Origin of the sequence: Sphaerisporangium rufum, assembly GCF_016863395.1 — a bacterium.
Taxonomy (GTDB): Bacteria; Actinomycetota; Actinomycetes; order Streptosporangiales; family Streptosporangiaceae; genus Sphaerisporangium; species Sphaerisporangium rufum.
This window is the reverse complement of sequence record NZ_BOOU01000081.1, coordinates 1-57,124: the sequence shown is the minus strand read 5'-3', so window position 1 is coordinate 57,124 and position 57,124 is coordinate 1. Positions and strand designations below refer to the sequence as shown.

53 protein-coding genes and 1 pseudogene (1 of these 54 cut by a window edge) are annotated in these 57,124 nt (G+C 73.0%); 13 read left to right on the top strand and 41 right to left on the bottom strand.

Features of this window, described 5'->3' with window-relative positions; all coding sequences use genetic code 11:
- From ruvX to Sru01_RS29070, 7 genes are all read right to left on the bottom strand, one after another.
- On the bottom strand, positions 1-469 hold the 5' portion of the coding sequence (gene ruvX / locus Sru01_RS29100; protein ID WP_203992196.1) for a Holliday junction resolvase RuvX. The gene continues 26 nt to the left of window position 1, outside the view; 469 of the gene's 495 nt are visible here — the first part of the coding sequence; the start codon lies at positions 467-469; its stop codon lies beyond the left edge, outside the window.
- A 217-nt stretch (positions 470-686) separates the two neighbouring features.
- Positions 687-3,359, bottom strand: a complete 2,673-nt coding sequence (gene alaS, locus Sru01_RS29095; protein ID WP_203992193.1) for an alanine--tRNA ligase — start codon at positions 3,357-3,359, stop codon at positions 687-689.
- A 1-nt stretch (position 3,360) separates the two neighbouring features.
- Positions 3,361-3,651, bottom strand: a complete 291-nt coding sequence (locus Sru01_RS29090; RefSeq protein WP_203992190.1) for a hypothetical protein — start codon at positions 3,649-3,651, stop codon at positions 3,361-3,363.
- Positions 3,648-4,040, bottom strand: coding sequence for a DUF948 domain-containing protein (locus Sru01_RS29085; RefSeq protein ID WP_203992187.1), 393 nt, complete (start codon positions 4,038-4,040; stop codon positions 3,648-3,650). Before Sru01_RS29085 ends, Sru01_RS29090 begins: the two co-directional genes overlap by 4 nt.
- Positions 4,041-4,169: 129 nt before the next feature.
- Positions 4,170-5,486 carry a replication-associated recombination protein A gene (locus Sru01_RS29080; RefSeq protein WP_239137827.1) on the bottom strand — a complete coding sequence of 439 codons (1,317 nt, stop codon included), beginning with the start codon at positions 5,484-5,486 and terminating at the stop codon, positions 4,170-4,172.
- 10 nt (positions 5,487-5,496) lie between these two features.
- Positions 5,497-6,042: a hypothetical protein gene (locus Sru01_RS29075; RefSeq protein ID WP_203992184.1), complete on the bottom strand. Its 546-nt coding sequence runs from the start codon at positions 6,040-6,042 to the stop codon at positions 5,497-5,499.
- A 148-nt stretch (positions 6,043-6,190) separates the two neighbouring features.
- Positions 6,191-6,652 carry a DUF2231 domain-containing protein gene (locus Sru01_RS29070; RefSeq protein WP_203992181.1) on the bottom strand — a complete coding sequence of 154 codons (462 nt, stop codon included), beginning with the start codon at positions 6,650-6,652 and terminating at the stop codon, positions 6,191-6,193.
- A 302-nt stretch (positions 6,653-6,954) separates the two neighbouring features.
- Between Sru01_RS29070 and Sru01_RS29065 the strand changes: the two genes are divergently transcribed.
- On the top strand, positions 6,955-7,872 hold the full coding sequence (locus tag Sru01_RS29065) for a peptidylprolyl isomerase (protein WP_203992178.1): 918 nt from the start codon (positions 6,955-6,957) through the stop codon (positions 7,870-7,872).
- Positions 7,873-7,933: 61 nt separating this feature from the next.
- Here the strand turns inward: Sru01_RS29065 and hisS are convergent, their stop codons facing one another.
- Both hisS and Sru01_RS29055 read right to left on the bottom strand, forming a co-directional pair.
- On the bottom strand, positions 7,934-9,217 hold the full coding sequence (gene hisS / locus Sru01_RS29060; RefSeq protein WP_203992176.1) for a histidine--tRNA ligase: 1,284 nt from the start codon (positions 9,215-9,217) through the stop codon (positions 7,934-7,936).
- Entirely contained in the window at positions 9,218-9,901 is a 684-nt protein-coding gene (locus tag Sru01_RS29055; protein WP_203992174.1) for an MBL fold metallo-hydrolase, read from the bottom strand. It abuts the gene before it with no gap.
- 192 nt (positions 9,902-10,093) lie between these two features.
- Here Sru01_RS29055 and Sru01_RS29050 point away from each other — a divergent pair, with 192 nt between their 5' ends.
- Positions 10,094-10,957, top strand: coding sequence for a peptidylprolyl isomerase (locus Sru01_RS29050; protein ID WP_239137826.1), 864 nt, complete (start codon positions 10,094-10,096; stop codon positions 10,955-10,957).
- 59 nt (positions 10,958-11,016) lie between these two features.
- A complete protein-coding gene (locus tag Sru01_RS29045) occupies positions 11,017-12,246 on the top strand; it encodes a DUF349 domain-containing protein (protein WP_203992172.1) in 1,230 nt (409 codons plus the stop codon).
- A 50-nt stretch (positions 12,247-12,296) separates the two neighbouring features.
- Here the strand turns inward: Sru01_RS29045 and Sru01_RS29040 are convergent, their stop codons facing one another.
- The 22 genes and pseudogenes from Sru01_RS29040 to Sru01_RS28940 all read right to left on the bottom strand — a co-directional run bounded on the left by Sru01_RS29040 (position 12,297) and on the right by Sru01_RS28940 (position 35,177).
- Entirely contained in the window at positions 12,297-13,853 is a 1,557-nt protein-coding gene (locus Sru01_RS29040) for an FAD-dependent monooxygenase (protein WP_203992170.1), read from the bottom strand.
- Between the two features lie 230 nt (positions 13,854-14,083).
- The gene (locus Sru01_RS29035) at positions 14,084-14,776 is read right to left on the bottom strand and encodes an acyl-CoA-like ligand-binding transcription factor (RefSeq protein ID WP_203992168.1); all 693 of its coding nucleotides are present in this window, start codon (positions 14,774-14,776) and stop codon (positions 14,084-14,086) included.
- 84 nt (positions 14,777-14,860) lie between these two features.
- Positions 14,861-17,047 (bottom strand): RelA/SpoT family protein, encoded by a 2,187-nt coding sequence (locus Sru01_RS29030; RefSeq protein WP_203992164.1) that lies wholly within the window; start codon positions 17,045-17,047, stop codon positions 14,861-14,863.
- Between the two features lie 237 nt (positions 17,048-17,284).
- The gene (locus tag Sru01_RS29025) at positions 17,285-17,812 is read right to left on the bottom strand and encodes an adenine phosphoribosyltransferase (RefSeq protein ID WP_275412224.1); all 528 of its coding nucleotides are present in this window, start codon (positions 17,810-17,812) and stop codon (positions 17,285-17,287) included.
- Between the two features lie 88 nt (positions 17,813-17,900).
- Complete coding sequence (gene secF, locus Sru01_RS29020; protein ID WP_203992162.1) at positions 17,901-18,980, bottom strand: protein translocase subunit SecF; 1,080 nt, start codon at positions 18,978-18,980, stop codon at positions 17,901-17,903.
- The gene (secD, locus tag Sru01_RS29015; RefSeq protein WP_307812092.1) at positions 18,980-20,704 is read right to left on the bottom strand and encodes a protein translocase subunit SecD; all 1,725 of its coding nucleotides are present in this window, start codon (positions 20,702-20,704) and stop codon (positions 18,980-18,982) included. Before secD ends, secF begins: the two co-directional genes overlap by 1 nt.
- Before the next feature lie 84 nt (positions 20,705-20,788).
- Entirely contained in the window at positions 20,789-21,172 is a 384-nt protein-coding gene (gene yajC, locus Sru01_RS29010; protein ID WP_203992159.1) for a preprotein translocase subunit YajC, read from the bottom strand.
- 350 nt (positions 21,173-21,522) lie between these two features.
- Positions 21,523-22,581: a Holliday junction branch migration DNA helicase RuvB gene (gene ruvB, locus Sru01_RS29005; protein WP_203992156.1), complete on the bottom strand. Its 1,059-nt coding sequence runs from the start codon at positions 22,579-22,581 to the stop codon at positions 21,523-21,525.
- On the bottom strand, positions 22,578-23,207 hold the full coding sequence (gene ruvA / locus Sru01_RS29000) for a Holliday junction branch migration protein RuvA (protein WP_203992153.1): 630 nt from the start codon (positions 23,205-23,207) through the stop codon (positions 22,578-22,580). The genes ruvB and ruvA overlap by 4 nt, the downstream gene beginning before the upstream one ends.
- Positions 23,204-23,833, bottom strand: a complete 630-nt coding sequence (ruvC, locus tag Sru01_RS28995) for a crossover junction endodeoxyribonuclease RuvC (RefSeq protein WP_203992260.1) — start codon at positions 23,831-23,833, stop codon at positions 23,204-23,206. Before ruvC ends, ruvA begins: the two co-directional genes overlap by 4 nt.
- A 157-nt stretch (positions 23,834-23,990) precedes the next feature.
- On the bottom strand, positions 23,991-25,319 hold the full coding sequence (locus Sru01_RS28990; protein ID WP_239137825.1) for a GNAT family N-acetyltransferase: 1,329 nt from the start codon (positions 25,317-25,319) through the stop codon (positions 23,991-23,993).
- Positions 25,320-25,460: 141 nt separating this feature from the next.
- Positions 25,461-26,210 carry a YebC/PmpR family DNA-binding transcriptional regulator gene (locus Sru01_RS28985; protein ID WP_203992150.1) on the bottom strand — a complete coding sequence of 250 codons (750 nt, stop codon included), beginning with the start codon at positions 26,208-26,210 and terminating at the stop codon, positions 25,461-25,463.
- Positions 26,211-26,213: 3 nt separating this feature from the next.
- Positions 26,214-26,804 carry a pyridoxal 5'-phosphate synthase glutaminase subunit PdxT gene (pdxT, locus tag Sru01_RS28980; protein ID WP_203992146.1) on the bottom strand — a complete coding sequence of 197 codons (591 nt, stop codon included), beginning with the start codon at positions 26,802-26,804 and terminating at the stop codon, positions 26,214-26,216.
- A 156-nt stretch (positions 26,805-26,960) separates the two neighbouring features.
- Positions 26,961-28,460: an alkaline phosphatase D family protein gene (locus Sru01_RS28975; RefSeq protein WP_239137824.1), complete on the bottom strand. Its 1,500-nt coding sequence runs from the start codon at positions 28,458-28,460 to the stop codon at positions 26,961-26,963.
- Positions 28,461-28,578: 118 nt separating this feature from the next.
- Complete coding sequence (pdxS, locus tag Sru01_RS28970) at positions 28,579-29,499, bottom strand: pyridoxal 5'-phosphate synthase lyase subunit PdxS (protein ID WP_203992143.1); 921 nt, start codon at positions 29,497-29,499, stop codon at positions 28,579-28,581.
- 130 nt (positions 29,500-29,629) lie between these two features.
- Positions 29,630-30,637 (bottom strand): DUF3048 domain-containing protein, encoded by a 1,008-nt coding sequence (locus Sru01_RS28965; protein WP_239137823.1) that lies wholly within the window; start codon positions 30,635-30,637, stop codon positions 29,630-29,632.
- A 148-nt stretch (positions 30,638-30,785) separates the two neighbouring features.
- The gene (locus tag Sru01_RS28960; RefSeq protein WP_203992136.1) at positions 30,786-31,379 is read right to left on the bottom strand and encodes a pyridoxamine 5'-phosphate oxidase family protein; all 594 of its coding nucleotides are present in this window, start codon (positions 31,377-31,379) and stop codon (positions 30,786-30,788) included.
- A 240-nt stretch (positions 31,380-31,619) separates the two neighbouring features.
- Positions 31,620-31,895 (bottom strand): DUF6225 family protein, encoded by a 276-nt coding sequence (locus Sru01_RS28955; RefSeq protein ID WP_203992133.1) that lies wholly within the window; start codon positions 31,893-31,895, stop codon positions 31,620-31,622.
- Positions 31,896-31,986: 91 nt separating this feature from the next.
- On the bottom strand, positions 31,987-32,955 hold the full coding sequence (locus Sru01_RS28950) for a TolB-like translocation protein (protein ID WP_203992129.1): 969 nt from the start codon (positions 32,953-32,955) through the stop codon (positions 31,987-31,989).
- Between the two features lie 228 nt (positions 32,956-33,183).
- Positions 33,184-34,518, bottom strand: a complete 1,335-nt coding sequence (locus tag Sru01_RS28945) for a helix-turn-helix transcriptional regulator (RefSeq protein WP_507763324.1) — start codon at positions 34,516-34,518, stop codon at positions 33,184-33,186.
- 10 nt (positions 34,519-34,528) lie between these two features.
- Positions 34,529-34,804 (bottom strand): annotated as a pseudogene (locus Sru01_RS36700) (AF_0692 family protein); the annotation flags it as partial.
- A gap of 88 nt (positions 34,805-34,892) precedes the next feature.
- Entirely contained in the window at positions 34,893-35,177 is a 285-nt protein-coding gene (locus Sru01_RS28940; protein ID WP_239137820.1) for a type II toxin-antitoxin system Phd/YefM family antitoxin, read from the bottom strand.
- Positions 35,178-35,458: 281 nt separating this feature from the next.
- Here Sru01_RS28940 and Sru01_RS28935 point away from each other — a divergent pair, with 281 nt between their 5' ends.
- The gene (locus Sru01_RS28935; protein WP_203992124.1) at positions 35,459-35,905 is read left to right on the top strand and encodes an SRPBCC domain-containing protein; all 447 of its coding nucleotides are present in this window, start codon (positions 35,459-35,461) and stop codon (positions 35,903-35,905) included.
- The gene (locus tag Sru01_RS28930) at positions 35,902-36,303 is read left to right on the top strand and encodes an ArsR/SmtB family transcription factor (RefSeq protein WP_239137819.1); all 402 of its coding nucleotides are present in this window, start codon (positions 35,902-35,904) and stop codon (positions 36,301-36,303) included. The genes Sru01_RS28935 and Sru01_RS28930 overlap by 4 nt, the downstream gene beginning before the upstream one ends.
- A 96-nt stretch (positions 36,304-36,399) precedes the next feature.
- On the opposite strand, the gene Sru01_RS28925 is transcribed toward Sru01_RS28930, so the two are convergent.
- From Sru01_RS28925 to pgsA, 5 genes are all read right to left on the bottom strand, one after another.
- Positions 36,400-36,906 (bottom strand): GNAT family N-acetyltransferase, encoded by a 507-nt coding sequence (locus Sru01_RS28925; protein ID WP_203992122.1) that lies wholly within the window; start codon positions 36,904-36,906, stop codon positions 36,400-36,402.
- A 72-nt stretch (positions 36,907-36,978) separates the two neighbouring features.
- Entirely contained in the window at positions 36,979-37,524 is a 546-nt protein-coding gene (locus tag Sru01_RS28920; RefSeq protein WP_239137818.1) for a hypothetical protein, read from the bottom strand.
- Positions 37,521-38,702, bottom strand: a complete 1,182-nt coding sequence (locus Sru01_RS28915; protein WP_203992120.1) for a glycosyltransferase family 4 protein — start codon at positions 38,700-38,702, stop codon at positions 37,521-37,523. Before Sru01_RS28915 ends, Sru01_RS28920 begins: the two co-directional genes overlap by 4 nt.
- Before the next feature lie 7 nt (positions 38,703-38,709).
- Positions 38,710-39,624: a phosphatidylinositol mannoside acyltransferase gene (locus Sru01_RS28910; protein WP_203992116.1), complete on the bottom strand. Its 915-nt coding sequence runs from the start codon at positions 39,622-39,624 to the stop codon at positions 38,710-38,712.
- 40 nt (positions 39,625-39,664) lie between these two features.
- Positions 39,665-40,264, bottom strand: a complete 600-nt coding sequence (gene pgsA / locus Sru01_RS28905) for a phosphatidylinositol phosphate synthase (protein WP_203992113.1) — start codon at positions 40,262-40,264, stop codon at positions 39,665-39,667.
- Between the two features lie 311 nt (positions 40,265-40,575).
- Between pgsA and Sru01_RS28900 the strand changes: the two genes are divergently transcribed.
- Positions 40,576-42,735 carry an elongation factor G-like protein EF-G2 gene (locus tag Sru01_RS28900; RefSeq protein ID WP_203992110.1) on the top strand — a complete coding sequence of 720 codons (2,160 nt, stop codon included), beginning with the start codon at positions 40,576-40,578 and terminating at the stop codon, positions 42,733-42,735.
- A gap of 206 nt (positions 42,736-42,941) precedes the next feature.
- Here the strand turns inward: Sru01_RS28900 and Sru01_RS28895 are convergent, their stop codons facing one another.
- The gene (locus Sru01_RS28895; protein WP_203992107.1) at positions 42,942-43,676 is read right to left on the bottom strand and encodes a GbsR/MarR family transcriptional regulator; all 735 of its coding nucleotides are present in this window, start codon (positions 43,674-43,676) and stop codon (positions 42,942-42,944) included.
- Positions 43,677-43,816: 140 nt separating this feature from the next.
- Positions 43,817-44,065, bottom strand: coding sequence for a hypothetical protein (locus Sru01_RS35985; RefSeq protein ID WP_239137817.1), 249 nt, complete (start codon positions 44,063-44,065; stop codon positions 43,817-43,819).
- Between Sru01_RS35985 and Sru01_RS28890 the strand changes: the two genes are divergently transcribed.
- The 4 genes from Sru01_RS28890 (at position 43,958) to Sru01_RS28875 (ending at position 50,510) form a co-directional block, all read left to right on the top strand.
- On the top strand, positions 43,958-44,569 hold the full coding sequence (locus Sru01_RS28890; RefSeq protein WP_239137828.1) for a DUF4097 family beta strand repeat-containing protein: 612 nt from the start codon (positions 43,958-43,960) through the stop codon (positions 44,567-44,569). The genes Sru01_RS35985 and Sru01_RS28890 overlap by 108 nt on opposite strands.
- Positions 44,570-44,580: 11 nt before the next feature.
- On the top strand, positions 44,581-45,696 hold the full coding sequence (locus tag Sru01_RS28885; RefSeq protein ID WP_203992104.1) for a serine hydrolase domain-containing protein: 1,116 nt from the start codon (positions 44,581-44,583) through the stop codon (positions 45,694-45,696).
- A gap of 260 nt (positions 45,697-45,956) precedes the next feature.
- Positions 45,957-47,564 (top strand): glycoside hydrolase family 10-like protein, encoded by a 1,608-nt coding sequence (locus Sru01_RS28880; RefSeq protein WP_203992101.1) that lies wholly within the window; start codon positions 45,957-45,959, stop codon positions 47,562-47,564.
- 606 nt (positions 47,565-48,170) lie between these two features.
- Positions 48,171-50,510 carry a hypothetical protein gene (locus Sru01_RS28875; protein ID WP_239137816.1) on the top strand — a complete coding sequence of 780 codons (2,340 nt, stop codon included), beginning with the start codon at positions 48,171-48,173 and terminating at the stop codon, positions 50,508-50,510.
- Between the two features lie 175 nt (positions 50,511-50,685).
- Here the strand turns inward: Sru01_RS28875 and Sru01_RS28870 are convergent, their stop codons facing one another.
- The 3 genes from Sru01_RS28870 to Sru01_RS28860 form a co-directional block, all read right to left on the bottom strand.
- Entirely contained in the window at positions 50,686-51,231 is a 546-nt protein-coding gene (locus Sru01_RS28870) for an HIT family protein (protein ID WP_307812091.1), read from the bottom strand.
- 297 nt (positions 51,232-51,528) lie between these two features.
- The gene (gene thrS / locus Sru01_RS28865; RefSeq protein WP_203992095.1) at positions 51,529-53,496 is read right to left on the bottom strand and encodes a threonine--tRNA ligase; all 1,968 of its coding nucleotides are present in this window, start codon (positions 53,494-53,496) and stop codon (positions 51,529-51,531) included.
- 211 nt (positions 53,497-53,707) lie between these two features.
- Positions 53,708-54,331: a glycoside hydrolase family 25 protein gene (locus tag Sru01_RS28860; protein WP_203992093.1), complete on the bottom strand. Its 624-nt coding sequence runs from the start codon at positions 54,329-54,331 to the stop codon at positions 53,708-53,710.
- Positions 54,332-54,525: 194 nt separating this feature from the next.
- On the opposite strand from Sru01_RS28860, the gene Sru01_RS28855 reads away from it, so the two are divergent.
- From Sru01_RS28855 to Sru01_RS28845, 3 genes are all read left to right on the top strand, one after another.
- Entirely contained in the window at positions 54,526-56,184 is a 1,659-nt protein-coding gene (locus tag Sru01_RS28855) for a bis-aminopropyl spermidine synthase family protein (protein ID WP_203992091.1), read from the top strand.
- 36 nt (positions 56,185-56,220) lie between these two features.
- Complete coding sequence (locus Sru01_RS28850) at positions 56,221-56,487, top strand: DUF1876 domain-containing protein (protein WP_203992089.1); 267 nt, start codon at positions 56,221-56,223, stop codon at positions 56,485-56,487.
- 170 nt (positions 56,488-56,657) lie between these two features.
- Positions 56,658-57,080, top strand: a complete 423-nt coding sequence (locus tag Sru01_RS28845; protein WP_203992087.1) for an Hsp20/alpha crystallin family protein — start codon at positions 56,658-56,660, stop codon at positions 57,078-57,080.
- The last annotated feature ends 44 nt before the right edge of the window (positions 57,081-57,124 follow it).

Here is a 57,124-nt window from a genome sequence, read left to right as displayed (position 1 = left end):
CCCCGCCGGGGCGCCCCGGCGGCTCGATCGATCTGCCCGGCGGCGCTCCGCTCGCACGCTCGGCGTCCAGCGCGGCCTGCAGCAGCACCACGGCGGCCGCCTGGTCGACCACGCCGCGCTGGTCTTTGGCCTTCACCCCGCTGGCGCGCAGGCCGGCCTGCGCGGTCACCGTGGTCAACCGCTCGTCGTACAGCCGGACCGGTATCGGCGCGAGCCGCCCGGCCAGCCGGCCGGCGAACTCCCTGGCCGTGGCGGCGGCCGACCCTTCCCGGCCGGACAGCGAGGTGGGCAGGCCGACGACGACCTCGACCGCCCCGGCCTCCTCGGCGATGGCGGCGATACGGTCCAGGTCGCCCCGGCCGCGCCGAACCGTCTCGACCGGGGTGGCCAGCAGGCCGGAGGGATCGCTGCGCGCCACGCCGACGCGCACCGAGCCCACGTCGACCCCGAGACGCGTCCCCGGCCTCACCGCGACTCCCTGACCGGCACGACCGGGGTGACCCGGGCGACGGCGGCCGGACCGGCGGGCGTCACCGGCGGCGCCGGCGCAGCGGCCACCGCCGGCCCGACGGGCCAGGCCGCAGGGTCCGAACCGGTATCCGATCTGGTGTCCGATCCGGCCGTGCCGGCCGCGCCCACCGGTCTCCCCGGTCTCGCAGCCGTGGCCGGCGGCCGGGTCCGGGCGGTCAGGACGCGGCCTCCCGGACCGCGTGCTCGACCGCGCCGAGCGCGTCGCCGATCGACTCGGGACGGGAACCGCCCCCTTGCGCGACGTCGTCCTTGCCACCGCCGCCACCCCCAAGCGCTCTGGCGGCGACGCCGACCAGTCGCCCGGCCGCAAGCCCCCGGGTGCGTCCCGCATCGTTGACCGCGGCGACCACGACCGGCCGGTCTGCGGGCACACCGGCGACCAGGACCACCGCAGCGTGGTCGGCCGGGAACCGGCCACGCACATCCAGAGCGAGTTTACGCAGGTCATCGGGCGAAGTGCCGTCAGGCGCGCGGTGGGTGACCAGGGAGATCCCGCCGATGTCGCGGGCCGCGGCGGCCAACTCGCCGGCCACCGCGAGCACCTGCGCCGAGCGCAGCCGCTCCAGCTCGCGCTCGGCGGCGCGTAGCCGGGTGACGATGCCGTCGACGCGCTCGGGCAGCTCCTCGCGGCGGGTCTTGAGCGCCTCGCTGAGCTGGGCGACCAGCACGCTCTCGCGGGCCAGGAACCGGAAGGCGTCGATGCCGACCAGCGCCTCGACCCGGCGCACGCCGGCGCCGATCGACGACTCGCCGAGCACCTTGACCAGGCCGAGCTGGCCGGAGCTCGCGACGTGCGTGCCGCCGCACAGCTCGCGGGAGTAGTCGCCCACCTCGACGATGCGCACCTCGTCGCCGTACTTCTCTCCGAACAGGGCGAGCGCGCCCATCGAGCGCGCCTCCTCCAGGGAGGTGTGGAAGGCGTGCACCTTGAGGTCGTTGATCAGGATCGCGTTGACCTCGTCCTCAACGTCGCGCAGCACCGAGGGCGACACCGCGCCCGCCGCGGTGAAGTCGAAGCGGAACCGGCCGGGGGAGTTCTCCGAGCCGGCCTGCGCCGCGCTCTCGCCGAGGGCGTTGCGGAAGCCGCGGTGCACCAGGTGGGTCGCGGTGTGGCTGCGCGAGATCGCGCGGCGGCGCTCGATGTCGATCTCGGCCTGCGCCTGGTCGCCGACCCGGATCTCGCCGTCGCGGACCTTGCCACGGTGCACGACGAGACCGGCGAACGGCGACTGGACGTCCACCACCTCCACGTGCGCGCCGCCGGTGCGGACGGTGCCCTGGTCGGACAGCTGGCCGCCGCCTTCGGCGTAGAAGGGGGTGCGGTCCAGCACGACCTCGACGGTGGTGCCCGCGCCCGCCGCCGGCACCGAGGCGCCGTCGACCAGCAGGCCGACGACGGTGGCCTCGGCGGTGGTGTGGTCGTAGCCGAGGAAGTCGACCCGGCCGCTGCGGTCGAGCAGGTCGCCGAGGACCGACAGGTCGGCGTTGCCGGTCTTCTTGGCCGCCGAGTCGGCCTTGGCCCGGTCGCGCTGCTCGCCCATCAGCCGGCGGAAGCCGTCCTCGTCGACGCGCAGCCCCTGCTCGGCGGCCATCTCCAAGGTGAGGTCGATCGGGAATCCGTAGGTGTCGTGCAGCTGGAACGCCTGGGCGCCGCGCAGCGTGCCCTCGCCCTTGCGCTTGGTCTCCTCCACCGCGGCGTCGAAGATCGCGGTTCCGGTGCGCAGCGTGCCGAGGAACGACGACTCCTCGGCGTCGATCACGGTGTGCAGGTGCGCCGCGTCGGCGATCAGGTCGGGGTACTGCCGGCCCATCGCCTCGATCGTGGTGGCGGTGAGCTCGTGCAGGTAGCGCTCCTCGCCCGCGCCGAGCAGGCGCAGGTTGCGGATGGCGCGGCGCAGCATGCGGCGCAGGACGTAGCCGCGGCCCTCGTTGGAGGGCAGCACGCCGTCGCCCACCAGCATGACGCCCGCCCGCATGTGGTCGGCGATCACCCGCAGCGAGACGTCGGCCCGGCCGTCGCGGCCGTAACGCGAGCGGGTGAGCTCGGCCGCCCGGTCGAGGATCTTGTAGGTGGTGTCGATCTCGTAGATGTTGTCGACGCCCTGCAGGATCGCCGCCATCCGCTCCAGGCCCATGCCGGTGTCCACGCTCTTGGCGGGCAGCTCGCCGGCGACGTCGAAGTCGACCTTGGTGCGCACCTCGCGGAGCTGGAACTGCATGAAGACGTTGTTCCACACCTCGAGGTAGCGGTTCTCATCGGCGACCGGCCCGCCCTCGCGGCCGTACTCCGGGCCGCGGTCGTAGTAGATCTCCGAGCACGGCCCGCCGGGGCCGGGGACGCCCATGTGCCAGTAGTTGTCGGCCAGGCCGCGGCGCTGGATGCGCTCGGCGGGCACGCCGATCTTGTTGTGCCAGATGTCGTGGGACTCGTCGTCCTCGTGCAGGACGGTCACCCACAGGCGGTCCTCGGGGAAGCCGAACCCGCCCTCGGCCTCCGGCCGGGTGAGCAGCTCCCAGGCGAACGGGAGCGCCTGCTCCTTGAAGTAGTCGCCGAAGGAGAAGTTCCCCAGCATCTGAAAGAAGCTGGCGTGCCGGGTGGTCTTGCCCACCTCGTCGATGTCGAGGGTGCGCATGACCTTCTGCACGCTGGCCGCCCGCGGGTAGGGCGGCTTCTTCTGCCCGAGGAAGTAGGGCTTGAAGGGCACCATGCCCGCGTTCACCAGCAGCAGCGTCGGGTCCTCGGCGACAAGGCTGGCCGAGGGCACGATCGTGTGACCGCGCTCCTCGAAGAAGCGCAGGAAGCGGCGGGCGATCTCTGCCGACTCCATCTCAGCGGCCGTCCTTTTCGTCGTCGTGGTGGATGCTCTCGACGCCGCGAGCACCCCGAGTACCGTCAACACCGTCAACACTGCCGAGCGCGAACCTGGCCCGCAACTCGGTTTCCCGGCCCGCCGACAGCCGCCTGACCTCGTCGGCGAACAGCCGGGCGCCGGACGCCAGCTCCAGCGCCCGGTCGGCGGTGCGGCGGGCCACGTGGTCGGGGCGCAGCGCCTGCAGCCGGCGCATGGTCCAGACGCCCAGGTAGGCGCCGAGTCCGAGGTAGAACAACCGGCGGATCACGGGCGCCGCCTGCCGGACGTCACGGCGGCCCGGGTCGGCGGGCGCCGCCGGGCGGCCGCGGCGCGCACGCCGTGCGCCAGCGCGGCCACCTTGATCAGCGGGCGGGCGAACAGGGTGGAGGCCACCCCGCTGACCTTCACCATATGCCCGCTGACCTCCCGCATGTTGCCGGCGATGGCCTCGACGGTGACGAGCTGCCGGTTGGTCTCGGCGACGGTGAGGCTGACGTCGTCCAGCAACGGCACGACGCGCTCGCTCAGCTCGGCCACCGCCTTGGTGGTCTGGGTCAGCAGCCGGGACAGCCGCACGAGCACGACGATCAGAAAGCAGACGAGTATCGCCCAGAACATGGCGACGATGAGGCCGGCGACCTCTCCGGCGGTGAGCATGTCGTGCGTCCCCTCGTAGGTGACCTTGCGAACGGGCGGCCCCGGCCGGGGCTTCGGGATGGGGGAACCCTATCGCGCCCGGGCGCCCCGGCCGCGCGCAGCGCGCCAACCCGGCGGCCGGGCCGGCTCTCAGCCGCCCCCGCGCAGGAAGTCCCTGATCTTGGCCCACCGGTCGGCCACCGGCGCCTCGGCGCCGTGCCGGGTGGGCTCGTAGTAGCGGCGGCCGCGCACCTCGGCGGGCGCGTAGTCCTGGCGGACCAGGCCGTGCTCGAAGTCGTGCGGGTATTTGTACCCCTGCCCGTGGCCGAGCTTGGCCGCGCCCGGGTAGTGGGCGTCGCGCAGGTGACCGGGCACCTGGCCGATCAGGCCGCGGCGCACGTCGTCGGCGGCCGCGCCGATGGCCTTGATCACCGCGTTGGACTTCGGGGCGAGCGCGCAGTGGATGACGGCCTGGGCCAGGTTGAGCCGCCCCTCGGGCAGGCCGATCATCTGCACCGCCTGGGCGGCGGCCACCGCCACCTGCAGGCAGGACGGGTCGGCCATGCCGACGTCCTCGGACGCGAAGATCACGACGCGGCGGGCGATGAACCGCGGGTCCTCGCCCGCCTCGATCATGCGGGCCAGGTAGTGCAGCGCGGCGTCGGCGTCCGAGCCGCGCATGCTCTTGATGAACGCGCTGACCACGTCGTAGTGCTGGTCGCCCTGCCGGTCGTAGCGCACCGCGGCCTTGTCGACGGCCTTCTCCACCGCCTCGACGGTGATCTCGCCACCGGCGGCGGTGAGCGCCGCCGCCTCCAGGTAGGTCAGCGAGCGGCGGGCGTCGCCGCCGGCCAGCCGGACCAGGTGGCCGAGCGCGTCAGGGGCCAGCCCGGCGCGGCCGCCGAGCCCGCGGGGATCGCGCACGGCGCGCTCCAGCACGGCCCGGACGTCGTCGTCGGTGAGCGGCTCCAGGGTGAGCAGCAGGGATCGCGACAGCAACGGCGAGTTCACCGAGAAGAACGGGTTCTCGGTGGTGGCGCCGATGAAGGTCACCCAGCGGTTCTCCACCGCGGGCAGCAGGGCGTCCTGCTGGGCCTTGTTGAAGCGGTGCACCTCGTCCACGAACAACACGGTCTGCCGGCCGCTCATGCCGAGCTCGCGGCGGGCCTGGTCGATGGCCGCGCGCACCTCCTTGACCCCGGCCGCGACCGCGGACACCTCGACGAACCGGCGCTCGGTGACCCCGGCGACGACGTAGGCCAGCGTGGTCTTGCCGGTGCCCGGCGGCCCCCACAGGAACAGCGACATGGGGGCCTCGCTCTCGACCAGCCGGCGCAGCGGGGTGCCGGGGCCCAGCAGGTGGCGCTGGCCGATCACCTCGTCCAGGGTGCGCGGGCGCATGCGGACCGCGAGCGGCTCCTGACCCCGGTGCGCCTCGCGCGCGGCCGAATCGAACAAACTCTCCACACCGCCGACACTACCGCCGGTACCGCAGGTCCACGGAGTCGCGGCGGGAGCCCCAGGCGAACTCGACGGTCCAGCAGCCGGGGCCGGGCACGTCCACCGTGCTCGGATAGATCTCGCCCGGGCCGATGGCGGCCGGGAAGGTGGCGCGGACGACCGGCCGGTCGGCGCCGCGCGGGTGGATGGTGAGGCGCATCTCCTCGCCGGCCTGCCGCACGTACCAGAGGATCTTGTTGGACGGCGAGGTGGGCTTTCCGGCGCGCAGCGGCCGGACGAACAGGTAGCCGAGCACCTCGCCGGCGGTACCGACGACGTACGGCGTATCGGGCGGCGCGCCCTCGGTGGCCCAGGAGGGCGCCGCACCGGTGCGGATGGTCCCGGTGCCGCAGCCGCCCTTGATCGCCCGTCCGGAGGTGGCGGGCGTCGCGGCGGTGGCCGCCGGGGTGGCGGCGGCCGGGACCGGCGAGGCCGGGGCGGTGCGACCGGCTGTGGTGGTGGCGGCCGGGGCGGTGCAGGCGGCCGCCGCCAGGCACGCCAGGAGGGCCGTGGTTCGTCTCATGCCCGTGGTACCGCCGGCGGCCGGAAAAGGTTCCCGCGGCCCGCGCGGCCGGTGCGGGCCGGGCGCCGCTCAGCGCCTCAGCGCCTCCGTGCCGCCGGTCGGTGCCGGTCGGTGCCGGTCGGTGCCGGTCGGTGCCGGTCGGTGCCGGTCAGTGGGACCAGACGGCCTCGGCGCCGGTGTGGCCGGCGCGGAAGATGTAGTAACCGGCGACGGCGGCGAGCACGACGACCAGGACGGTGAGCGTCACCGTGGTGATCCGGCCGAGCCGCCGGGCGGAGTAGACCAGCAGCAGGGACGCCACCCCGAGCCCGATGGCGCTGAACATCGTCGGGGTCGCGTAGCTCTCGTGCAGGGTGACGGCGCGGCCCAGGGCGTTGTCGGGCAGGCCACCGGAGTACAGCCGCTCCTCGAGCGCCTCGCCGCTCTCCCTGGCGGCGAAGGCGGCGGCCGGCGCGGCGATCGCCAGCACCACCACCAGCCACTCCACGAAGGGCCGCAGCCTGGGCACCGCGCCGAACGCCACCGAGGCCAGCACCAGCATCGGCACCAGCATCACCGCGGTGTGGATGATCAGGGGGTGGGCGGGCAGGCCGAGAATCTCTTCGAACATCTGGGCGCTCCTGGTGCAGTGGTCCGTGGTCCGTCGTCCCTCGTACCGCGCGGGGGGCGGCGAGGTTCCCGGGGGATGGTACGGCGGGCGGCCCCAAGGTGTTCGAGCATCATGCCGGGTCCGGTGTCAGAACGTCATAAGAATTTCCGCATCGCAACATTCCGCTCCGCAACAGGGTTGGTTCGCTACGGCCGGAAGATCTGGCTAGCCTTCCGAACTGTGCGTTTTATCCGGCCGGCACGGCAGGGCCGGTACGATTCCCGAGCACCTGAAGTCATCTAACGGCAAATGGAAGGCAAACCGTGACCGACGTGGATCGCCAGACCCAACTGGCACGGGAGCACCGCGAGCGGCAGGAAGCGCGCGACAAGCGGTCCGGCGCGCCGAAGCGGAACATCATCATCGGGGGCACGGTGGGCGCCGTGGTGGTGGTCGGCGGCATCGTCGCGGCCTCGACCCTCATGGGCGGCGGCGACGGCGCCAAGAACCCGGCCGCCTCGGCATCGGCCTCCGCCTCGCCCGGCGGCTCCGCGCCGCCCTCCGCCGCGGTCGCGGTGCCGACCGCCCCGGGCCAGTCCAGCGCGGTGACGTGCACCTACCGCAAGGACGACAGCGGGTCCCCGGCCAAGAAGGTGGGCACGCCGCCCGCCAAGCCGGATATGAAGGCGAAGACCATGACGATCACCACCAACCAGGGGGCGATCGTCATCGAGCTGGCCACCGCCCAGGCGCCGTGCACGGTGAACTCGTTCGAGTTCCTGGCGAAGAAGAACTTCTTCGACAATACCCGCTGCCACCGCCTGGCGACCGTGGAGCTCACCGGCCTGGCCATGCTGCAGTGCGGCGACCCGTTCGCCAAGGGGGACGGCAAGACGGCGAACGACGGGGCCGGCGGCCCCGGCTACCTGTTCAACGACGAGAATCTCAACGGCACCGGGCTGGGCCGCGGCACGGTGGCCATGGCCGCCAACTCCGAGGACGCCAACTCCAACGGCAGCCAGTTCTGGATCTCCTACGCCGACGACAACACCCAGCTCGCCAGCTCGGGCGCGGCCTTCACCACGGTCGGCGTGGTGAAGAAGGGCATGGACGTCGTCGACAAGATCGTCAAGGGCGGCGTGATCGTCTACAAGAACGACCAGTTCGCCGACGTGCGCGGCGAAGGCTCCAACGCCCCCAAGCTGCCGGTCATCATCAAGGACGTGAAGGTCGAGCGGTAGTGCCCGACCCGGGCGGGTCCGGCGCCGTCGTGGCGCCGGACCCGCCCGGTGGAACGTGCCGTCAGGCTCCGGGCGCCGGCATCGCCGCCCCGGCCAGCCGCTCCTGCAGAGTGGGGATGATCTCGGCGAGCGGCACGGCGGTCTGCTCTCCGCTCGCCAGGTTCTTGACCTGGACGGCCCCGGCGGCCAGGTCGCGCTCGCCGAGGATCAGCGCGTAGGCGGCGCCCGAGCGGGCGGCGCCCTTCATGGCGCCCTTCAGGCCCTTGCCGTCGAACGCCATGTCGGCGGCCACGCCGGCCCGGCGCAGCTCGTTGACGACGGCGAACAACCGCCGCGCGGCCTCCTCGCCCATGGGCACGCCGTACACCGCCACCCGGGCGGGCGTCTCGGCGAGCAGGCCCTCGGCCTCCAGGGCGAGCATGATGCGGTCGACGCCGACGGCGAAGCCGATGCCGGGCAGCGGCGGGCCGCCGATGTCCTCCGACAGCCCGTCGTAGCGCCCGCCGCCGCCGATCGCCGACTGGGCGCCGAGCAGCGGGTGGTCGAACTCGTATGTGGTGCGGCTGTAGTAGTCCAGGCCGCGCACCAGCCGCGGGGTGTCCTCCCACGGCACGCCGAGATCCTCCAGCAGCGACCGGACGCGGTCGTGGTGGGCCTTGCAGGACGCGCACAGGTGGTCGGTGATCAGCGGGGCGTTCTCGACCTGCGCCCGCACCTCGGGGCGCTTGTCGTCCAGCACGCGCAGCGGGTTGACCTCGGCGCGCTCGCGGGTCGGCGCGTCGAGGTCCAGGCCGCGCAGGAAGTCCTGCAGCGCGGCGCGGTAGGCGGGGCGGCACTGCCGGCAGCCCAGGGTGTTCAGCAGCAGCCGCACCCGGGTCAGCCCGAGCGCCTGGTATCCGGCCCAGGCGATGGCGACGGTCTCGGCGTCGACCGCCGGGTCCTCGGTGCCGATGGCCTCGAGGTCGAACTGCTGGAGCTGGCGGTAGCGGCCGGCCTGCGGCCGCTCGTAGCGGAAGGCCGGGCCCGCGGTCCACAGCTTCACCGGAAGCTGGCCGGTGTGCAGGCCGTGCTCGAGCGTGGCGCGCAGCACACTGGCGGTGAACTCCGGCCGCAGGGTGACCGAGCGGCCGCCGCGGTCGGCGAAGGTGTACATCTCCTTGGTGACCACGTCGGTCGACTCGCCGACGCCGCGCGCGAACAGCTCGGTGTCCTCGAAGACGGGCACCTCGATGTAGGAGTAGCCCGCCGCGGTGGCCGCGCCGGCGAACGCGGCGCGTACGGCGAGGAAGGCCGCCGAGCGCGGCGGCAGGTATTCGGGTACGCCCTTGGGCGCCTGGAAGGTCATCTACAGTCCCTTGGTGGGGCCGGCGAACGGCGCCGCCTCCGCGAGATACGGATTGGCGGCGCGCTCGCGGCCGATCGTCGTCTGTGGTCCGTGACCGGGCAGCACCACCGTGTCGTCCGGCAGCGTCAGGCAGGTGGTGCCGAGGCTGCGCAGAATGGTCGGGTAGTCGCCGCCCGGGAGGTCGGTGCGGCCGATGGAGCCGGCGAACAGCAGGTCCCCGGAGAACATGACGTGCTCCCCCGGCGACCGGAAGGTCACCGACCCCCTGGTATGGCCGGGCGCGTGGTCGACCGTGAGTGCCATGCCCGCGATGTCCAGCACGGCGCCGTCGGACAGCTCGCGCACGTCGTCGGGCTCGGTGAAGGTCAGCCCGCCGAACAACTGCTGCCCCGCCATCAGCGACAGCCCCTTGGCCGGGTCGGAGAGCAGCTCGCGGTCCTCGGGGTGGATGAAGGCGGGAATGTCGCGGGCTCCGCACACCGGCGCCACCGACCAGACGTGATCGAGGTGCCCGTGGGTGAGCAGCACCGCGACCGGCTTGAGCCGGTGCTCGCGCAGCAGCTCGCCGAGCCCGGGCTCGGCGTCCTGGCCAGGGTCGATGACCACGCACTCCTCGCCGGCGGCGGGAGCGACGACGTAGCAGTTGGCCTGGAAGGAGCCTGCGGGAAACCCGTCGATGAGCACGGAACCGGTCCTCGGTGTGATCGATCTCGTCAAGGAAAGCGGATGGGAATGTAACCGAAGGGTACCGGTGCGGGTCGCCGGGCTGCGAACCATCGCCCGCGGGCCGATACGATTCGCCCACTCCATAAACGTGGCGGTCGTCCAGCAGGACGACCAAAGTGGACCAACTCGGACAGTCGGGAGGGCACAGCGGTGGCGACCGGCAAGGACCGTCAAAAGCAGCTGGCACGAGAGCATTACGAACGGCAGATGGCGCGCCGCGCCGAGCGCCAGGCTCAGCAGAAGCGCATCGCGGTGATCGGCACGACGGTGGGCGTGGTGGTCGTGGTGGGCGCCGTCTTCGGCGCGGTCGCGCTGGCCGGCGGCGGCTCGGACGACCCGCAGGCGGCCGCCTCGGCCAGCCCGTCGGCGCCGCCCTCGGCCCCGCCCTCGGAGGGCCCCTCTCCCAAGCCGTACGACGCGGCCAGCGGCACCTGTGACTACGTCGCCGATGGCAAGGGCGCGGTCAAGGAGGTCGGCCTGCCGCCGGCCAAGGCCGACACCAAGGCGAAGACGATGACGATCGCCACCAACCACGGCGACCTGGTGGTCGACCTGGCGACCGCCAAGGCGCCCTGCACGGTGAACTCCTTCGCGTTCCTGGCGAAGAAGAAGTACTTCGCGGGCACCAAGTGCCACCGGATGGGCCCGGCGTCGTTCCCCATGCTGCAGTGCGGCGACCCGCTGGCCAAGGCCGACGGCAAGAACCCGACCGACGGGCAGGGCGGGCCCGGCTACCGCTTCGCCGACGAGAACCTCAGCGGCGCCAAGTACAGCCGCGGCGTCGTCGCCATGGCCAACAGCGGTCCCGGCACCAACGGCAGCCAGTTCTTCATCATCCTGGGCGACCTGCAGCTCCCCCCGAACTACACACCGTTCGGTACCGTCACAAAGGGGCTCAAAATCCTGGACGATGTGGCCAAGAAGGGCGTGCTGGAGGGCGGTATGGGCGACGGCACCGGCGCTCCCAAGGACCCGGTCGAATTCAAAAGCGTGACAATCTCTGGCAAGAGCTGACGTAATACAACCAAGGGCGCGCGGCGTCCTGGAGGCTGATTCGAGTGCGGGAGGACACGGTGAGCACCGACCCGTGGGGCCGGGTAGACGACGACGGCACCGTCTACGTTCGTACGGCTGAGGGAGAGCGGGCCGTCGGGTCCTGGCAGGCCGGGGAACCCGAGGAGGCCCTCGCCTACTTCCGTCGGAAGTACGACGAGCTGGCGACCCAGGTGGAACTGCTGGAACAGCGGGTCCGGGGCACCGACCTGCCGCCCGCCCAGGCCGAGGCGACGATCCTCAAGCTCCGCGAGTCGATCACCGAGGCGCACGCGGTCGGCGACCTCGGCGCGCTGGAGGACCGCCTGGCGGCGCTGACGGACTTGGTGGGCAAGCGCCGCGAGGAGGTCAAGGCCGCCCGCGACCAGGCGCGCGCCCAGTCGAGGGAGATCAAGGAGCGCATCGTCGCCGAGGCCGAGCGCATCGCCGAGGACACCACGCACTGGAAGTCCGGCGGCGAGCGGCTGCGCCAGCTCGTCGAGGAGTGGAAGGGCGCCGAGCGTATCGACCGCGTCACCGAGGCGGCGCTGTGGAAGCGGCTGTCGGCCGCCCGCACCGCGTTCGCCAAGCGGCGCAAGTCCTACTTCGCCGGGCTGGACGAGCAGCGCGAGTCGGTACGCACGATCAAGGAGCGCATCGTCACCGAGGCCGAGGCGCTGGCCGGATCGACCGACTGGGGCGACACCGCGTCGGCCTACCGCGAGCTCATGCGGCAGTGGAAGAGCGCCGGCCGGGCCTCCCGGGAGGCCGAGGAGGAGCTGTGGGGCCGGTTCAAGACGGCCCAGGACCAGTTCTTCCAGGCCCGCTCGGCGGTCTTCGCCGAGCGCGACGCCTCGCTGCGCGAGAACGCGGAGGCCAAGGAGCGCATCCTGGCCGACGCCGAGCGCATCCTGCCGGTCACCGACGCCCGGGCCGCCCGGGCGGCGCTGCGGACGGTGCTGGAGCGCTGGGAGGCGGTGGGGCCGGTGCCGCGCGACTCCCGGGACCGGCTCGAAGGCGGTCTGCGCCGGATCGACGACGCGGTGCGCAAGGCCGAGGAGGCCGAGTGGAAGCGCTCCAACCCCGAGGCCCGCGCCCGCGCGCAGAACACCGTCGACCAGCTGCGCCGCTCCATCGAGCAGCTGGAGGGGCGGCTGGCCAAGGCCCGCACCGCCGGGCGGGACAAGGACGCCAAGGAGGCCGAGGAGTCCATCGCCGCCCGCCGGTCCTGGCTGGAGGAGGCCGAGCGCACGCTCGCCGAGTTCTCCTGAGGCTCTCCCGGGCCGGGCGGGCCCCCGCCCGGCCCGGCCCGGGACGCCGATCAGCCGGCCGGCCCGAACCAGCGGCCGATCGCCGCGCGCAGGTCGTCGGCGGCCCCGGCGTCCGGGGCGGGCGCGGCGGAGGCCCAGGCGACGTAGCAGTCCGGCCGCAGCAGTAGCGCGGTGGCCGGCGCCGCGCCCCCGGCCGGGCGGGCGGCCACCACACGCACCCGGCCGGGCGGCGCCGGCACCGCCGAGGCGAACGCCCCCTGCCCGGTCAGGTCCAGCAGCAGCGGCCGGGCGTCCCGGGTCAGCGCCGACAGCGGGACCAGGCCGCCGTCGGTCTCCAGCGACAGCTCCGGCGCCCACCGGCCGGTCAGCGGGTGCGCGGCCTCCTCCCCCATGTCGTAGTGGACGTCCGCGCCGGCCATCATGCCGGCGATGTGGCCGGTGATGCCCGGCAGCTCCAGCAGCTCGGCGAACAGCTCGCGCAGCGCGGTGACATCGCCGCCCGGGGCGATCAGCGCGGACTGGGCCCTGGTCGACATGGCCACCCGCCGGGCCGCCGGGCGCCGCTCGGCCTCGTAGCTGTCCAGCAGCCCGGCCGGCGCGGTGCCGCGCACCTCGGCGGCCAGCTTCCAGCCCAGGTTGATCGCGTCCTGCAGCCCGAGGTTGAGCCCGGGCCCGCCGATGGCCGAGTGCACGTGCGCCGCGTCCCCCACCAGCAGCACCCTGCCCTGGCGGTACCGGGCGGCCAGCCGGGTGTTCCCGCCGCCCAGCCGGCGCCGCAGGTGCGGGCCGTCCCCGGCCGGCGGGCCGAACGGCACGTCCGGCACGCCCAGCACCCGGGCCGCGCTGGCGCGGATCTCCGCCACGTCCAGCGGCGGCAGCCCTTCCCCCTCGGTGGGGTCCCACTCGGTGGTGGAGATCAGCGCGCCGCCGGGGAACGGCGCGTAGACCACCAGGCCACGCTCGGTGCGGTGGTGCATGAACGGCGGGACCGGCCCGTACCCGGGCACCACCAGCGCACCGGTGGCGGGGTCGAGCAGGGAGTCCGGCACGCTCAGGTGCATGGTGCGCGAGACGACACCGGAGCGGGTGTCGCCGGGGAACTCGATGCCGCAGAACTTGCGCGTCGGGCTGTGCCCGCCGTCCGCGCCCACCAGGTAGGCCGAGCGCAGCCGGTACCGGCCGCCAGGTCCGGCGACCTCGGCGGTGACCCCGTCGCCGTCCTGGACGAGCCCGGTCAGCTCGTGCCCGCGGCGGATCTCCACGCCGAGTTCGGTGGCCCGCTCCTCCAGCATCTCCTCGATCCGCCGCTGGGGCACCATCAGGCCGTAGAGCGGGTTGTCCGGCAGCGACGCCAGATCCAGCCGCAGCGCGCCGAACGGGAAGGCGGGCGTGGGCGCCGGCGGCTCGGGGCTGCCGGTGAGCCGCTCGTGCAGGCCGCGGCGGTGCAGCATCCGCACCACCTGGCCGACCAGGCCGTTGGCCCGGTTCTCCCCGGTGCGCGCGGGCAGCCGCTCCAGCACCACCGGCCGGGCGCCGGCCAGGCTCAGCTCGCAGGCCAGCATCAGGCCGTTCGGACCGGCTCCGGCGATGACGACGTCAGGGGTCATGGCTCTCCTTCAGGGGTTTCGGGCATGCCCGATCGACCGGCGGCACCGGCCGGCGGGCGACAACGGGTGGGATCGCGGTGAGGATGGACGGCCGGGGACGGCCGGACGCCGGGAACGGGCACGACGGGGCCCGCACGCGGCGCGGTACCGGCGCGCGGCGTGCCGGCGGCCGGACCGGCCGGTACGGCGGGCCGAGGATCGGCGCGGCGGGCGCCGCGCCGGCAGGTCTCCTACACTTCTGGCACTTCCGGCTCCCCGGCCGGCGGCGGCGATGCCGCCGGGCCGGGACCGGGCTCGGGCAGCCCGGCGGCGACCTGCCGCAGGGCGTCACGCAGCAGCGGGCCGATCGGCAACCGCCGCCCGGCGAGCAGCCAGTGGCCCATCACGGCCGCGGTGGCCGCCGACGCGGTGGCCGCCACCAGCCGCGGGTACAGATCACGTCCGGAGTCGGTGCCGGTGCGCTCGGCGACCGCGGCGACCATCGCCTCCTCGGCCGCCAGGTGCACTTGGTGGTATTCGCGCTGCAGCGCGGGCTCCGACAGCATCAGCCGGATACCGGCCTGCCACTGCTCGTCCTGGCCACTGCCCTCGGTGTCGCCCTCGGTGGCGCCGAGGGCGAACCGGGCCTCGACCGCGGCGGTGATCGCCTCCCACAGCGGCTCGGACCGCGGCCGGGCCCGCAGCTCCTCGGCGATGGCCGTCGCCCGGTCCAGGTGGCGGGCGACGATGGCCTCCGCCTTGCTCGCGAAATAGTTGTTGAAGGTGCGCGGGGACACCCCGGCCGCGGCGGCGATGTCCTCCACCCGGACGTTGTCGAACCCTCGCTCGACGGTCAGCCGGATGGCCGCCCAGCTCAGCGCGACGCGGGTCTCGCGTTTCTTGCGCTCGCGCAGGCCGCCCCGGCCGTCCTCGCCTGTCCCCATGCCACTACCGTACCGAATATTGCGCGATCCGCAAAGATGCGGGACGCGAAAACTTGCCGACTCTGCAATTTCCGGCCGGCAGGATCAGTTGGTGATCCGGTAGACGTCGTAGACGCCTTGGATGTTGCGCACCGCCTTCAGCACGTGGCCCAGGTGCTTGGGATCGCCCATCTCGAAGGTGAACTTGCTGATCGCCGTCCGGTCGCGGGCGGTGGCCACCGACGCCGACAGGATGTTCACGTGCTGGTCCGACAGCGTGCGGGTCACGTCCGAAAGCAGGCGGGGCCGGTCCAGCGCCTCGACCTGGATCGCCACCAGGAACACCGAGTCGTCGGCGGGCGACCAGCTCACCTCGACCAGCCGGTCCGGCTCGGCGCGCAGCTGCTCGACGTTGGGGCAGGTGCTGCGGTGCACCGAGACGCCATGGCCTCGGGTGACGAAGCCGATGATCTCGTCGCCGGGCACCGGCGTGCAGCAGCGCGACAGCCGCACCCACACGTCGGTGTCGCCGGCCACGATGACGCCGGCGTTGGTGCCGGTGCGCGGCCGGCCGCGCAGCCTGGTCGGCACCGCCACCTCGGCGATGTCCTCCTCGGCGGCGTCCACCCCGCCGAGCGACTGCACGAGCTTCTCCACCACCGACTGCGCGCCCGTGTGGCCCTCTCCGACCGCCGCGTACAGCGCCGAGACATCGGGGTACCGAAGGTCCCTGGCGAGCGCCAGGAGGGTCTCTCCGGACATCAGGCGCTGCAACGGCAGGCCCTGCTTGCGCATGGCGCGCCCGATGGCCTCCTTGCCCGCCTCGATCGCCGTCTCCCGGCGCTCCTTGGAGAACCACTGGCGGATCTTGTTGCGGGCCCGGCCGCTCTTGACGAACTTCAGCCAGTCGCGCGACGGCCCGGCGTCCGGCGACTTGGAAGTGAAGATCTCCACGGTGTCGCCGTTGGTCAGCCGGGACTCCAGCGGCACCAGCCGGCCGTTGACCCGGGCGCCGATGCACCGGTGACCGACCTCGGTGTGCACCGCGTAGGCGAAGTCGACCGGCGTGGCGCCTTCGGGCAGCGCGATCACCTGGCCGCGCGGGGTGAAGACGAACACCTCCGACACCGACAGGTCGAAGCGCAGCGACTCCAGGAACTCCCCCGGGTCGGAGGTCTCCTTCTGCCAGTCGAGCAGCTGCCGCAGCCAGGCCATGTCGCCGGCGGACTTCATCCGCGCCGCGGCCGGGCCGGAGACGACGACCTCCTCCTTGTACTTCCAGTGCGCGGCCACGCCGTACTCGGCGCGGTGGTGCATCGCCCGGGTGCGGATCTGCAGCTCGACCGGCTTGCCCTCCGGCCCGATGACCGTCGTGTGCAGCGACTGGTACATGTTGAACTTGGGCATCGCGATGTAGTCCTTGAACCGCCCAGGCACCGGATTCCACCGTGCGTGGATCGTTCCTAGCGCGGCGTAACAATCGCGTACCGTGTCGACCAGTACCCGGATGCCCACCAGGTCGTAGATGTCGTCGAACGCCACCTCGCGCGCGATCATCTTCTGGTAGATCGAGTAGTAGTGCTTGGGCCGGCCCTTGACCGTGGCCCGGATCTTCGACTCGCGCAGGTCGGCGGAGACCTTCTCGATCACCTCCTGCAGGAACAGGTCGCGGCGCGGGGCCCGCTCCGACACCATGCGCGCGATCTCGTCGTAGCGCTTGGGGTAGAGCATGCCGAAGGCCAGGTCCTCCAGCTCCCACTTGATGGTGTTCATCCCGAGCCGGTGGGCCAGCGGCGCGAAGATCTCCAGCGTCTCGCGGGCCTTCTGCTCCTGCTTGTGCCGCGGCAGGTAGCGCAGGGTGCGCATGTTGTGCAGCCGGTCGGCCAGCTTGATGACCAGCACCCGGATGTCGCGGGACATCGCCACGACCATCTTGCGCACCGTCTCGGCCTGCGCCGCGTCGCCGAACTTGACCTTGTCGAGCTTGGTGACGCCGTCGACCAGCAGGGCGATGTGCTCCCCGAAGTCGGCGCTCAGCTCGTCCAGGCCGTAGGCGGTGTCCTCCACGGTGTCGTGCAGCAGCGCCGCGCACAGCGTCTCGTCATCGGTGCCGAGCTCGGCGAGGATGGTCGCGACGGCCAGGGGGTGGGTGATGTAGGGGTCGCCGCTCTTGCGCTTCTGATCGCGGTGGTGGTAGGCCGCCACGTCGTAGGCGCGCTCGATGAGCCGCAGGTCGGCCTTGGGATGGGTCGCCCGGACCGTCTTGAACAACGGCTCGAGAACCGGGTTCATCGCACCACCCCATTGCCCCCCGAACCGGGAAAGCCTGCGGCGTACAACGGCAGGCGCCGGTCTTTCGTCTGTGCCTGCGGACGTGGCGGAACCCGTATCGTCCGCTCGAGCGGAAACCGGCTCAGGGGTCTCGGTCATCTCGGGCGGGGCCACATCACGGGGCACTCAGACTCCTCGTCTCGAGTCCAGATTCTCCAGTGTATCCACGCTGGAGACACCGTCCTCGCGGGGAGCCGGTCAGACCACGACCAGAGCGCGCAGGTCGACGCCGCCCAGCCGGTCCCGGCCGTTGAGGAAGGCGAGCTCCATCAGCACGGACACGCCCACCACCTCGGCGCCGGCCCGGCCGACCAGCTCCACCGCCGCCCGCGCCGTGCCGCCGGTGGCGAGCACGTCGTCCACGATGAGCACCCGGTCGCCCGGAGCGAACGCGTCGCGGTGCACCTCGATGACGGCGGAGCCGTACTCCAGATCGTAGGACGCTTCCAGCGCCTCGGCAGGGAGTTTGCCCTTTTTACGAACCGGGACGAACCCGGCGCCCGCGTGGTAGGCGACCGGGGCGGCCAGGATGAAGCCGCGCGCCTCGATGCCGACCACCTTGTCCACCCGGGTGCCGGGCACCAGGGCGTCGATGACCGCCGAGAAGGCGGCGTGGTCGCCGAGCAGCGGCGTGATGTCCTTGAACATCACCCCGGGGCTGGGATAGTCGGGCACGTCACGGATCCGGCCCAGGATGGTGCCGGTGAGATCGTCGGGCGGGGTCACGGGGGTCGCTTTCCTTCCGGCGGCAGCACGCGGCGCCCCCGTGGTCTCGAGCGGAGATCACGGAGGCGCCGCGGCCGGCTCTGGTGGACTATCGCTTCTTGCGCTTGGCCGTGGCGGACTGGCCGGCCGGCGTGCCGCCGGCCGGCGAGGACGCGGCGGCCGGCTGCCGGGCCTTGCCGGACGAGGCCGGCGCGTCCTGCACCGAACCGCCGCGGGAGGACGCCACCCGGCGGGCGAGCGCCAGGTACTTCGGCTCCCGCTCCTTCAGGCGCACCAGCAGCGGGGTCGCCACGCACAGCGAGGAGTAGGTGCCCACCAGCATGCCGACGAACAGCGCCAGCGCGAGGTCCTTCAGCGTGCCGGCGCCGAACAGCGTGGTGCCGATGAACAGGATGGCGGCGACCGGCAGGATCGCCACCAGGGTGGTGTTCAGCGAGCGGATCAGCGTGTGGTTCAGCGCGTTGTTGGCGGCCTCGGTGTAGGTCATCTTGGCGGTCGTGCCGAGCTTGGCGGTGACCTCCTTGATCATGTCGAACACCACGACCGCGTCGTACAGCGAGTATCCGAGGATCGTCAGGAAGCCCAGCATCGTCGCCGGGGTGACCTCGAAGCCCGACCAGGCGTAGATGCCCGCGGTGATGACCAGGTCGTGAATGAGCGCGACCACCGCGGCCAGCGCCATCTTCCACTCGAAGGCCATCGTCAGGTACAGGATGATCGCGATCATGAACACGATCAGGCCGATGACGGCCTTGCGCAGCACCTCACCGCCCCAGGACGGGCCGATGATCTGCTTGCTGACCTTGTCGCCCGGCACGCCGAACCGGCCGGACAGGGCGTTCTGCACCTTGGTGGCGCCGGGCACGTCCAGGCTCTGCGTGGTGACCCGCCAGTTGGAGCCGGCCTCCTGGACGATCACCTGGTGCGCGCCGGCCTCCTCGACGGTGCTGCGGACCTGCTCGATGGTGGAGGAGGCGGGTTTGGCAAAGGTGAAGACCGAGCCGCCCTTGAACTCGATGCCGAGGTTGAGCCCCTGCACGACCAGGCCGACGATCGAGATCAGCAGCAGCGCCGCCGACAGGGAGTACCACAGCCGGTAGCGGCCGACGAAGTCGACGTTGACCTCGCCGCGGTAGAGGCGGCGCCCAAGCGCCCCGATGGCCGACATCAGCCCTCCTGCGGAACGGTCGTGGTACGGACGACGGGCGCCTCGCGGCCCATCCGCTCGGCGTCCAGGCCGGACAGCGGGTGCCCCTTGGCGAAGAACGGCAGCTTGGCGAGCAGCGCGACGAACGGCTTGGTGAACAGGAACACCACCACGATGTCGATCAGCGTGGTGAGGCCCATCGCGAACGCGAAGCCGGCGACACCGCCGACGGCCAGGAAGTACAGCACGACGGCCGCGATGAACATGACCGCGTCGGCGATCAGGATGGTGCGCCGGGCCCGGACCCAGGCCACCTCGACCGCCACCCGCAGTGACCGCCGGCCCTCCTTCATCTCGTCGCGCATGCGCTCGAAGTAGACGATGAAGGAGTCGGCGGTGATGCCGATCGACACCACCAGGCCGATGATGTGCGCCAGCGACAGCCGGAAGTTGGCGTTGTGGCCGAGCAGCGCCACCGCCTGGTAGGTCAGGATCGTCGCCACCAGCAGGCTGGCCACCGCCACCAGGCCGAGGCCCCGGTAGTACAGCAGCGAGTAGATGACCACCAGGATCAGCCCGATGCCGCCGGCGAGCAGGCCGCCGCGCAGCTGGTCGGCGCCCAGGATCGAGGACACCTCCTCGGCCGAGCTCTGAATGAACTTCAGCGGCAGCGCGCCGTACTTGAGCTGGTCGGCCAGCGCGGTGGCGGTCGGCTGGGTGAAGCTGCCGGAGATGCGGGCCTGGCCGCCAGGAATCGGCTCCTCGATGACCGGCGCGGAGATGACCACGCCGTCCAGCACCATGGCGAGCTGGTTACGCGGCTGCGGCGCGCTGGTGATCTGACCGGTGATCTTGGCGAACTGGCTGGCGCCCTGGCTCTTGAAGTTGACCTGGACGATCCACTCGCCGGTGGTGGAGTCGACGCCGGCGCTCGCGCCGCCCACCTCGGTGCCCTTCACCGCCGCCTTGTCCAGCACGTACTTGGCGGTGTTGTCGTCGCTGCACGCCGCCAGCTGCTTGTTCGGGTCGTCCTGCACGCCGCGGCCGGCGTCCTTCTTGGTGCAGGCGAGCTTCTTGAACTGCTCGGCGACCGCCGGGTCCACCCCGGTCAGGTCGACGCCGGCCATCGGGTCGTCCGGCGCGGCCGACGGCGGCGCCGACCCGGTCGGCGCCGGGGTGGCCTTGCCGTCGCTCTTGCCGGACTTCTCCGGCGAGGCGGACGCGGACGGCGCCGGGGTCGGCGCGGTCAGCGCCGAGGACAGCGCGCGGCCGGCCGGGGTGCCGCTCGGCGCCGGCTCGGCGGTGGAGCCGGGCTTGGGCGTCGCCTTGCCGGACGGCGGCGCGCTGCCGGACGGCGCCGGGGTGGCCGGCGACGTCGGCAGCGCGCTCGGCGCCGCCGGGACGACCGGGGCCACCGCGAGCACCTGCCGGAACCGCAGCTCGGCGGTGGTGCCGACGAGGTCGCTGACCTGCTGCGCACCGGCCCCGGGAATCGCGATGACGATGTTGTCACCCGACTTGGCGACCTCCGCGTCGGAGATGCCGGTGCCGTTCACCCGCTGGCGGATGATGTTCACCGCCTGGTCGAGACTCTCCTGCGAGGGCACCTTGCCGCCGGCGGTCTGCGGGGACAGCGTCAAGGTGGTGCCGCCGGCGAGGTCGAGCCCGAACTTGGGCAGGAACGCCTTCTGCAGGAGCATCGTCCCGCCCATGGCGAGGATGAGCACCAGCAGGGCCAGGAGCACGCGTCCCGGCCTGCTTTGGGTACTGGTCGATGGGGCCACTGGTGGTCAGTTCTTTCGTCAAGGGGTGGTTTGCGGGATCCTGCTTCAGATCTGCTTGCCGGCCGGACCCTCGTCGCCCCGGCGCTCCGGGGTGTCGATCACCGTCTCGTCGGCGACGGTGTCCCGTACGCCGTCCTCCTCATTGTCCACCGGTACGGCGGCCGGCTCGACCGGCGTGACGACCCGGCCGATGGCGCCCTTGGTCCACCGGGTCTGCACGCCCGGCGCGATCTCCAGGACCACGTCGTCGTCCTCGAGGGCGGAGACGGTGCCGAACAGGCCGGTGGTGGTCATCACCCGGCTGCCCGGCGTCAGGCTGTTCTGCATCTGCAACTGCTCCTGCTGCCGCTTGCGCTGCGGGCGGATGAGCAGGAAATAGAACACCACGATCAGCAAGATCAGCGGCACGAACGATCCAAGGCCCTGCACGGGGCTTCCTTCCGGTAAACGAACTGACCGGCCTGGCGCCGGCGGTCTGGCGGCGGTGGGCGGCCACACCGGATCACCGAATCACCTCAACGTGTTCAGCGTATTCAGCGTATACGGCCGGCCAAGCCACGGAGTTTAGGCGAGCTTGTCAATGCCCGGCAACGAACCCACGCTCGGGCGAGCGGGAAAGTTCCCGTCGTCATCGATCTGTGACCGCCCGATGCGCCGGACATGAAACTTTCAGCACCCACCAGGCCCGCCGGGTGGTCCGGGCAGGTCGGAGCGGGTGCGCCGCCCACCCGGGCGCGCCGCCCGCCGGCCGGTCGCGGCGATCTTTGTCAGGACGCCGGTCAGGACGCCGCCGGATCGTCGAACAGCACCGGCTGGGCGGCGGCGCCGACCGCGTCCGGCGGCGGGACCAGGCCCAGGTGCGTCCAGGCCGAGGCGGTGGCCACCCGGCCGCGCGGAGTGCGGGCCAGCAGGCCCTGGCGGACCAGGAACGGCTCGGCCACCACCTCGACGGTCTCCGGCTCCTCCCCCACCGCCACCGCCAGCGTGGACAGCCCCACCGGGCCGCCGCCGAACTTGCGCAGCAGCGCGCCGAGCACCGCGCGGTCCAGCCGGTCCAGCCCTTCGGCGTCCACCTCGTAAAGGTTGAGCGCGGCGGCGGCGACCTCCCTGGTGATGACGCCCTCGGTGCGCACCTCGGCGAAGTCGCGGACCCGGCGCAGCAGGCGGTTGGCGATGCGGGGCGTGCCGCGCGAGCGCCGGGCGATCTCGTGCCCTCCGTCGTCGGGCAGCTCCAGCGACAGCAGCCGCGCCGAGCGGCGCAGCACCTGCTCCAGCTCGGCGACGTCGTAGAAGTCCATGTGGGCGACGAAGCCGAAGCGGTCGCGCAGCGGCGCGGGCAGCAGGCCGGCCCGGGTGGTGGCGCCGACCAGGGTGAACGGGGCGATCTCCAGCGGGATCGCGGTGGCCCCGGGGCCCTTGCCGACCACGATGTCGACCCGGAAGTCCTCCATCGCCAGGTAGAGCATCTCCTCCGCCGAGCGGGACATCCGGTGGATCTCGTCGATGAACAGCACCTCGCCCTCGGCGAGGGTGGACAGGATGGCCGCCAGGTCGCCGGCCCGCTCCAGGGCCGGCCCGGAGGTGAGCCGCAGCGGCATGCCCAGCTCGGCGGCGATGATCATGGCGAGGGTGGTCTTGCCGAGGCCGGGCGAGCCGCTCATCAGCACGTGGTCCGGCGGCCGGCCGCGGCGCACGGCGCTCTCCAGCACCAGCGACAGCTGCTCGCGCACCCGGGACTGGCCGATGAACTCGCCGAGCCGCTTGGGGCGCAGCGCCGACTCGATCGCCTGCTCGTCGCCTTCGGGGTCCGGCGAGACCAGCTCCCGGTCCAGGCTCATCGGCCCCCCTGCCGCACGCTCAGGGCCCGCAGCGCCGACTTCAGCAGCGCGGCCACCGCCGGGACGCGCCCGGCGGCCAGCTCGGCGTCGGCCTCGGGGCTCACCGCGGCGACGGCCTCGTCGGCGTCCCGGGCCGAGTAGCCCAGGCCGACCAGGCCGGAGTGCACCTGGTCGCGCCACGCGGGCACCGCCGGGCCGCCCGCCACGGCCGGCATCGGGGCGCCGGGCGCGCCGAGCTTGTCCTTCAGCTCCAGGATGATGCGCTGGGCGCCCTTCTGCCCGATGCCGGGCACCATGGTGAGCGCCTTGACGTCGGCGGCGGCCACCGCGACCCGCAGCGCGTCCGGCGCGTGCACGGCGAGCATGGCCAGGGCCAGGCGCGGGCCCACGCCGGAGGCGGTCTGCACCATCTCGAAGATCGTGCGCTCGTCGTCGGAGCCGAAGCCGAAGAGCGTCAGCGACTCCTCCCGGACGACCAGCGAGGTGGCGAGCCGGGCCTCCTCGCCGGCGCGGAGCGTGGCCAGCGTGCCGGGCGTGCAGTGCACCAGGACGCCGACGCCGCCCACCTCGAGCACCGCGGAGTCGGGCGCCAGCGCGGCGACCCGCCCGCGGACCGATGCGATCACCTGGCCGCTCCCTTCGGGGTCTCGCCGGGGCCGGCCGCCGGCCCGCCGCCCAGTATCGCCGAGCGGCCCGGCATCTTCGAACCGCCGCCCGGTCCGCGGCCGGCGGCCCGGGCCAGGCGGCTGTCGGCGGCGGCCTGGACCAGGCGGTTGGTCGCGGCACCCCGCCAGATGTGGCAGATGGCCAGGGCCAGGGCGTCGGCGGCATCGGCGGGCTTCGGCATCGCGTCCAGCCGGAGCAGCCGGGTCACCATGGCGCCCACCTGCGCCTTGTCTGCGTTGCCGTACCCGGTGATCGCGGCCTTGACCTCCGAGGGGGTGTGCAGGGCGACCGGCAGGCCGCGCCGGGCGGCGCAGACGATGGCGACGGCGGAGGCCTGGGCGGTGCCCATGACGGTGCGCAGGTTGCTCTGGCTGAACACGCGCTCGACGGCGACGGCGTCCGGGCGCACCTCGTCCAGCCACCGCTCGATCTCGCGCTCGATGGCGACCAGCCGGTCACCGATGTCGTCCCCCGCCGGGGTGCGGGCGACCCCCACCTTGACCAGCGTGAGCGGGGCACCGGCCCGGCCCTCGACCGCGCCCAGGCCGCACCGGGTCAGCCCCGGGTCGACCCCCATCACCCGCAGCCGCGGTAGCCGCACCGGCCCGCCTCCCGAGATCGCCGAACACCAGTTCGGTGCCGAACTCTACTCCCGGGGCGGGCGGCGCGGGATGCCGACACGCCCGGTGCCGCCGGCGAAATCGACCGAGATGACAGGAATGTCAGGACTACTGGGGCGGCGGCTAGAAGTAGTCCAGCATGTAAGGCTTGGCGGCGAAGGCGGCGCCGAGGAGCTCGTCGGAGTCCGGGGTGCCGCCGGCCAGCAGCCCGGCGCGGCGCAGCGTCTGCGGCCGCACCCCGGCGAACAGCGCGGAGAAGCCGCCGATGGTCAGCCGCGGCACCTCGCCCGGCGCGGCCGCCCGTCCGTCCCGGCCGGCGTCCGGTCCGCCTCCCGGTCCGCCTCCCGGGGCGGCGTCCGGGGCGGCGTCCGGCGCGGCGGACGCCGCGATGGAGACGGCCGAGGAGGCCGAGACGGCCGCGGTGGAGGCGATCGCCGCCGCGGTCGAGGCCAGCGACGCGGCGCCGGCCGGAGTGGCGCCGCCCTGGCCGCCGGACACGGTCAGCCGCCAGGCGCCGGAGTTGGCGGGCCGCTGCGGGTCGTCCACCTCGACGACAGTGTCCACCCGGACCCCGGCGGGATAGCCGCGCGCGGCGACGGCGGCGGGCAGATCGACCAGGCGGAACATCCAGCGGGTCTGCGCCACCGTGTCCTTGTCGCGCTCGCGTACCAGCCACAGCATCGGGTCGTCCGGCTCGACGGACGCGGTGACCTTCGGCGCGGCCGATGAGGCGCCGCCGACCAGGGCCCACAGCGCGCGGGCGGTCGCCGCCGACCCGGCCACCAGGTTGTCGATCTCGATGCCGCCCTCCTGCCACCGGTAGACGACGAAGCCGTCCTCGGCGAGGTAGGCGAAGGTGTTCTCGCCGCCCAGCCACATCCGGGTGATGTTCTCGTCCCAGGCGATCGGCCCGGTGGCGCGGGTGGCGGCGTGCACGCGGTCCAGGGTGGCGATCACCTCGGCGGCGTCGGCGGCGCCGATCCGCCGCAGGCCGGCCCGCGCGTCGCGCGCGGCGAGCGGGCGCAGCGCCTCGGTGGGCAGCGTGACGCGGTACCGGGCACCTGCGTGCTCCCAGCCGAGGCCCCGGTACAGCGGGGTGGTCATCGGATACAGCGCCGAGGCGAGGTGGCCGAGCTCGGCGCAGCGGTCGAGCACGCCGCGCATCAGGAAGCGGCCGACGCCGCGCCCGCGCTCCTCGGGCGAGACGGCGACGCTGGCCACCCCGCCGAGCGACAGGGCCCGGCCGTGCCACCACTGCCGGAAGTCCCACAGGCGGGCGGTGCCCATCAGCCGGTCGCCGTCGAAGACGCCCAGGTAGCGCCGCTGTCCCAGGTACGGCCGCACGTTGGCCTTCCAGCGCTCGGCCTCGGCGGCGTCGACCGGGCCGTAGGCCCGCCGCCGCTCGTCCAGCACGGCGGGAAGGTCGCCGTCGGTGATGTCACGGATCTCCACGACCGTACAACCTACGGGGCGCGGCTCCCGCGGGTCGACCGGTTTCCCGGCCCGCCCGCCTCCCGCGGGCCGCGCCGGCGGATCCGGGTCAGGACCCGTGGCCGACCGGCCCCCGGAAGGCGTTCACCCGCATCCGCACCCTCAGTCGAGCTTGGCGAGGACCTCGTCGGAGACGTCGAAGTTGGCGTACACGTTCTGCACGTCGTCGCTGTCCTCCAGGGCCTCGATGAGCCGGAAGACCTTGCGGGCCGAATCCTCGTCCAGCGGGACGCTCATCGTGGGCAGGAAGCCGCTCTCGGCGGAGTCGTAGTCGATGCCGGCCTCCTGCAGCGCCTTGCGGACCGGCACCAGGTCGCCGGCCTCGGAGACCACCTCGAAGGACTCGCCGAGGTCGTTGACCTCCTCGGCGCCGGCGTCCAGCACCGCGGTCAGCACGTCGTCCTCGCCGAGCTCGCCCTTGGGGACCAGGACGACGCCCTTGCGGTTGAACATGTAGGCCACCGAGCCGGGGTCGGCCATCGAGCCGCCGTTACGGGTCATCGCGACCCGGACCTCCGAGGCCGCGCGGTTGCGGTTGTCGGTGAGGCACTCGACCAGCACCGCCACGCCGCCGGGCGCGTAACCCTCGTACATGATGGTCTGCCACTCGGCGCCACCGGCCTCCAGGCCGCCGCCGCGCTTGCGGGCCCGCTCGATGTTGTCGATAGGCACCGAGTTCTTGCGCGCCTTCTGGATGGCGTCGAACAGGGTGGGATTACCGTCGGGGTCGGGGCCGCCGGTGCGGGCCGCCACCTCGATGTTCTTGATGAGCTTGGCGAAGAGCTTGCCGCGCTTGGCGTCGACCACGGCCTTCTTGTGCTTGGTCGTCGCCCATTTGGAGTGGCCGGACATCGGCTAGTGCTCCCTCACCATCTCGACGAAATAGGAATGGACCCGCGTGTCCCCGGTCAGCTCGGGATGGAAGGACGTCGCGAGCAACGGGCCCTGCCGGACCGCGACGATCCTATCCCCCGGCTCGGCCAGTCCCAGCACCTCGACGCCGGAGCCGACCGACTCCACCCACGGCGCGCGGATGAACACGGCGCGCATGGCGCCGCGGCCGGCGAAGTCCAGCGTCGACTCGAACGAATCGACCTGGCGGCCGAAGGCGTTGCGGCGCACCACCATGTCGATGCCGCCGAGCGTCTGCTGGTCGTCGGTGCCGCCCTCGATCCGATCGGCCAACATGATCATGCCGGCGCAGGACCCGTAGGCGGGCATGCCCGACTTGACGCGCAGCCGCAGCGGTTCGAGCAGATCGAAGGCGTCGGCGAGCTTCCACATGGTGGTGGACTCGCCGCCGGGGATCACCAGGGCGTCCACCGCCTCCAGCTCGGCCGGGCGGCGGACGGCGACCGGCCGGGCCCCCGACTCCCGCAGCGCGCGGACGTGCTCGCGCACGTCGCCCTGCAGGGCGAGCACCCCGATCGTCGGCGCAGTGGTCACCTGCGGTTCCTCTCACTCGTCGCCCGGGAGCCCGCGAGCGGCCCGGAGACCGGCCGGGGCCGCCACGGCGGCCCGCCTGGCCCGGCTTCCCGGAAAAGCGTATTGGCAACCGGAACAACACCCCAAACCGCGCCCCCCATCCCGGCGTGCCACGGGTCAGGTCTGGCGGAACAGGCCCGGCCGGCCCTCGGTGACCATGAACGACGCGGCGGTGCGCGCCGCGGCGCCCGGCCGGCGCACGTGGCGCAGCGCCTTGAAGTCGGCGGTCAGCGCGCCGGGCTCGACGCGCACCAGGATGTAGCCGCGCCGCCGCAGGTGGAACTTCAGGTGCGGGTTGCGGGCCAGCAGCGCCTCCCGGGCCCGGTCGTGGTCGTGCCCGTCGCCGCCGCTCGTGATCGAGGTGACCGCGAACTCGGTGCCGACCACCGGCGAGCGCGGATCGTCGTAGTCCAGCGCGAGGTCGCCCGCCCAGTGCGAGTGCACGTCGCCGGTCAGCACGACGGCGTTGCGCACCTTGGCCTCCACCCAGCCGCGGGTGACCCGGGTACGCGAGCCGGTGTACCCGTCCCAGGCGTCCTGGCGCACCACCCGGTCCTCCTCGGGATCCTTGGCGCGCCGGCCGAAGAAGACCTGCTGGCCGATGATGTCCCACACCGCGCGGGACTCGCGGAAGCCCTGCAGCAGCCAGCGCTCCTGCTCGGCGCCGGTGATGGAGCGGCCCGGGTCGTCGGACTGCGGGCAGTCCCGGAACCCCGAGCCGCACATCACCCGGTCGCGGTACTGCCGGGTGTCGAGCATGTGCAAGGTGGCCAGCGAACCCCAGCGCAGCCGCCGGTACAGCCGGATCGCCGCGCCGGACGGCACGCTGATGGCGCGCAGCGGCATGTGCTCGTAGTAGGCCTTGAAGGCGGCCGTGCGGCGCGCGGTGCGGGTGCGGGCGGTCCAGTTGTTGCGCACCTCGTGGTCGTCCATGATCGGCACCCACGGCGCGGCGGCGTGCGCGGCACGCAGGTCGGCGTCCATCTTGTAGAGGGCGTGACGGCGGCGGTAGTCGCCGAGCGTCCGGGCGGCGGGCCCCTCGTGGTCGCGCACGTTGCCGCCCGGGCACTGCATCTCGCCCTTGCCGTACTCGTAGATGTAGTCGCCGAGGTGCAGCACCAGATCGGGGCGTTCCTCGGCCACCCGGGCATAGGCGGTGAAGTATCCGTGCTGGTAGTTGGCGCACGAGGTGACCGCGAGGCGCAGCGTGCGGGTCAGCGTGCCCGGGGCGGGCGCGGTGAGCGCCCGGCCGATCGGCGAGATGTACGGCCCGGCCCGGAAGCGGTACCAGTACTCCCGCCCGGACGGCAGGCCGGTGATCTCGACGTGCACGCTGTGCGCCCAGCCGGGCAGCGCGTCCATGGTGCCGCGCTGGACCACGCTCGCGCAGGCGGGGTCGGCGGCCACCTCCCAGTGCACCGGCACCGGGACCGGCGGCATGCCGCCGCGGCCGTCCTCGGCCAGCGGGGCGGGCGCCAGCCGGGTCCACAGCACGAAGCCGTCCGGCAGCGGATCACCACTGGCGACGCCCAGGGTGAACGGGTCCGCGTAGGCCACGCGAGGGGTCGGCACCGTGGTCGCCAACCCCATCACCAGGAACGATCGCCTGTCGATCACATCACGATCATCAACTATCCCCAGCAAACCCCCGGTATAGCCACACCCAGGTCACAGGGGATATTTCCGGACGATCACCTCGGACTCCCGGCGACGGGAGCCCGAGGTGCCGGCCGGGCTACCAGCCTCGGGTGGCCAGGCGGTCGCCCTCGGCCAGCGTGGCGACGTTGATGCCGACCATGGCCTCGCCCAGGCCGCGGGAGACCTTGGCGATCACGTCCGGGTCGTCGTGGAAGGTGGTGGCCTTGACGATGGCCGCGGCGCGCTTGGCCGGGTCGCCGGACTTGAAGATGCCCGAGCCGACGAACACGCCCTCCGCGCCGAGCTGCATCATCATCGCGGCGTCGGCCGGGGTGGCGATGCCGCCCGCGGTGAACAGCACCACCGGCAGCTTCCCGGTCTTGGCGATCTCGGCGACCAGCTCGTAGGGCGCCCGCAGCTCCTTGGCCGCCGCGTACAGCTCGACCTCGTCCAGCGAGGCCAGCCGCCGGATGTCGGCGCGGATCTGCCGCATGTGCCGGGTGGCCTCGACGACGTTGCCGGTGCCCGCCTCGCCCTTGGAGCGGATCATCGCCGCGCCCTCGGCGATGCGGCGCAGCGCCTCGCCGAGGTTGGTGGCCCCGCACACGAAGGGCACGGTGAAGGCCCACTTGTCGATGTGGTTGGCCTCGTCGGCGGGGGTGAGCACCTCCGACTCGTCCACGTAGTCGACGCCGATGGCCTGCAGGACCTGGGCCTCGACGAAGTGGCCGATCCGGGCCTTGGCCATCACCGGGATGGACACGGCCTCGATGATGCCGTCGATCATGTCCGGGTCGCTCATCCGCGACACGCCGCCCTCGGCCCGGATGTCGGCGGGCACGCGCTCCAGGGCCATCACGGCCACCGCGCCGGCGTCCTCAGCGATCTTGGCCTGCTCGGCGGTGACGACGTCCATGATGACGCCGCCCTTGAGCATCTCGGCCATGCCGCGCTTGACCCGGGCGGTGCCGGTGGCGGCGGTCTCGGTGACTTCGGGGGTGCTGCTGGACACGGTCATTCCTCACGGGCGCGACGATGGTTTCCACGTTCATGTTAGGCGGTGCCCGGTCCGGCGCCTGCGGCCGGACCGTCGTGTCCGGCCGTGGCCGTTGGACATCCCGGCCAAGTGCCGGGTCAGGGCCGCCGGATCAGGGCTGGACGGGCTTGGGGGCGGCGAGCACGATCCACACCTGGCCGCGGGCGAACGGCAGCGGCTCGCCGTCGGCGGTGGTGAAGGTGGTGCCCTCCTCCTCCGAGGGACGCGACCAGCGGGCCTGGTAGGCCTGCCCGTCACGCAGCACCACCGCCCGGCCCTTGCCGGTGCTCTGGATCAGCGGGGTGTAGCTGCCGGTGAAGTCGTGGAACTGCGAGCGGGTGGTCTTGGCGTACTGGATCACGATGGTCGGCGCGCCGAGCTGGCCGCCCTCGGCCGCCATGTCCTTGGCGCCGTCCTGCGCCACCAGCCAGCGCTTCTGGGCGGCCGACCAGGTGAAGGTGAACCGGGCCGCCGGGTAGCGCACGCTGAAGGAGGTGCGCGGCTTGCCGCCGGCCGGGGCCTCGTCGGCGAACACCAGGCCGATGTCCTTGGCCTTGGTGGACTTCGGCGCCGCCGCGATCAGTTTCCTGGTGTCGGCGAACAGGTTGTACGGCGCCACCCGGCCGGGCTGGCGGAAATAGGCCCGCGGCGCGGCGCTGTCGGACACGTCGTACAGCGAGGCCGCGCGGACCAGCGGGATCATCTTGCTCTGCACGCCGGAGTAGGCCAGGCCCGGCTTGCCGAACATCGGCAGCAGGTGCAGGTCGGAGATGCGCGCGCTGCGCACCGGGCCGACCTTGGCCGGGATCTTGGAGGAGAAGACCGCCATCAGCCGGGTCAGGCCGCCCTCGACCTGCTCGACGAACACCAGGTCGGCGCTGCGCACGCCCATCTGCGGCTTGCCGGCGTGGGTGTTCTCGATCTTCACCGCGAGCACCGGGCGGCGGGCCGCCACCGGCTGCCCGGTGAACGGGTGCTCGGGCGGCGCGGACGACGGGGCCGGGGTCGACGACTCGACCGGCGCGGCCGACTCACCGGCGGGGCGGGCGCCGCCGCCGGAGGAGGAGCAGGCCACCGCGGGTACCAGTACGGCGGCCCCCGCCAGTGCTCCGCCGATCACCCTTTTTACCCGCACAGCAGCGCCCCTCCCGATATATCCGGAAAACGCCATGAGCTTACCGGCGGAAGGTCGGACTTCTCCCTGGTAAGTGCCAAATATCGGCGATCACCGGGAAAGGCGGTACATCGTGGGGTCTGGTGCGGGCCGGTCAGCCCCGGGCGGGCGTCGGCGGCAGCGGCAGCGGCAGGCCGGGGAGCCCGTCGATGCTCCGGGCCACGTGCTCCTTCTTGGCGAAGTAGTCGCTCAGCGATTCGTCGTCCTCGCGGGCGAACCGCCTGGCGTGCAGGTCGCGATCCTGCTCGTAGGCCATGAACGGCACCGCGTACCCGCAGGTGTCCCGGACCAGCTCGGCGTGCACCACGATGATCGCCCGGTGCCCGTGGTCGCTCATGTCGATGTCCGGGAAGTGCGTCATCAGCTCCAGCCAGCGCGGGTCGTCCCGGAACACCGGCTCGCCGCGGCCGTGCACCCGCACGATGTTCGGCGGCCCCTGGAAGGCGCACCACATCAGGGTGATCCGCCCGTTCTCCCGCAGATGGGCGATGGTCTCGGCGTTGCTGCCCGCGCCGTCCAGGTAGGCGAGGGTCCGCTCGTCCAGCACGGCCAGCGTGCCCTTGAGTCCCTTCGGTGACAGGTTGACCGTCCCGTCGGCGGCCAGCGGCGCGGTCGCGGTGAAGAAGATCGGCTGGTCCTCGATGAACGCCCGCAGCCGCCCGTCGATGCGCTCGTACGTCTTACCCATGATCATCATTATCGCCCCAGCCCTCACACTTGCCAGCAAAGGCCCCCATTTGTCGTCAAATGACGTACGGCAGCTGCCCGCCGTGGCCGACCTGAGCCACGTGCCGCTACGCCATGGGTGGTCCGCGGCTCGGCCTGACCACCGGAACGCGACGTGATCAGCAGCGGCACCGTCCGGCAGGGCGGCCAAGCCGCCACCTCGACGTTTTCAGAGCGGGACGGGCAACGAACAGCCCGGCCTTCAGGACTCCACTCGCGGCCGCATGTACCAGCCGGCGCCGAAGTCGGCCCACAGCACCAGTTCGTCACGCACGAGGTGGTCGCCATCGTCCACAAAGGCGGCGGCGAGGACGAGTTCCTGATCCGATATCTGCGGGTCGTTCGTCCGCGGTGCCGCCGGCACGTCGATGCGCAACCGCATTCCGTCTGGAAGCCCATCAAGAGCCTGGCGAAGCTCCCCCACCGTCCACTCCCGGACATCGTGCCGGCATCGCTCCAGCTCCTGATCATCCGCCACGAACTCAGCATAGGACGCACGCCCTGGACCGCCGGCCCCGGTCACCCGGCGCACCAGATGGTCCGAACACCGCACGACACGGCACCAACGATCAGCGATCCGCCGGATTCGGGGGTCGGTTCGACTCTGTGGACCGCCGGGCGGCGCGAAGTGCCTCGGGGAACGCCCGCAGCGCGAGTTGAAAGCGCTTGATCTCCGCCCTGGGACGGATGACGAACAAGGTCGACCGATCGGCGTTGTCCAGGTTCGTGGTGTAGAAGGTGCTGGCCTCCGGATCCCAGCGTTCCAAACTGCTGAGCTGGTAGACGAACCTGCCGTCGATGATCCCCCAGGGATGACCAACGAACTCCGGCCCTGGCGTCTCCTCGCCCCTCTCTACGTCAACCACGAACAACTGATCGACATCCATACACTCGCGACGAAATGCCAGCCGGTCATCGTCGACCCAGGGCGAATGGGTGTTGCCCAGCAGCGAGGACCGAATGATCGGTCCGATCCGTACCGCCCCGTTCTCCGCATCCACAATCACTGTCGAGAGCGCATCATCGTCGTACTCCACATCCCAGATCATGTACGTGGCGGCGATCCAGCGTCCATCAGGAGACCAGCACAATCCGCTCTCCCACGAGGCCGCCCCCTCTGCCCGCCATAGATCACGACGACACCCCGTAACTGGATCCAGTACCCCGATGACCGCATGCCCCGGATCCTCTTCACCACTGTCTGCAAGCGTCGCGATCACCGTACCGTCCGGCGACAACATCGCATCCTGGTCACTGCGCTCATCCGGAGTGGCAAACCATTGCTCTTCCCCATCCGCGAGGGTGAGCGCGCAGATACCACCCCGACTACGAGCACTGTCCTTGACCAGCAACATCCGCGAACCATCCGCCGACAATGACCGGAACGAAGCCTCCGGCACCGGCCGCGGCAACCGGACGAACTCTCTGGTCTCCGCGTCCAGCACCACCAGCGTCCCCCGAACCTCGACGGCCAACGCCGCCCGCCCCACCGGCCGCTCCGGCAACTCCGCGACAACCAGATCCCTCGGAAACACCACGACGCGCTCCTGATGACGGTCCGTCCCGCACGCTCCCCAGGAAACGAATCCCTACCAGATCACGCATCCGCGCGAAGCCGCTAACCCAGCCCCTACCCAAGCGACCCACATCGGCCGCCCCGAACGTCCCTCCCGCCGCCAGATCGGTCAGGCCCCCGGAGGGCGGCGGCGTCTCCGCCGACAGAGGATCTCAGCCATCTCGTCCAGCACGCCGGGCAATGCAGGCGATCAGGAGGCAAGAGCGGCTGCAAGGTAGGCGCGGAACTCTTTGACCTGGACCGTCGCGGCGTACGGCTCCAACCGCCGGACGAAGCCGTGGATGCGTTCTGCCAGGCGGGTGGAGGACAGGGAGCCGGCGGCCGATGTGGCGGAGCGGACGATCTCTACGGCCTGGTCCACCTCGCCCAGGCCGAGATAGGCCTCGGCGGCGTTCACCCGGGCCAGCTGGAGTGCCCGGGTGGACCCGCCGGCCAGCCCGGCCAGCGCCCGCTCGGCCGCCGCGACCCCGCGCCGGTGGTCGCCGAGCAGCGTCCAGCAGCGGCTCTGCTGCGACGCCAGCGTGGTCGGATCACCGGAGATCATCCAGGCGCCGTCCTGCTCCCCCGTACCGTCCGCGCAGGCCTGGTCGGCGCCGGCCAGCAGCCGCTCGACCTGGGTCCGCGTCCGGTCGCTCGACGCGCCGGCTCGGTGCAGGGACAGCGCCCACGCCTCCCGGCCGAGCAGCAACGCCATCGCCTCCGGCGGCGCCTGGGCGCGGCGCGCCGTCTCGGTGGCCGCGCCGGCCAGCCGCACCGCCCAGGAACCCTGGCCGAGGTGGATCGCCTGGTAGGTCATCGCCGTCATGACCCAGGCCGCCGTCTGCGGGTCGTCGGCCGCCTTGGCGAGCCGGAGCGCCTGGCCGAAGTACTGCTGGGCGGCTCCGTGCCGGCCCAGGTCGAAGGCCGTCCAGCCCGCCAGCTGCGTCAGCCGCGCCGCCGCGCTCAGCAGTGCCGCGCCGACCCGCTCGTCGTAGCGGCCCTTGAGCAGCGGCATCACCGACGAGTGCAGATGGTCGACCACCGCCGCCCGGACCAGCCCGCCGCCGAACCGGTGGTCGATCTCCGCGAACGCCCGCCAGGCGGCATCGATCCGCTCGACATCCGCCCGGCCCACCAGCCGGCCCGCCGGTCCTGATGCCTCGATCGGCTCGCCGGACGTGCCGTACGCCCATTCGGTGAGCCAGTCACCGAGCACGGCGGGGACGAACGGAAGCGCGGCGAGGAGGTGGCGGCGGTCGGGGTCCATGTCGCACCTCCACAGGCGTCCGGCCGCCTCGACGGTAGCCGCGAGCGACAGCTCGCTACAGTCCGGCAGCAGCCAGGCTTGGGTGTCGACCGGGCCACCCCCGTCCACCCACCGCTCCACCTCCACCGGATCGGCCCCGAACACCTGCGCCAACCGCGCCCGGTACACCGGCCGGATCGCCTGCCGGCCCCGTTCCCACCGGCTCCACGTCGTCGGCGACACCCACACCGCCGCCGCGACCTGTTCCTGGCTCAACCCCAACCGCAACCGCGCCCGCATCAACTCCGGCCGCCCGCCCGTACCCATGACCGCCGACGCCGGTGTCGCGCGCGTAGCCGGGGTCGAACCAGTACCGGGTGACCAGTGCCTCCTCGTACACCCCGTACGCCGCGCCGAGCAGGGCCAGGCCGGGCAGACCCAGCCCCCAGCGGTGGGCCAGTTCCCGGCACAGCAGCGCGCCGCCGCCGTAGAGGGCGGCGAACAGGGCGAGGTTCCACGGCAGTACCAGCGCCAGCGGGGAGGTCGCCGTCGACAGCACTTCGCCCAGGTAGGGGGCCAACAGCATCAGGACGAGCGTGGGACGCCATGCCATGGCCCCATCCTGATCTCGCCCCAGACCCATCGGGCCTGCCGTGATCGAACCGGTATCGCGATCATCCGTGAATGCGCCCCATTCGGCGCAACTCCGCCGCTACCTCGGTCTCACCGAAGGTTCGGCCGTTCGCCAGATCGGAGAGGCCGTCTTTGATCGCCGCGACGGTCTTGTCCGAAGCAAGGATCTCGATCATCTCTCGCATGGTCTCGTAGTCGTCCGCAGCCAGGAGCACGGCGGCCGGAGTTCCGTTGCGAGTGATCTCGAACCGCTCGTGCGTGGTCACCGCGGACTCGACGAGATCGAACAGCCAGGCCCGTGCGTCTGCCAATGAGAGAACCGTCATGGACAGGATTATTGACAACACGGGTCCGCTCAGGTGCTCAACAGGCGCAGCCGGCTGAGCACACAAGGCTTTCCAGCGGTAAGGACGTCGCAGGGCCGCCTGGCGAGGCGTGTGTGGAGGCGGTGATGCCCACCGGACCGCTCTACGCCGTCTCGCCGATCTGGGCCTGGCACCCGCGCCTCGATTCGGATGCAACCCGCGGGTTGCACTCAGCAGATTGAAGTGCAACTCTATAGTTGCATCAGATGGCGTCGTCGAACGTTACGCGGAGGTGTTCCGAGATGAGCGAAGACCGGATCGAGAGTGAGACACTGATCGCGGCGTCCCTGGAGCGGGTCTGGGAACTCGTCGCCCAGCCCGGCTTCTGGGTGGCTGACAGGGCGAGCCTGCCCGGCACCGTGGCGAAGGAGGGCGACCTGCTGATCGCGAAGAACTCCGAGCACGGCGACTTCCCGGTCCGGGTGGAGACGGTCCGGCCGCCGACCTACCTTGCCTACCGGTGGACCAGCGCCTTCCCCGGCGAGGAGCTGCGCGAGGACAACAGCACCCTGGTGGAGTTCACCCTCAGCCAGGAGGGCGACCGGACCCGGTTGCACGTGGTGGAGAGCGGGTTCGCCGCGCTCGCCGGGTCACCGGAGCTGCGCGAGTGCAACCGGGAGGACCACGTCAAGGGCTGGCCCGTGGAGCTCGACGCGCTCAAGACGCGGGCCGAGCAGCCCGCCGCGTGACCCACGACGGGCCGGAGGACGGGCGGTCGGTGGACGGGCGCGAGCCGTCCGAAGCCGTCGACGGCGTCCTGAGCGCGCTGGCCGACCCGATGCGGCGCCGGCTGCTCGATCTGCTCGCCGCCAAGGGCGAGGCGACCGCCACCACGCTCGCCGAACGGCTGCCGGTGTCCCGGCAGGCCGTGGTCAAGCACCTGGCCGTGCTGGCCGCGGCGGGCCTGGTGGTAAGCGCTCGGGCCGGCCGCGAGGTGCGGTACGCGGTGCGGGCGGCGGCGCTGAACGCGACGGCCCGCTGGATGGCCGCGCTCGCCGCCGACTGGGACCGCCGGCTGGCCGCCATCAAGCGCGCCGCCGAGACCGCCGAGGCCGCCGAGCGCGAGGCCGGCCAGGGCACGCAATAGACCAGGTGGTCGCCGGCCGGCGGGCGTCAACCGCGTCGCCGAGCGCGAGTCCGGCCACGACCGGCAGCAGGCGAAGGACTCGCCGGCGGCCCGGGGTCACAGCATTCGGCGCATGCAGGCTCTCGGCCAGCGGTCCAGGCCGTGGGCCGCTTCGCGTTCGCGGATCTTCCGCAGGCCGGGGGTGATCTCGCCGTCGGCCATGAGGCGGAACCCGCAGCGTTCGTAGTAGGGGCCGTTCCACGGGACCTCGGTGAACGTGGTGAGGGTCAGCGCCGGGACGCCCGTGGCGGTGGCGTGCGCGGCCAGATGGTCCAGCAGCGACCGGCCGATGCCGCGACGCGAGCTACCCGGGTGCACCGAGACCTGCTCGACGTGCAGGTTGCCGTCGACGCGGTCGGCGATCAGGTAGGCGACCGGCGCGCCGGCGTCGCCGGTGGCCACCCAGGCCAGCCCGTCGTGGTGGTAGCGGGCGAGCTCGTCGAGCGGGAAGGGCTCGTCGTCGGCGATCTCCGGCATGCCGATGTCGCGGAAGCACTCCCCGGCGGCCCGCTCGATGTCCTGGAGCAGGGGTAGTTCGTCCAGGCGTACCGCTCTGATGTGCATGAACGCATTCTCCCCGGCCCGCCGGATCGCGCCACCGAATTAATCACCGGGGATGGCGGCCGGCCCCGGCGGTCAGGGCTGGTGGGCGAAGGAGGCGGGCTCGGCGTCGTCGATCTCGAAGAACGCGGGGTACTCGGTGTGCCCGGCCAGCCGCAGGGTGCGGGCCAGCCAGCGGCGCTGGGCGTGCCGGGTCACCTCGACGGCGTTGTTGAAGAACCGCCGGGAGTAGATGACCTTGGTGACCGCGGTGTCCAGCTCGGCGACCAGCTCCGGGCCGCCGGGCGACTCGGCGAGCCGCTCGCGGAACCGCTCCTGGTCCATCACCGCGCGCAGCGTGCGCGACAGGTCGCTCTCGGCGTGCTCGCGCTCCTCAGGGCCGGCGGTGCGCGCCTCGTGGGCGGCGGCGGCCAGCACCAGGCTGGTGGCCGGGTCCAGCACCCGGGAGGCGGCCAGCTCGATGCAGACCGCCGCGCGGCGCAGCAGCGCGGCGTCCAGCGCCTCGCGGGCGGTCTCCAGCCGGATGTGCAGCCGGTCCAGCCGGCCGGCCCGCCAGGAGACGTAGACGGCCGTCAGCGCGAGCAGTGCCGCCACCAGCAGCACGATCGCCAGGGTGTTCACGCCGGCCCCCCGGCGGAGCCGGAGCCGGAGCCGGAGGCGGCGGCCTGCCGGGACTCCTCCTCCACGCCGCCCGCGGTGGTCGCGGCGACCGTCTCGTACACCCGGACGACGTCGCGGGCGACCGTGGACCAGTCGTACCGGCGGACCGCGGCCCGGGCCTCGGCGGCCAGCCGGGACCGGCAGGCCGGGTCGTCCAGCAGCGTGGCGGCCTCACGGGCCAGCGAGCCGGCGTCGCCGTTGGTGAACAGCGCCCCGGCGCGTCCCTCGCCGAGGACCCGGCGGAAGGCGGGGATGTCGCTGGCCAGCACGGTGGCGCCGGCGGCCATCGCCTCGGCGAGCACGATGCCGAAGCTCTCGCCGCCGGTGTTGGGCGCGCAGAACACGTCGACCGAGTGGTAGGCGCGGACCTTGTCCTCCTCGCTGACCATGCCGAGGACGCCGACCCGGTCGCGCAGCGCGGCGGGCACCTTGGCCAGCACGTCGCCGGCGTCGCCCGGCCCGGCGACCAGCAGCCGCAGGCCCGGCCGCTCGGGGGCGAGCCTGGCGAAGGCGTCGAGCAGCACCGGCAGGCCCTTGCGCGGCTCGTCCATCCGGCCGAGGAAGCCGATCACCCCGCCGTCGGGGCCCCAGCCGGGCAGCGGCTCGGCCTCGGCGTACCGGCGGACGGTGACGCCGTTGGGGATCAGCACCGCGTCGCCGCCCATGTGCTCGACCAGCGTCTTGCGGGCGGCGTCGGAGACCGCGATCCGGCCGGTGATCTTCTCCAGCGCGGTGTGCAGCACCGGCGCGGTCACCGAAACCGCGCGCGAGCGCTGGTAGGAGGCGTGGAAGGTGGCGACGATGGGCCCGCGCGCCGCCCAGCAGGCCAGCAGGCCGACCGAGGGGACGGCGGGCTCGTGCACGTGCAGCACGTCGAACCGGCCCTCGCGCAGCCACTTGCGCACCCGCCCGGCCGACAGGAAGCCGAACGCCAGCCGGGCCACCGACCCGTTGTAGGGCACCGGGACGGCGCGCCCGGCCGAGGTGACGTAGTACGGCAGCGGCGCGTCGTCCGCGGCCGGGGCGATCACCGACACGTGGTGGCCGTCCTCGATGAGCGCCTCGGCCAGGTCGCGGACGTGCGCCATGACGCCGCCGGGGACGTCCCAGGAGTAGGGGCAGACCATGCCCACCCTCATGGTGTGATCACCGGGGCTCCAGGTCGTCGAGCCAGAGTCGTTGCAGCATGTGCCAGTCCTCCGGGTGCTCGGTGATGCCGGCCTCGAACGCGCGAGCCAGGCTCTGGGTCATCGCGGCGACCTTCTCCTGGCGGGTGCCCTCGGCCGGGACGGGGATCTCCGGGTGGATGTGCAGCCCCCAGTCCGCGCCCTCGAACCACAACGTCGCCGGGTTCAGCGCCGCACCGGTCTGCACGGCCAGCAGCGCGGGCCCGGCGACCATGCGGGTGCGGGCGCCGAAGAAGTCGACCTCGATGCCCTTCTCGGTGAGGTCGCGCTCGGCGGGCAGGCAGACCGGGCGGCCGGCCCGCAGCCGCTGGGCCAGGGTGCCGAAGGCGTACGCGCTGCCGCCGCCCTTGGCGGTGAGCGGCAGCACCTCCATGCCCAGGCTCTCGCGGAACGCGACGAACTTCTCGTACAGCGACTCGGGCTTGAGCCGCTCCATCACGGTGGTGAACGGATGCCCGTTGTGGATCAGCCAGGCGCCGGCCAGGTCCCAGTTGCCCATGTGCGGCAGGGCGAGCACGATGCCGCGGCCGGACTCCAGGGTGTCGAAGATGCGCTCGCCGCCGGTGACGCGCATTCCGGTCAGGATGCGCTCCTTGCCGATCACCGGCAGCCGCAGCGCCTCCATCCAGTAGCGGAAGTAGGAGCGCAGCCCGGCGCGGCTCAGGTCGCGCACCGAGGGGTCGGCGGCGTCCTTGCCGGTCACCCGGGCCAGGTTGGACTCCAGGCGCCGGACGAGCCTGCCGTGCCGCCACCAGATCACGTCGGCGATCAGGCGGAACAGCCCGGCGGCCACCCGCTCGGGCAGCCGGGGCACCAGCACCCAGCCGAGGTGGAACGCCCAGGTCACCAGCCGGTCGATCACGGTGCGGCACATCCCTCGGAGTCGGAGACCAGGCCTGCGCCGGGTCGTGCCTTCATGCTGTCACCGTCTGGCGGTAGACGTGCAGGATCCGCTGGCCGGCGGTGAAGGCGCTGGCCGCGGCGAGCAGCCACAGCCCGACGGCCAGGATGTACGGCACGCCGAGCCCGGCGAACGCGGCCGCCACCAGCACGACGACCAGCCGCTCGGGCCGTTCGGCCAGGCCGACGTCGCAGCTGAGCCCGAGCCCTTCGGCCCGTGCCTTGACGTAGGAGACCACCGCCCCGGCGACCAGGCAGAACAGCGCGACGCCGGCCATCAGCCGGTCGCCGGTGGCCACGAACCAGAAGATCAGCCCCGCGAAGATCGCGGCGTCGCCCACCCGGTCCAGGGTGGAGTCCAGGAACGCCCCCCAGGTGCTGCCGGTGCCGAGCATGCGGGCGAGCACGCCGTCCAGCAGGTCGGCCAGCACGAAGACGGTGATGACCACCGAGCCGAGGAACAGCCGGCCCTGCGGGTAGAAGCCGAGCGCCCCCGCCGCGACGCCGAGCGTGCCGATCGCGGTGATGACGTTCGGGCTGATCCCCCGGCGGGCGAGCGCCCGGCCGAGCGGGGTGAGCACACGGGTGACGGCGGGGCGCAGGAGCTTCAACATCGCGGTCCGATCGTAGGCCACCGGGCGCCCCTGGTTCGACCGCGGGCGGCGCCGGGCGCCTGGACGCCGCCCCGGCCGGGGTGGCGCGGGGCGGCGGCGGGTAAGGGAGTAACACCGGCGGGCAACGGGCCGGTGGACGCCCGGTGAGGCGCAGGTGGACACCGCGCGAGGACTTTTGCGCGCGTCCCTCTTGTGATCCTCGCCACACCGGTGAAGTGTGTTAGGCACCGCGCTCTCTCCGAGCGGCGGGCGCGGCGGCGGACGATGTGGCCGCGCGCGGCCGCATCTCACGGCGAGACGCGGGAGGCGACGTGCCGGACAGGACCCAGAACGGAGCAGCGGGAGCCGCGGGCAGGGCACCATCGGCCGACCGGCCGGACGCGGTGCGCAATGTCGTGCTGGTCGGCCATTCCGGAGCCGGGAAGACGACGCTGGTCGAGGCCCTGCTGGCCGCGACCGGCACCATCCAGCGCACCGGCCGGGTGGAGGACGGCGGCACCGTCAGCGACTTCGACGAGGTGGAGGTGCGCCAGCAGCGCTCGATCAACCTGGCCCTGGCGCCGCTGACGCACAACGGCATCAAGATCAACCTGCTGGACACCCCCGGCTACGCCGACTTCGTCGGTGATCTGCGGGCGGGCTTGCGGGCGGCCGACGCGGCGCTGTTCGTCGTCTCGGCCGCCGAGGGCGTGGACGGGCTGACCCGGATGATCTGGGAGGAGTGCGCCACCGTCGGCATGCCGCGCGCGGTGGTCATCACCAAGATCGACCATCAGCGCGCCGACTTCGACGACGTGGTCGCCAGCTGCCAGGCCGCCTTCGGCGACGGCGTGGCCCCGCTGTACCTGCCGGTGGTGGCCGGCGGGAAGGTCTCCGGGCTGATCGGGCTGCTGTCAGAGAAGTTCTTCGACTACTCCGGCGGCGGGCGCGCCGAGACCGAACCGGGGCCCGCCTACCGCGAGCAGATCGAGACCTACCGCGGCGGCCTCATCGAGGGGATCATCCAGGAGAGCGAGGACGAGTCCCTGATGGACCGTTACCTCTCCGGCGAGCACATCGACACCAAGGCGCTGATCGAGGACCTGGAGAAGGCGGTGGCCCGGGGCGGCTTCTACCCGGTGCTCGCCACCTGCGCCGGGCACGCCTGCGACACGGTGGTCGGGATGGCCGAGCTGCTGGAGATCATCACCCAGGGGTTCCCCTCGCCGATGGAGCACCCGCTGCCCGAGGTGACCACGATCGACGGCCGCCCGGTGACCGGCCTGTCCTGCGACCCCGACGGCCCGCTGCTGGCCGAGGTCGTCAAGACCACCAGCGATCCCTACGTCGGGCGGATCAGCCTGGTGCGGGTGTTCTCCGGCACGCTGCGGCCGGACATGGTGGTGCACGTCTCCGGGCACGGCATGGCCGACCGCGGGCACGAGGACCACGACGTGGACGAGCGGATCGGCGCGCTGTCGTCGCCGCTCGGCAAGCTGCAGCGCACCACGGCCGCCTGCGTGGCCGGCGACATCTGCGCGGTGGCCAAGCTGAGCCGGGCCGAGACCGGGGACACGCTGTCGGCCAAGGACCGGCCGCTGCTGGTGACCGCCTGGGACATGCCCGACCCGCTGCTGCCGGTGGCGATCCAGGCGAAGTCCAAGGCGGACGAGGACAAGCTCGCCCAGGCGCTCGGCCGGCTGGTGGCCGAGGACCCGACGCTGCGGCTGGAGAACAACGCCGAGACCCGCCAGCTGGTGCTGTGGTGCATGGGCGAGGCGCACGCCGACGTGCTGCTGGACCATCTGGCCGGCCGGCACGGCGTCGAGGTGGAGCGGGTGGACCTGCGGGTGCCGCTGCGCGAGACGTTCGGCGGCAAGGCCAAGGCCATGGGCCGCAACGTCAAGCAGACCGGCGGGCACGGCCAGTACGCCATCTGCCACCTGGAGGTGGAGCCGTTGCCGTCCGGCGGCGGCCTGGAGTTCGTCGACAAGATCGTCGGCGGGGTGGTGCCCCGGCAGTTCATCCCGTCGGTCGAGAAGGGCGTCCGCGCGCAGATGGAGCGCGGCGTGCTGGCCGGGTACCCGGTGGTGGACATCCGGGTCACCCTGTACGACGGCAAGGCGCACGCGGTGGACTCCTCGGACATGGCCTTCCAGATCGCCGGGCAGCTGGCGCTCAAGGAGGCGGCCGGCAAGGTGCAGATGCTGCTGCTGGAGCCGGTGGACGAGGTGACGGTGCTGGTGGAGGACGAGCACGTCGGCGGCGTGATGTCCGACATGTCGTCGCGGCGCGGCCGGGTGATCGGCACCGAGCCGGTCGGCACCGGGCGGACGCTGGTCCGGGCCGAGGTGCCGCAACTGGAGATCAGCCGGTACGCGATCGACCTGCGGTCCATCTCGCACGGCACCGGCACCTTCCACCGCTCCTTCCTGCGCTACGAGCCGCTGCCGTCGCACCTCGCCGACAGGCTGCGAGCCGCCACCGAGTGACCCGGCCCGCCAGGGCTTCGCGGGCCGGCCGATGGCCGGCCGGCCGGATGGTCGCCGGGCGATGGACGCCTCCCGCCCGGCGTCCGTCGCCGGACCGGCCATCGGCACCGCGAGGCCACGGCGTCCATCGCCGGACCGGCCATGGGAACTGTGCGTTCGCAGCGTCCGGCGGCTCCGGCGGCGGTCCCACCCGATCAGGCCGCCGGTCAGCCGGCGCCGCCTGACGTGGTGTCCGGTTTCGCGTGGAGGACCTCGCGGGCCTGGTCCGCGGCGCGGGCGATGCTCTCGGAGACGAAGTCGACGAAGCGCGCGATGTTCTCCAGGCGGGCGGCGGCCGGGGTGCCGGGGCCGAGAACGCTCACGCCCTGCCGGGCTATCTCGCCGAGATGGGCGGTGGCGCGGGCGCTGGCCATCGTGGACTGGTACAGGACGTCGTCGTCGACGACGTAGCGTTCGCGACGTCGTTCGTCGCGTTCGCGGCGGACCAGCCCCTGACCTTCGAGGAACGCGATCGCCTTGGAGACGGACGCCGGGCTGACCTGCAGGCGCGCGGCGAGTTCGGCGGCGGTGAGGCTACCGGCGTCGGTGGTGTAGAGGCCGGCCAGCGTCCGGGCCGTCATCCTGGGCAGGCCCGACTGCATGAAGACGGTGGCGAACGTCTCCTCGTACTCGCGCACGGCCTCGGCGTCACGCCCGTGGTCCTGCGAGGGTGCGCCGGCGCCCCGGGGGGTGGCCTTTCTGCCGCGGCGGGCGCGGCGTTCGGTGGCGTGGTGGGCCAGGTCGGCCCGGTAGGCCGTCGGACCGCCATTGCGCATGACCTCCCGGGTGACGGTCGAGGTCGGGCGGTCGAGGCGCCGGGCGATCTCCGCGTAGGCCAGGCCGTCGGCCAGGCCCAGGGTGATCTGCTGGCGTTCCTGCTGGGTCAGCCTGCCTCCCGGCATCGCGGCCTCCTCGGTGATCGGCGGTCAGTGCCAGCGTAGCGTTCATTTCCACCTTGTTGCAACGAGCCTTCACTGGTTGTTGCGTTGCTTCTAGCTCTATTGCAATGATCTTAGCTTGTCTAGCTGCATTTATATGTGTTTCACGCAACAAGCGGCTTGCTGTATTCGTGAAGGCAACGTAGCGTTTCCGGCATGAGAAACAGCGCGATCGAAAAGCTCGCCACGCACACGTTCGACACCCCGCCCCCGTCTCGGCCGTCCTCGACATCCCCGCCGGCCACATCCGTCTCATCGCCGCCGATCGGGCCGACACCACCGTCGAGGTCCGGCCGGCCGACCCCGCCAAGAGCCGCGACGTGACCGCGGCGGAGCGCATCGAGGTCGACCACACCGACGGCGTCCTGCGGGTGGTCGCCAAGGAGGTCGCCAACCGGATGCTGGGCGCCACCGGCTCCGTCGAGGTGACGGTGCGGCTGCCGGCCGGCTCCCGGGTCGACGGGAAGGCGGCCGCCGCGGAGTTCCGGGGCGTCGGGCGGCTGGGCGACGTCGCCTTCGAGTGCGCCCATGGCTCGATCAAGCTCGACGAGGCCGCGAGCGCCCGGCTGACCCTGCAGGCCGGTGACATCTCGGTCGGCCGTCTGGACGGACCCGCGCGGATCAGCACCCGGAAGGGCGACCTGCGCATCGATGAGGCCGTCACCGGCACCGTCACGCTGCGCACCGAGCACGGTGACATCACCGTCGGCGCGGCCCGGGAGGCGTCGGCGACCCTGGACGCCGGTACCACCCACGGCCGCATCCGCAACACGCTCAAGAACACCGGCGGCGCGGACGCCGGCCTGAACATCCACGCGACCACGATGCACGGCGACATCACCGCCGGCAGCCGGTAAGGGGCCTCACCATGTCCGACCAGACGACCACCGGGCAGGATCGCCCGGAACTCCACGAGGCCATCGAGGCCTTCGTCGCCGCCGGCTTCGCCGGAATACAGATGCGCGTCCACGACGACCAGGGCGAATGGGTGGGCAGCGCCGGCGTGCGCAAGCTGGGCGAGACCACCCCGCCGCCGACCGACGGCCGGTTCTGGGCGGGCAGCGTCGCCAAGACGTTCACCGCCACCGGGGTGCTGCAACTGGTGGCCGAAGACAAGATCGGGCTGGACGCGCCGGTGGCCGACCATCTGCCCGGCCTGGGGCTGGACCGGCGGATCACCACGCGGATGCTGTTGCGGCACACCAGCGGGCTGTTCAACTACACCGGCGAGTACTACGACGACGGAACGTTCGCCCCCGGAGTCCCGGCCGCGGGCAAGGAATGGGTGGACACCCGCCTGGCCACCTACCGACCGCTGGAGCTGGTCCGGCTGGCGCTGTCCAAGCCGGCGCGGTTCGAGCCCGGCACCGGCTGGAGCTACTCCAACACCAACTACACGCTGGCCGCCCTGCTGATCGAGCAGGTCACCGACCGCTCTTACGGTGAGCAGATGGACGAGCGGATCCTGCGGCCGCTCGGGCTCGGCGACACCGTGCTGGCCGGCGAGGTGACGGACCTGCCCGAGCCGCACGCCCACGGCTACTACCGCTACCAGGACGCCGGCGAGTGGAAGGTGGCCGACGTCTCCCGGCAGAACCTCTCCCTGCTGCCCGGGGCCGGTGGCACGATCTCGACCACCAAGGACCTGCACACCTTCTTCGCCGCGCTCAACGGCGGCAGGTTGCTGCCGGACCCGCTGCTGGCCGAGATGCGCGAACCCCACGGCCCGATCGGCTACGGCCTCGGAATCTTCGTGCAGGACCTCGGCCCGGACCACGGCACCATCTACCACCACAACGGCGGTGCCCCCGGCGGTTACGGGGCGCTGATGTACAGCAGCCCCGACGGCGCCAAGACCATGACGGCCGGACTGACCACCGGCGACGCCCCGAACGACCCCGCCGAGATGTTCCCGAAGGCGTTGAACGCCCTCGTCGAAGCGGTGTTCCGCGGCGAGCATCGGGACGCCCCGAAGGCGACCTGAGCGGCCGGCGGCCCGCCGCGGGAGTCAGGCCCTGGCCCGGTGACCGGGTAAGGCCTTTCTCACCGCGGCGCCGGGACGGGCGCGACACGGCCGGGGCCGGACCGCCCGAAGGGCTGGTCGAAGGGCACCGCCACCGGTGGCGGCGGCGGGCGGGCCGTTGTCACACCAGCCCCGGAAGTGCGGAAACGTCACAGCCGCGGCGCGGGCGGTTTCCTTCATCCGGCTTTACCATCCCGCGACCGATGCCAGACTGATGTCCCATGCGAAACGGACATCGGCCGCTGCTCGCCGCCACCACCATCGCGGCGCTCACCACCGGCGTCGCCTATCTCTTCGGTCCCAGCACACTGCCGCCGAAGGGAAAGCCCAAGGCGGCCGCGGAGAAGACCAAGTCCGCCGCGCCGGCCGGCAAGAGCCGCCGGGGTGCCGCCGAGGCCTGCACGACCAGCACGAACCCCGCCAAGCGGCAGCTGCGCGGCGTCTGGCTGGCGACCGTGCACAACGTGGACTGGCCGTCCCGCACCGGGCTGAGCCCGGCCCGGCAGCAGGCCGAGTACGTGCGCATCCTCGACGAGGCGGCCCGCCGCAACTTCAACGCCGTCTTCGTCCAGGTGCGCCCGGCCTCCGACGCGTTCTACCGGTCGCCGTACGAGCCGTGGTCGCAGTGGCTGACCGGCACCGCCGGCAAGGACCCGGGCTGGGAGCCGCTGCCCTTCCTCATCGCCGAGGCGCACAAGCGGGGCATGGAGTTCCATGCCTGGTTCAACCCCTACCGGGCGGCCGAGACCGCCGACACCGGCAAGCTGCCGGCGAGCCACCCGGCACGCGCGCACGCCGCCTGGACCGTCCGGTACGCCGGCAAGCTGTACTACAACCCCGGGCTGCCGGAGGTGCGCGACTACACCACCAAGATCGTCGATGACGTGGTACGCCGCTACGACGTCGACGGCGTGCACTTCGACGACTACTTCTACCCCTACCCGGTGGCCGGGGCGAAGTTCGGCGACGCCGCCGCCTTTACAAAGTACGGCAAGGGGTCGTCCCTGGCGAAGTGGCGGCGGGCCAACGTCGACAAGCTCGTCGAGCAGGTCGGCGCGGCGGTGCACGCCGCCAAGCCGCACGTGAAGTTCGGCATCAGCCCGTTCGGCATCTGGCGCAACAAGGCCGAGGACCCGACCGGCTCCGACACCAAGGGCCTGTCGGCCTATGACGCCATCTACTCCGACGCCCGCGCCTGGATCAAGGCGGGCTCGGTCGACTACGTCATGCCGCAGCTGTACTGGCCGCGCGGGTTCGCCGCCGCCGACTACGCCAAGCTGGTGCCCTGGTGGGCCGAGCAGGTAAAGGGCACCAACGTGCACCTCTACATCGGCCAGGCCCTCTACCGGGTGGGCACCCGCGACGACGCCGCCTGGACCAAGGCCGGTGAGTTGCCCGCGCACCTCACCCTCAACCGCAAGCACCCCGAGGTCAAGGGGGACGTCTACTTCAGCGCCGCCCAGCTGGCCAGGAACCCGCTCAAGGTGCTGGACCGCATCGCCGCCGACCACTACGCCCACCCGGCGCTACCGCCGCTGATGAAGGACCGTGGCGGCGCGGCGCCCGCGACGCCCGCCGGGCTGCGGGTGACGGCCGCCCGGCTGCTGTGGAACGCCTCCCCCGGCGCCCGCGCGTACGCCGTCTACCGGGTGGCCGGCGCGACCCCGGGCGACTGCGCCACCGCCGACGCGCGCAACCTGCTGGCCGTGGTGCCCGGCACCGGCGGGGCCGAGCAGTCGTTCGCGGCCACCGGCGGCGGCACCTACCTGGTGACCGCGCTGGACCGGCTGGGCAACGAGAGCTCCCCCGCCACCGCCGCGCTGCCCTGACCGGAAACCCCATCGCCCCTGCCCTCGGGAATCGCGCGCGGGGGCGGTCCGCCACCCCCAGGCGCGGCTTCCGCCGGTTCGCTGGACCCGGAGGGCCGGTTTCCCGTACCGTGCCAACGGTCCGCCGCCGGTGGGTGGCACCTTCCCGCGTCTCCCGCGCCACCAGCGGAGGCCCCGGCCACCGCAAGGCGGCCTGCGGGACGGTGCCCGGCGGGCGGCGACAAGGGATCGGTGCGCCGGCGCCCGGCGGGCGGCGCCCGCGGGCCGGCGGGCACCGGGCCGGAACCGGGCGGTGCGCGTCCGGCCGAAATGATCAGAACGGGGAGGACACCGGTGCGACGGGCGCTCGGCGCGTTGGCCAGGCCGGCCAGATCGGCCAGGCCGGCCAGATCGGCCCAGACGGCAGGCCCGGCCGCGCCGGCCAGACCCGCCCGGCCTGACCAGGGCGGACCGCCCGGGTCCGCCTGCGGCGCCAGGCCGGTGCCGGGCGTCAGGTCGGCGCCGGGCGTCAGGTCGGCGCCGGGTACCGGACCGTTGCCGGGTACCGGACCGTTGCCGGGTACCGAACCGGTACCCGGTGTCGGATGGGCTCCAGGTGCCGGATGGGTGCGGGGTGCCGGATCGATACGGCCGGCCGTCCTGGTCGCGCTGACCGCGCTGGCCGTGATCACGCTGGGGGCGCTCCCCGCCACCGCCGCGACGGCCGGCACCGCGGCGACCGGCACCGCGGCGACCAGCACCGCATCGACCGGCGTCGCGCTGGCCGGCACCCCATCGACCGGCACCGCATCGACCGGCACCGCATCGACCGGCACCGCGCCGGTCGGCGCCGCGATCGTCGAGGCCCCATCGGTCGACTCCGCATCCGTCACCGCCGCAGCGTCCGCCGCCGCGCCGGGTGCGGCCGCTGGGCGAGTGGCGCTGATCGGCGTCCCCGGCCTGGCCTGGGCCGACGTGGACGCCGCCTCGACGCCTACCCTGTGGCGGCTGGCCGGGCAGAGCGCGATCGGCTCGCTGTCGGTGCGCGCGGTCGGCCGCACCACCTGCCCCTACGACGGCTGGCTGACCGTGTCGGCCGGGGTGCGCTCCTCGGTGGGCGCCCGCTGCGGCCCGCCGCCGGCGCCGGAACGACAGGGCGCCGGCGGGCGGATCCCCGACTTCCAGTGGCTGTGGGAGGTGCGCGACGCCGACGGCGCCGGCTCGCTCGGCGAGGCCGTGCACGCGGCCGGCGAGTGCACCGCGGCCGCCGGACCGGGCGCCGCGCTGGCGCTGGCCGACCGCGGCGGCCGGGTGGACCGCTACGCGCCGTCGGCGGCCGCGTTCACCGACTGGTCGGCGTGCCGGGTGCTGGCCGTGGACGTCGACGACCTGGTCCGCCCCTACATCCAGGACGAGCTGCTGGCCGAGGTGCCCGAGCGGCTGCCGCCCGCCGCCCGGGCCGCGGCGGCGCGGGCCGCCGACGCCGCGGTCGGCGCGGTGCTGGCCAAGCTGCCGCCGGACACCGCGGTGCTGGTGGCCGGGCTGGCCGACCACGGCTCCGAGCCGCACCTGCGCGCGGCGATGTGGCGGGCGTCCGGCACCGCCGGGCAGCTGCTCGGCGGCATGTCCACCCGGCGTGACGACATGGTCATCCTGCCCGACATCACCGCCACCGTGCTGCAGGCGGCCGGCGTCGCGGTGCCGCCGACGGTGGTCGGCTCGCCGTGGCGGGCCACCGCCACCGCCGCGCCCGCCGAGCGGGTGACCGCGCTGCGGCACGCCGACGTCGCCGGGCAGGCGATCCGCGGGGTGGGCGGGCCGTTCTTCACCGCGCTGGCGGTGCTGCAGGTGCTGTTCTACGCGGCGGCGTTCCTGCTGCTGCGCCGCCGCCGCGGGCTGCCCGCCATCCGGGTGGCCGCCCTGGCACTGGCCTCGATCCCGGTCTCCACCTACCTGGTCAACCTGACGCCCTGGCACCGCGCCGCGGTGCCGGAGGTGGCGCTGGCCGCCGAGATCGTCGCGCTGGCGGCCGCGCTGACCGCGCTCGCGCTCGGCGTGCCGGCCCTGTGGGCCCGGCTGCGCGGCCGGCCGGCGGCCGGGGTGCTCGGCCCGCCGGCGCTGGTGGCCGCGGTGACCGCCGGCGTGCTGCTGGCCGACCTGCTGACCGGCACCTCGCTGCAGATGAACAGCGTCATGGGGTACACCGGCGTGGTCGGCGCCCGCTACTACGGCCTGGGCAACATCCCGTTCGCGCTGCTGGCCACCGCGGTGCTGCTGGTCACCACCACGCTGGCCGACGGCCTGGTGCGCGCCGGCCGGCGCCGCGCGGCGGTCGCGCTGGTCGCCGGGCTCGGCGGGTTCGCGATGCTGCTGGACGGCTGGCCGGGCGTGGGCAGCGACTTCGGCGGCGTGATCGCGTTCGTGCCGGGCATCGCGGTGACCGCGCTGCTGGTGGCCGGCCGCCGGGTGTCGGTGGTCAAGCTCGGGGCGTTCTGCGTGGCCGGCGGGGTGCTGGTGATGGCCATCGCCTACCTGGACCACCTGCGGCCGGCCGGCTCGCAGACGCACCTCGGCCGGTTCGCCGGCCAGGTCGCCGACGGCACCTTCCTGCCGGTGATCTGGCGCAAGCTGGGCGCCATGCTGAGCACGCTGCTGTCGCCGAACCTCATGCCGGTGGTGATCGCCGCGTTCGCCTTCCTGGTCTTCGCGGTGCTGCGACCGGGGGCGGCGAGCGCCGGGGTGCTGCCGGTCGCCTTCGAGCGGGCGCCGATGCTGCGGGCCGGGCTGATCGGCGCGCTGGTGAGCGGGGTGACCGGCATGCTGGTCAACGACTCGGGAGCGGCGGTGCTGTCCATGGCTCTGGCGCTGGCAGTGCCGCTGGTGCTGTCGGCTGGAGTGCGGGCCGTCGCCACCGGCGCCGGCCCGGACGCCGAACCGGCCCCGGTGCTGCGCCCCGCCACCACCTGACGCCCCGGTGGGGCGGGCCCGGCGGCCGCCCCGCGGCGGGTCCCGGGCCACGCCCGGCCCGCCGGCCCAGGCGCCGGCCACGCCGTCAGCCCTGCCCCCAGGCCTCGGCCACAGATCGGCCTCGCCGCCCGGCCGCGGCCACGGGTCGCCCCGCGATCAGACACCGGCCTCGCGGTCAGCCCTGCGGCCAGGCGCCCGCCAGCAGCGCGCGGGTGTCCTGGAGCAGTTGCGGCAGCACCTTGGTACGGCCGACCACCGGCATGAAGTTGGTGTCGCCGCCCCAGCGCGGGACGATGTGCTGGTGCAGGTGGCCGGCGATGCCCGCGCCGGCCACGTGCCCGAGGTTCATACCGACGTTGAAGCCCTGGGCGCCGCTGGCCTTGCGCAGCGCCGCCATGGCCCGCTTGGTGAAGCCGGCCAGCTCGACGGTCTCCGCCTCGTCCAGGTCGGCGTAGTCGGCGACGTGCCGGTAGGGGCAGACCATCATGTGCCCGGAGTTGTAGGGGTACAGGTTGAGGACGGCGAACACCGCCGAGCCGCGCGCGACGACCAGGCCGTCCGCGTCGCTCATCCCAGGAATCGTGCAGAACGGGCAGCCGTCGCCGGGCCCGGGGCCGTGCGGCTTGTTCTCTCCCTTGATGTAGGCCATGCGGTGCGGCGTCCACAGACGCTCGAAGTTGTCGGGGTCTCCCGCTCCGGGCCGCTCACTCGACTCCTGCATGCCTTGCAGCATAGGACGCCCCCGCCCGGTCCGCAGTCATGGGCCGGGCGGTCGCTACTTGCGTTCCGTGCCGGAAATAGGAACCAAGAGTGCCGGTGCCATCGATCTTGCTTGCCCGCGGTTCGCGGCACTGTGACGCTGTGATCGACTCCCGCTGCGGGGAGGTGATCAAAGATGCGTCGTGACGTCATGTGGGGCTAAGACGCCCAGGGTAGGGCGGACCGGGCGTCCGCCCTACCGTCAAGTGCGCGACAGGTGCTTCCCGGCCGACGAACCGGGCGAGCGGCTCCCGAGGGCTCAGACCTGGACGCGCCGCTCGACCGCGTCGAGGATCTCGGCGACGGCCTCCTCGACCGGGACGCCGTTCTTCTGCTCGCCGCTGCGGTAGCGGAAGGAGACCGCGCCGGCCGCGATGTCCTCGTCGCCGGCCAGCAGCATGAACGGCACCTTGGCCTTCTGCGCGTTGCGGATCTTCTTCTGCATCCGGTCCGCCGAGGCGTCGACCTCGACCCGGATGCCGTGCTCGCGCAGCCGACCGGCCACCTCGGTCAGGTAGGGGACGTGCGCGTCGGCGATGGGGATGCCGACGACCTGCACCGGGGCGAGCCAGGGCGGGAACGCGCCGGCGTAGTGCTCGACCAGCACGCCGAAGAACCGCTCGATCGAGCCGAACAGCGCCCGGTGGATCTTGACCGGGCGCTGCCGGGTGCCGTCGGCCGCCTGGTACTCCAGCTCGAACCGCTCGGGCAGGTTGAAGTCGAGCTGGATGGTGGACATCTGCCAGGTGCGGCCGATGGCGTCCCGGGCCTGCACGGAGATCTTCGGGCCGTAGAACGCGGCGCCCTCCGGGTCGAGGACCAGCTCCAGCTTCTCGGACTCGGCCACCTCGCGCAGCGTCTCGGTGGCCTCCTCCCAGGTCTCGTCGCTGCCGACGTACTTCTCCGGGTCCTTGGTGGACAGCTCCAGGTAGAAGTCATCCAGACCGTAGTCGCGCAGCAGGTCGAGCACGAAGCGCAGCAGGCTCTTCAGCTCGTCGCGCATCTGCTCGCGGGTGCAGTAGATGTGCGCGTCGTCCTGGGTGAGGCCGCGCACCCGGGTCAGGCCGTGCACCACGCCGGACTTCTCGTAGCGGTAGACGGTGCCGAACTCGAACAGCCGTAGCGGCAGCTCGCGGTAGGACCGCCCGCGAGCCCGGAAGATCAGGTTGTGCATCGGGCAGTTCATCGGCTTGAGGTAGTAGCGGGCACCCTCCAGCTCCATGGGCGGGAACATGCCGTCGGCGTACCAGTCCAGGTGCCCGGAGATCTGGTACAGGTTCTCCTTGGTGATGTGCGGGGTGTTGACGAAGGAGTACCCCGCCTCCTCGTGCCGCCGCCGCGAGTAGTCCTCCATCACCTTGCGGATGACCCCGCCCTTGGGGTGGAAGACCGGCAGGCCGGAGCCCAGCTCGTCGGGGAAGGAGAACAGGTCGAGCTCGGCGCCCAGCCGGCGGTGGTCGCGCTTCTCGGCCTCCGCCAGCATGTGCAGGTAGGCGTCCTGCCGCTCGCGCGACTCCCAGGCGGTGCCGTAGATGCGCTGCAGCTGGGGGTTCTTCTCGCTGCCCCGCCAGTAGGCGCCGCCGGTGCGCATCAGCTTGAACGCCGGGATGGCCCGGGTCGAGGGCAGGTGCGGCCCGCGGCACAGGTCCTTCCAGCACAACTCGCCGGTCTTGGGGTCGAGGTTGTCGTAGATGGTGAGCTGCCCGCCGCCCACCTCGACGGCCTCCTCGTCGGCGGCGCCGCCCTTGAGGCCGATGAGCTCCAGCTTGTAGGGCTCGGCGGCGAGCTCCTCGCGGGCGGCCTCGTCGGAGACGGCGCGCCGGGCGAACGCCTGGCCCTGCTTGACGATCTCACGCATCCGCTTCTCGATGCGCTTGAGGTCGTCGGGGGTGAACGGCCGCTCGACGTCGAAGTCGTAGTAGAAACCGTTCTCCACCGGCGGGCCGATGCCGAGGCGGGCCTCGGGGAAGAGCTCCTGGACGGCCTGGGCCATCACGTGCGCGGTCGAGTGGCGCAGGATGGCGTGCCCCTCGGGGCTGTCGACGGCGATCGGCTCGACGACGTCGCCGTCGGCCACCTCGGTGGCCAGGTCGCGCGGCTCGCCGTTGACCATGGCGGCGACGACGGTGCGCCCGTCGGCCGCCAGCGCCTCGCCGGCCGTCGTGCCGCCCGCCACCACACGCTCGGCTCCGGCGAGGGTGATGCGTATTTCGAGGGCGGCAGACACGGTGACTCCAGGGTTCGGAAACGGACCTGATTTCTTCCGCCGATGGTATCGAACCGGCGGGCCGCGCCGCCCGCCCATATCCGGGGCGGAGGCGCCCGGACGGACGGGCCCGGGCGGCGGCCGTGCGGCCTCCGTGCGACCCTCGGGCGGCGGCCGTGCGGCGTCGGCGCGGCGTCCGGGCGGCGTCCCGGGCGGCCTCCGCGGGCGGGTGTCACGCCTTGCGGCGGCGGTCCTCGCGGGCGCGGGCGCGCAGCCCGAGCGCGGTCAGCTCGGCGCGGCTGCCCCGGAAGACGTTCCGGTCGATCTTCCCGTGGGCGTACTGGTGGATGGTCCAGGTGCGCCACGGCGGCGGCACCTCGGGGCGGCCCTTGGGCTGGCTCGGCGCGGCCAGCCACAGCGGATACTCCGCCAGGCCCTGGCAGTAGCCCCGGCGGGCGAAGGACAGGAACGTGTAGACCAGCGGGCGGACCCCGGCCAGCCGGGTCACCAGCAGGCACCACGTCTGGGCGAACGCGGCCACCCGGCGCGGCGGCAGGTGCCCGGAGTGCTCCAGGTCCAGGGCGACCAGATCGCCGGGGCGCAGGCCGCCGGCCGCGTCGACCACCTCCAGGAAGTGCAGCGCCTGGTCCACCGGGTCGCCCTTGGGCCGGGCGAAGTGGTAGGCGCCGCAGACCAGCCAGTTCTCCCGCATCGCCGTCCAGTTGCGGGCGAACCACTTGTCGGTGAAGGTGGTGCCCTCGGTGGCCTTGGCGAAGCCGAAGTCGACGCCGCGCACGGCGTGCCGCGTCCAGTCGACCGACCCCTGCCAGTTGGACACATCGATGCCGTGCAGCATGGCGGTTCCGCTCCCCCGCGCGCGCCCGGCCGGGCCGTCCCCCGCGGCCCGCCCTATTGATGATCGTAGTCGCGGGCGCGGCGGCGGGCGGGCGGACACGCCGCCGCCGGTAGGGTTGCTCGAATGATCTCTCAGACAGACCCGGCCGGGGGCGGCGTCCCGGGGCCGCGGGCCGGCCGGCCGGCGGGGGCCTGATGGAGCTCGACGGGCTGGGCCGGCTGCTGTCCGGCGCGGGGGTGGACGCCCGGCGGTACCGCACCGCGCTGGCCTTGCTGTGCGACGGCGCCTGGTGGACGGTCGCCGACCTGGTCCGGGAGTCGGCGACCTCGCGGCGTGGCGTGGAGGCCCTGCTGCGCGAGGCGGGCCCGGAGCGGTCCGGGGAGCGGTACCGGCTGGGCGCGGCCCGGGCGGCGGCCTGCCGGGCGCTGCTCGGCGCGGACGAGACCCCTACCGGCGGAACCGGCGCGGACGAGACCGGCGCGGGTGGGGCCAGTAAGGGTGGGGCCGGTGCGGCGGGTGACCTGCCCGCCGATCCGGTGGCCCACCTGCTGCCCCGGCATGCCGGGGTGCTGGAGCGGGTCGCCGAGCTGATCGCCGGCGCCCCGCGCGGGCGGCAGGCCCTGGACCACGTGTCGGCGACCGCCGAGACGGTGGTGCGCCGGGCGCTGCTGCTCGGCGCCCGGTTCTGGCTGCCCGGCGCGACGCTGCTGTGCGTGGGCGACCACGACCTGACCTCGCTCGCCGTGGCGATGCTCCACCCCGGCGTCCAGGTGATCGTGGTGGACGTGGACGAGCGGATCCTGGCCTACATCGACGAGCGGGCCGGCGAGCTGGGGCTGCCGGTGCGCACCCGCTGGGCCGACCTGCGGCTGGGGCTGCCGCCGTCGGCGCACGGCCGGGCCGACCTGGCCTTCACCGACCCGCCCTACACCCCCGAAGGCGTCGGCCTGTTCGCGGCGCGCGCGGTCGAGGGGCTGGCCGACCCCGACCAGGGACGGCTGCTGGTGGCGTACGGGGCGAGCGAGCGGACCCCGATGCTGGCGCTGAAGGTGCAGGGCGCGCTGCACGAGCTCAACCTCGCCATCGAGGCGATGTATCCGGACTTCAATCGCTACCACGGGGCGGAGGCCATCGGCTCGGCGGCCGACCTGTACGTGCTGCGGCCCACCTCCAAGACCCGGCCGGCGGTCGCGGCGCGGGTGGAGCGCTTCCGCGCCGCGATCTACACCCACGGCCCGCACGCCGTCGAGGCGGGTGCGGCGGCGCCGTCCGGCCCGCCGCCCGGCGAGGACGGCTTCGCGCCGGACCTGCTGGTGGGCGACTGGCCGAAGGAGGCGGCGCCGCGGGTGCCGCGGGTGCGGCTGTCCACCTGGCTGGCCAGGCCGTACGCCGCCGCCGCGGACCGGGTGGCGGTCGCGGTGCCGCCGGGCCCGGCCGGGGCGCTGCCCCGGCTGCTGCTGGCCACCCGCGCCGGGCACGTGCGGGCCTACCTGCCCGGGCCGGGCGAGCCCGGCGAGCACGGCGGGCTCGGCGGGCCGCTGGAGGCGGTGTACCGGACCACGGTCACCGGCGCCGTCGTGGACGCCGAGCGCCGGCCGGTGCCCGAGGACCCGGCGGGCCGCCTGCTGCGCGGCATCCTGGACAACGCGCACGGCAAGCTCGCCAACGGCTGGCGGGAGGGCCTGGTCCGTGCCACCGGCACGCTGACCAAGAGGCAGGCGCGGGCGGTGGTCGCCGAGGTCGCGCCGTGGGCCGATGACGTCACCGTGCTGGAGCTGCCCGGGCACCGGTTGCACGCCCTGCCGGCGGCGGTCGCCGCCTCGCTGCGGCTGGGCGGCGGCCCCGGCGGGTAGGAGTCCGGTGAGGGACGACCCGCGGGAGGTGCCGCGATGCACGCCAAGCAGTGGAAGATCGACATCTTCATCACCGAGGACGACGCCGACGACCGCACGGTGGCCCGGGCCGTGCTGCACACCCCGGAGGGCCGGCGGCACGAGAGCCTCGGGTACGCCCGCCGCAATCCCGGCGACCGGCCGGTGCCAGAGATCGGCGACGAGCTGGCGGCCGGCCGGGCGCTGGCCGATTTGGCCGACAAGCTGAGCGGGGACGCCGCGGCGGACGTAGCCCAGTTCACCGGCCCGCAGACCCCGGGCTGACCGCCGGTCCGGCGCGCCGGGCCGGCCGGCGGGCATGACGCGCCTTGCCCGCGCCGCGGGGCCGTGGCCAGGGCGAATGTCCCCGGCTTTCGGGACCAATGGCGCTACAGTCCGCGGACGGTCCGGCGTCGGATGGGGATGGGAGAACCCGTCGAGGCTGGGAGGTTCACATGGCTGTGCCGACGCGCCGGGAGAGTCGCGGGCTGATGCCCGACCTGATGGACTGGCTGGAGGCGCCCTTCAGCATGGGTCGGATGTACTCCGGCGGGCGGATGGTCCGGTTCGAGGACACGATGCAGGACGGTCATTACATCGTCCGGGCCGAGCTGCCGGGCATCGACCCGGAGAAGGACGTCGAGGTCGTGGTCGCCAACGGCATGCTCACCATCCGCGGCGAGCGCCGCGAGGAGCGCGCCGAGAAGCACCGCACCGAGTTCCACTACGGCGAGTTCAGCCGCTCGGTGCCGCTGCCCTCCGGGGCGTTGGAGCAGGACGTCAAGGCGACCTACCACGACGGCATCCTGGAGGTCGACGTCAAGCTCGCCAAGGAGAAGCCGCAGGGTCACCGGATCCAGATCGAGAAGAAGGCCTAGCGGCCGCGTCCGGTGCGGCCGGGCCACCGGCGGCCGGCCGGCCG

Coding starts and splice junctions, on each gene's coding strand:
- Sru01_RS28895 (WP_203992107.1), bottom strand. CDS start 43,676: ATGCCGGGAGGCAGGCTGACCCAGCAGGAACGCCAGCAGATCACCCTG.
- Sru01_RS28910 (WP_203992116.1), bottom strand. CDS start 39,624: ATGTGCCGCACCGTGATCGACCGGCTGGTGACCTGGGCGTTCCACCTC.
- alaS (WP_203992193.1), bottom strand. CDS start 3,359: ATGGAGTCGGCAGAGATCGCCCGCCGCTTCCTGCGCTTCTTCGAGGAG.
- Sru01_RS28850 (WP_203992089.1), top strand. CDS start 56,221: ATGCACGCCAAGCAGTGGAAGATCGACATCTTCATCACCGAGGACGAC.
- Sru01_RS28870 (WP_307812091.1), bottom strand. CDS start 51,231: ATGCAGGAGTCGAGTGAGCGGCCCGGAGCGGGAGACCCCGACAACTTC.
- pdxS (WP_203992143.1), bottom strand. CDS start 29,499: ATGACCGTGTCCAGCAGCACCCCCGAAGTCACCGAGACCGCCGCCACC.
- Sru01_RS28915 (WP_203992120.1), bottom strand. CDS start 38,702: ATGAGGGTGGGCATGGTCTGCCCCTACTCCTGGGACGTCCCCGGCGGC.
- Sru01_RS28985 (WP_203992150.1), bottom strand. CDS start 26,210: ATGTCCGGCCACTCCAAATGGGCGACGACCAAGCACAAGAAGGCCGTG.
- Sru01_RS28855 (WP_203992091.1), top strand. CDS start 54,526: ATGGAGCTCGACGGGCTGGGCCGGCTGCTGTCCGGCGCGGGGGTGGAC.
- Sru01_RS29040 (WP_203992170.1), bottom strand. CDS start 13,853: ATGACCCCTGACGTCGTCATCGCCGGAGCCGGTCCGAACGGCCTGATG.
- Sru01_RS28940 (WP_239137820.1), bottom strand. CDS start 35,177: ATGACGGTTCTCTCATTGGCAGACGCACGGGCCTGGCTGTTCGATCTC.
- Sru01_RS28945 (WP_507763324.1), bottom strand. CDS start 34,518: ATGCGGGCGCGGTTGCGGTTGGGGTTGAGCCAGGAACAGGTCGCGGCG.
- hisS (WP_203992176.1), bottom strand. CDS start 9,217: ATGACCTTCCAGGCGCCCAAGGGCGTACCCGAATACCTGCCGCCGCGC.
- Sru01_RS29030 (WP_203992164.1), bottom strand. CDS start 17,047: ATGAACCCGGTTCTCGAGCCGTTGTTCAAGACGGTCCGGGCGACCCAT.
- ruvB (WP_203992156.1), bottom strand. CDS start 22,581: ATGAGCCTGGACCGGGAGCTGGTCTCGCCGGACCCCGAAGGCGACGAG.
- Sru01_RS28880 (WP_203992101.1), top strand. CDS start 45,957: ATGCGAAACGGACATCGGCCGCTGCTCGCCGCCACCACCATCGCGGCG.
- Sru01_RS29035 (WP_203992168.1), bottom strand. CDS start 14,776: ATGGGGACAGGCGAGGACGGCCGGGGCGGCCTGCGCGAGCGCAAGAAA.
- pgsA (WP_203992113.1), bottom strand. CDS start 40,264: ATGTTGAAGCTCCTGCGCCCCGCCGTCACCCGTGTGCTCACCCCGCTC.
- Sru01_RS28935 (WP_203992124.1), top strand. CDS start 35,459: ATGAGCGAAGACCGGATCGAGAGTGAGACACTGATCGCGGCGTCCCTG.
- Sru01_RS28885 (WP_203992104.1), top strand. CDS start 44,581: ATGTCCGACCAGACGACCACCGGGCAGGATCGCCCGGAACTCCACGAG.
- Sru01_RS28845 (WP_203992087.1), top strand. CDS start 56,658: ATGGCTGTGCCGACGCGCCGGGAGAGTCGCGGGCTGATGCCCGACCTG.
- Sru01_RS28925 (WP_203992122.1), bottom strand. CDS start 36,906: ATGCACATCAGAGCGGTACGCCTGGACGAACTACCCCTGCTCCAGGAC.
- Sru01_RS29070 (WP_203992181.1), bottom strand. CDS start 6,652: ATGTTCGAAGAGATTCTCGGCCTGCCCGCCCACCCCCTGATCATCCAC.
- Sru01_RS28960 (WP_203992136.1), bottom strand. CDS start 31,379: ATGGGTAAGACGTACGAGCGCATCGACGGGCGGCTGCGGGCGTTCATC.
- Sru01_RS29085 (WP_203992187.1), bottom strand. CDS start 4,040: ATGCTCACCGCCGGAGAGGTCGCCGGCCTCATCGTCGCCATGTTCTGG.
- secF (WP_203992162.1), bottom strand. CDS start 18,980: ATGTCGGCCATCGGGGCGCTTGGGCGCCGCCTCTACCGCGGCGAGGTC.
- Sru01_RS29075 (WP_203992184.1), bottom strand. CDS start 6,042: ATGAGACGAACCACGGCCCTCCTGGCGTGCCTGGCGGCGGCCGCCTGC.
- Sru01_RS28860 (WP_203992093.1), bottom strand. CDS start 54,331: ATGCTGCACGGCATCGATGTGTCCAACTGGCAGGGGTCGGTCGACTGG.